The organism is Spirillospora sp. NPDC048819 (assembly GCF_040650055.1).
In the GTDB taxonomy this organism is placed as follows: domain Bacteria; phylum Actinomycetota; class Actinomycetes; order Streptosporangiales; family Streptosporangiaceae; genus Spirillospora.
This window is the reverse complement of record NZ_JBEZGN010000003.1, coordinates 1-57671: the sequence shown is the minus strand read 5'-3', so window position 1 is coordinate 57671 and position 57671 is coordinate 1. Positions and strand designations below refer to the sequence as shown.

The 57671-nt window shown below is 69.6% G+C and carries 42 protein-coding genes and 1 pseudogene (1 of these 43 running past the window's edge); 17 read left to right on the top strand and 26 right to left on the bottom strand.

The features are described 5' to 3' along the window. The 5 genes from AB0C35_RS06180 to AB0C35_RS06160 all read right to left on the bottom strand — a co-directional run. A protein-coding gene (locus AB0C35_RS06180) for a cation diffusion facilitator family transporter (protein ID WP_358451211.1) crosses the window boundary here: on the bottom strand, positions 1-551 show its 5' portion. It extends 517 nt beyond the left edge of the window; only the first 551 of its 1068 coding nucleotides appear in the window; it begins with the start codon at positions 549-551; the stop codon falls past the left edge of the window. Beyond that, positions 548-1735 (bottom strand): SIS domain-containing protein, encoded by a 1188-nt coding sequence (locus AB0C35_RS06175; protein WP_358451209.1) that lies wholly within the window; start codon positions 1733-1735, stop codon positions 548-550. The genes AB0C35_RS06180 and AB0C35_RS06175 overlap by 4 nt, the downstream gene beginning before the upstream one ends. Then, positions 1732-1914 (bottom strand): Trm112 family protein, encoded by a 183-nt coding sequence (locus tag AB0C35_RS06170; RefSeq protein ID WP_358451207.1) that lies wholly within the window; start codon positions 1912-1914, stop codon positions 1732-1734. The genes AB0C35_RS06175 and AB0C35_RS06170 overlap by 4 nt, the downstream gene beginning before the upstream one ends. Before the next feature lie 39 nt (positions 1915-1953). After that, complete coding sequence (locus AB0C35_RS06165; protein ID WP_358451205.1) at positions 1954-3309, bottom strand: phosphomannomutase/phosphoglucomutase; 1356 nt, start codon at positions 3307-3309, stop codon at positions 1954-1956. Between the two features lie 275 nt (positions 3310-3584). Then, complete coding sequence (locus tag AB0C35_RS06160; RefSeq protein ID WP_358451203.1) at positions 3585-3965, bottom strand: DUF3499 domain-containing protein; 381 nt, start codon at positions 3963-3965, stop codon at positions 3585-3587. 323 nt (positions 3966-4288) lie between these two features. Between AB0C35_RS06160 and AB0C35_RS06155 the strand changes: the two genes are divergently transcribed. After that, a complete protein-coding gene (locus tag AB0C35_RS06155; RefSeq protein ID WP_358451201.1) occupies positions 4289-4765 on the top strand; it encodes a metallopeptidase family protein in 477 nt (158 codons plus the stop codon). A gap of 34 nt (positions 4766-4799) precedes the next feature. Here the strand turns inward: AB0C35_RS06155 and AB0C35_RS06150 are convergent, their stop codons facing one another. The 4 genes from AB0C35_RS06150 to AB0C35_RS06135 form a co-directional block, all read right to left on the bottom strand. Then, positions 4800-6284, bottom strand: coding sequence for a DUF5719 family protein (locus tag AB0C35_RS06150; RefSeq protein WP_358451199.1), 1485 nt, complete (start codon positions 6282-6284; stop codon positions 4800-4802). Then, the gene (locus tag AB0C35_RS06145) at positions 6281-9544 is read right to left on the bottom strand and encodes a glycosyltransferase (protein WP_358451197.1); all 3264 of its coding nucleotides are present in this window, start codon (positions 9542-9544) and stop codon (positions 6281-6283) included. The genes AB0C35_RS06150 and AB0C35_RS06145 overlap by 4 nt, the downstream gene beginning before the upstream one ends. Before the next feature lie 213 nt (positions 9545-9757). Further along, positions 9758-10021, bottom strand: coding sequence for a WhiB family transcriptional regulator (locus AB0C35_RS06140; protein ID WP_021594342.1), 264 nt, complete (start codon positions 10019-10021; stop codon positions 9758-9760). 222 nt (positions 10022-10243) lie between these two features. Further along, the gene (locus AB0C35_RS06135) at positions 10244-11221 is read right to left on the bottom strand and encodes a hypothetical protein (protein WP_358451194.1); all 978 of its coding nucleotides are present in this window, start codon (positions 11219-11221) and stop codon (positions 10244-10246) included. 157 nt (positions 11222-11378) lie between these two features. On the opposite strand from AB0C35_RS06135, the gene cofD reads away from it, so the two are divergent. The 4 genes from cofD (at position 11379) to AB0C35_RS06115 (ending at position 17334) form a co-directional block, all read left to right on the top strand. Continuing rightward, positions 11379-12332 (top strand): 2-phospho-L-lactate transferase, encoded by a 954-nt coding sequence (gene cofD / locus AB0C35_RS06130; RefSeq protein ID WP_358451192.1) that lies wholly within the window; start codon positions 11379-11381, stop codon positions 12330-12332. Beyond that, positions 12329-13615: a coenzyme F420-0:L-glutamate ligase gene (locus tag AB0C35_RS06125; protein WP_358451191.1), complete on the top strand. Its 1287-nt coding sequence runs from the start codon at positions 12329-12331 to the stop codon at positions 13613-13615. Before cofD ends, AB0C35_RS06125 begins: the two co-directional genes overlap by 4 nt. Before the next feature lie 100 nt (positions 13616-13715). Continuing rightward, entirely contained in the window at positions 13716-16280 is a 2565-nt protein-coding gene (locus AB0C35_RS06120; RefSeq protein WP_358451189.1) for a bifunctional FO biosynthesis protein CofGH, read from the top strand. A gap of 22 nt (positions 16281-16302) precedes the next feature. Next, positions 16303-17334, top strand: coding sequence for a substrate-binding domain-containing protein (locus AB0C35_RS06115; protein ID WP_358451188.1), 1032 nt, complete (start codon positions 16303-16305; stop codon positions 17332-17334). A gap of 34 nt (positions 17335-17368) precedes the next feature. On the opposite strand, the gene AB0C35_RS06110 is transcribed toward AB0C35_RS06115, so the two are convergent. The 3 genes from AB0C35_RS06110 to AB0C35_RS06100 all read right to left on the bottom strand — a co-directional run bounded on the left by AB0C35_RS06110 (position 17369) and on the right by AB0C35_RS06100 (position 19307). Then, positions 17369-18097, bottom strand: coding sequence for a DNA-3-methyladenine glycosylase 2 family protein (locus AB0C35_RS06110; RefSeq protein ID WP_358451186.1), 729 nt, complete (start codon positions 18095-18097; stop codon positions 17369-17371). A gap of 206 nt (positions 18098-18303) precedes the next feature. Next, entirely contained in the window at positions 18304-18501 is a 198-nt protein-coding gene (locus AB0C35_RS06105) for a DUF397 domain-containing protein (RefSeq protein ID WP_358451184.1), read from the bottom strand. Then, on the bottom strand, positions 18498-19307 hold the full coding sequence (locus AB0C35_RS06100; protein WP_358451182.1) for a helix-turn-helix transcriptional regulator: 810 nt from the start codon (positions 19305-19307) through the stop codon (positions 18498-18500). The genes AB0C35_RS06105 and AB0C35_RS06100 overlap by 4 nt, the downstream gene beginning before the upstream one ends. 182 nt (positions 19308-19489) lie before the next feature. On the opposite strand from AB0C35_RS06100, the gene AB0C35_RS06095 reads away from it, so the two are divergent. Continuing rightward, complete coding sequence (locus AB0C35_RS06095; RefSeq protein WP_358451180.1) at positions 19490-19876, top strand: ATP-binding protein; 387 nt, start codon at positions 19490-19492, stop codon at positions 19874-19876. A 740-nt stretch (positions 19877-20616) separates the two neighbouring features. Here the strand turns inward: AB0C35_RS06095 and AB0C35_RS06090 are convergent. The 5 genes from AB0C35_RS06090 to AB0C35_RS06070 all read right to left on the bottom strand — a co-directional run bounded on the left by AB0C35_RS06090 (position 20617) and on the right by AB0C35_RS06070 (position 35396). Beyond that, on the bottom strand, positions 20617-21213 hold the full coding sequence (locus tag AB0C35_RS06090) for a hypothetical protein (RefSeq protein WP_358451178.1): 597 nt from the start codon (positions 21211-21213) through the stop codon (positions 20617-20619). A 7-nt stretch (positions 21214-21220) separates the two neighbouring features. After that, complete coding sequence (locus tag AB0C35_RS06085; protein ID WP_358451176.1) at positions 21221-21844, bottom strand: hypothetical protein; 624 nt, start codon at positions 21842-21844, stop codon at positions 21221-21223. Between the two features lie 81 nt (positions 21845-21925). Continuing rightward, on the bottom strand, positions 21926-23572 hold the full coding sequence (locus AB0C35_RS06080) for an IS1634 family transposase (RefSeq protein WP_358451174.1): 1647 nt from the start codon (positions 23570-23572) through the stop codon (positions 21926-21928). Positions 23573-23980: 408 nt separating this feature from the next. Further along, on the bottom strand, positions 23981-24445 hold the full coding sequence (locus tag AB0C35_RS06075) for an SUKH-3 domain-containing protein (RefSeq protein WP_358451172.1): 465 nt from the start codon (positions 24443-24445) through the stop codon (positions 23981-23983). A 4-nt stretch (positions 24446-24449) separates the two neighbouring features. Then, entirely contained in the window at positions 24450-35396 is a 10947-nt protein-coding gene (locus tag AB0C35_RS06070; RefSeq protein WP_358451170.1) for a LamG-like jellyroll fold domain-containing protein, read from the bottom strand. Positions 35397-35705: 309 nt separating this feature from the next. On the opposite strand from AB0C35_RS06070, the gene AB0C35_RS06065 reads away from it, so the two are divergent. Further along, positions 35706-36245: a hypothetical protein gene (locus tag AB0C35_RS06065; RefSeq protein ID WP_358451168.1), complete on the top strand. Its 540-nt coding sequence runs from the start codon at positions 35706-35708 to the stop codon at positions 36243-36245. Positions 36246-36281: 36 nt separating this feature from the next. Here AB0C35_RS06065 and AB0C35_RS06060 read toward each other — a convergent pair whose 3' ends face one another. Further along, on the bottom strand, positions 36282-37286 hold the full coding sequence (locus AB0C35_RS06060; RefSeq protein ID WP_358451166.1) for a Scr1 family TA system antitoxin-like transcriptional regulator: 1005 nt from the start codon (positions 37284-37286) through the stop codon (positions 36282-36284). Positions 37287-37390: 104 nt separating this feature from the next. Between AB0C35_RS06060 and AB0C35_RS06055 the strand changes: the two genes are divergently transcribed. Continuing rightward, a complete protein-coding gene (locus AB0C35_RS06055) occupies positions 37391-37795 on the top strand; it encodes an ATP-binding protein (RefSeq protein WP_358451164.1) in 405 nt (134 codons plus the stop codon). After that, positions 37792-38055: a hypothetical protein gene (locus AB0C35_RS06050; RefSeq protein ID WP_358451162.1), complete on the top strand. Its 264-nt coding sequence runs from the start codon at positions 37792-37794 to the stop codon at positions 38053-38055. Before AB0C35_RS06055 ends, AB0C35_RS06050 begins: the two co-directional genes overlap by 4 nt. 138 nt (positions 38056-38193) lie before the next feature. Here AB0C35_RS06050 and AB0C35_RS06045 read toward each other — a convergent pair whose 3' ends face one another. From AB0C35_RS06045 to AB0C35_RS06035, 3 genes are all read right to left on the bottom strand, one after another. Further along, the gene (locus tag AB0C35_RS06045; RefSeq protein ID WP_358451160.1) at positions 38194-39261 is read right to left on the bottom strand and encodes an NDP-sugar synthase; all 1068 of its coding nucleotides are present in this window, start codon (positions 39259-39261) and stop codon (positions 38194-38196) included. Between the two features lie 38 nt (positions 39262-39299). Then, entirely contained in the window at positions 39300-40457 is a 1158-nt protein-coding gene (locus tag AB0C35_RS06040; RefSeq protein WP_358451158.1) for a glycosyltransferase family 1 protein, read from the bottom strand. Between the two features lie 170 nt (positions 40458-40627). Beyond that, positions 40628-41332: a class I SAM-dependent methyltransferase gene (locus AB0C35_RS06035; RefSeq protein WP_358451156.1), complete on the bottom strand. Its 705-nt coding sequence runs from the start codon at positions 41330-41332 to the stop codon at positions 40628-40630. A gap of 65 nt (positions 41333-41397) precedes the next feature. Here AB0C35_RS06035 and AB0C35_RS06030 point away from each other — a divergent pair, with 65 nt between their 5' ends. Beyond that, positions 41398-42366 (top strand): lysylphosphatidylglycerol synthase transmembrane domain-containing protein, encoded by a 969-nt coding sequence (locus tag AB0C35_RS06030; protein ID WP_358451825.1) that lies wholly within the window; start codon positions 41398-41400, stop codon positions 42364-42366. Continuing rightward, the gene (trxA, locus tag AB0C35_RS06025) at positions 42363-42686 is read left to right on the top strand and encodes a thioredoxin (protein ID WP_358451154.1); all 324 of its coding nucleotides are present in this window, start codon (positions 42363-42365) and stop codon (positions 42684-42686) included. Before AB0C35_RS06030 ends, trxA begins: the two co-directional genes overlap by 4 nt. Here trxA and AB0C35_RS06020 read toward each other — a convergent pair. The 3 genes from AB0C35_RS06020 to AB0C35_RS06010 are packed head-to-tail and all read right to left on the bottom strand — an operon-like array spanning position 42667 to position 46967. Further along, positions 42667-43779, bottom strand: a complete 1113-nt coding sequence (locus AB0C35_RS06020; protein ID WP_358451823.1) for a glycosyltransferase family 4 protein — start codon at positions 43777-43779, stop codon at positions 42667-42669. The two genes, trxA and AB0C35_RS06020, sit on opposite strands and share 20 nt — an antisense overlap. 4 nt (positions 43780-43783) lie before the next feature. Further along, a complete protein-coding gene (locus AB0C35_RS06015; protein ID WP_358451152.1) occupies positions 43784-44821 on the bottom strand; it encodes a glycosyltransferase family 2 protein in 1038 nt (345 codons plus the stop codon). Positions 44822-44861: 40 nt separating this feature from the next. Beyond that, positions 44862-46967 carry a hypothetical protein gene (locus AB0C35_RS06010; RefSeq protein WP_358451150.1) on the bottom strand — a complete coding sequence of 702 codons (2106 nt, stop codon included), beginning with the start codon at positions 46965-46967 and terminating at the stop codon, positions 44862-44864. Positions 46968-47036: 69 nt separating this feature from the next. Between AB0C35_RS06010 and AB0C35_RS06005 the strand changes: the two genes are divergently transcribed. The 5 genes from AB0C35_RS06005 to AB0C35_RS05985 all read left to right on the top strand — a co-directional run bounded on the left by AB0C35_RS06005 (position 47037) and on the right by AB0C35_RS05985 (position 55383). Next, positions 47037-47879, top strand: a complete 843-nt coding sequence (locus tag AB0C35_RS06005; protein WP_358451148.1) for a TIGR03089 family protein — start codon at positions 47037-47039, stop codon at positions 47877-47879. Positions 47880-47993: 114 nt separating this feature from the next. Continuing rightward, entirely contained in the window at positions 47994-49415 is a 1422-nt protein-coding gene (locus AB0C35_RS06000) for an LCP family protein (RefSeq protein ID WP_358451146.1), read from the top strand. Between the two features lie 87 nt (positions 49416-49502). Then, positions 49503-50594 carry an acyltransferase family protein gene (locus AB0C35_RS05995; protein WP_358451144.1) on the top strand — a complete coding sequence of 364 codons (1092 nt, stop codon included), beginning with the start codon at positions 49503-49505 and terminating at the stop codon, positions 50592-50594. After that, positions 50591-51769 (top strand): acyltransferase family protein, encoded by a 1179-nt coding sequence (locus AB0C35_RS05990; protein WP_358451142.1) that lies wholly within the window; start codon positions 50591-50593, stop codon positions 51767-51769. Before AB0C35_RS05995 ends, AB0C35_RS05990 begins: the two co-directional genes overlap by 4 nt. Before the next feature lie 113 nt (positions 51770-51882). Further along, a complete protein-coding gene (locus AB0C35_RS05985; RefSeq protein WP_358451141.1) occupies positions 51883-55383 on the top strand; it encodes a bifunctional glycosyltransferase family 2 protein/CDP-glycerol:glycerophosphate glycerophosphotransferase in 3501 nt (1166 codons plus the stop codon). A gap of 100 nt (positions 55384-55483) precedes the next feature. Here AB0C35_RS05985 and AB0C35_RS05980 read toward each other — a convergent pair whose 3' ends face one another. Both AB0C35_RS05980 and AB0C35_RS05975 read right to left on the bottom strand, forming a co-directional pair. Beyond that, positions 55484-56635, bottom strand: coding sequence for a glycosyltransferase family 4 protein (locus AB0C35_RS05980; protein ID WP_358451139.1), 1152 nt, complete (start codon positions 56633-56635; stop codon positions 55484-55486). Positions 56636-56645: 10 nt separating this feature from the next. Then, positions 56646-57128, bottom strand: coding sequence for a hypothetical protein (locus tag AB0C35_RS05975; RefSeq protein ID WP_358451137.1), 483 nt, complete (start codon positions 57126-57128; stop codon positions 56646-56648). Between the two features lie 274 nt (positions 57129-57402). Here AB0C35_RS05975 and AB0C35_RS05970 point away from each other — a divergent pair. Beyond that, positions 57403-57671: pseudogene (locus AB0C35_RS05970) on the top strand (CDP-alcohol phosphatidyltransferase family protein); the annotation flags it as partial.

Below are 57671 nucleotides of genomic sequence, written 5' to 3'. Positions count from 1 at the left end.
GCCACGGCCATCGAGACGCCGAACAGCGCGAGGACCAGGCCGATGAGGGCGGCGAGGTCCTCCAGCAGCACCACCGGCAGCTCGGGGGCCTTGGCGCGGCGGATGAACGCCCACCAGGACTGGTCGCCGCGGACCTTGTTCGACTCCTGGATCGCGGTGCGGAACGAGAAGATCTCCATGATGATCGCGACGGTCAGCACACCGAAGGCCCAGCCCGCGGACTTGACCTCCTCCGGGTGGGAGATCTTGTGGTAGCCCTCGTAGAGCGAGAACGCCGCACCGACGGTGAACAGGACGACCGCGACGACGAACGCGTAGAAGTAGCGCTCGCGGCCGTACCCGAACTGGTGCTGCTGCGTCCGGTCGCGCACCGAGCGCTTGCGGCCGAGGAGCAGCAGGCCCTGGTTCCCCGAGTCCGCCACCGAGTGGATCGACTCGGCGAGCATCGACGACGAACCGGTGAACGCGAACGCGACGAACTTCGACACCGCGATCCCGAGGTTGGCGGCCAGCGCGGCGACGATGGCCTTTGTTCCGCCCTCAGCACTCATCTTTGGGAGATCCTCGCTTTGAGTTCTTGAATGGCCGGCACCGGAGTGGGGTCCACGCCCAGCGCGATAGCCAAGTAAACCGTGACATAGTCCGCCATCGCGATCAGGCTCGCGATTCTTTCCAGCGGATGCTCGCCTTCCGCCCGGATCTCCGTCACCGCCACACCCCGGTCCCGGGCCATTCCGGCGGACGCCTCGCACCGCTTGCGGACCTGCGGATGCTCCTCCGCGTCCCGCATGAGCACGAGGTGCAGGCCGTGCTCGGGATCGTCGGCGCGGTCACGGAAGAAATGGTCGTCGTCCGCGGGCGTGGAGGCCGGCGCCCACACCGACCCGTCCGGGTCGGCCGGGGAACCGCCGCGGGCGAAGAAGCCGTCGAACGCCATCACCTGGTTGTGGTCCGCCTCCGGAACCTCACCGAAGACGCCCGGGTACTTGGCGTTCTCGTTGAGCTGGCAGCACAGCCGGTAGGCCGCCGTCCCGGCGAGCGCGGACGACCCCCACACCAGCGGCATGTCGCCCGTCAGATCGAGCGCGATCCGCTTGGCCGGGTTGACGAACGGCTCGCTGGACGGACGGCACCGGTGCGCGACGTCCTCCAGCAGGACGGCGGTGGACTCCAGCACGGCGTCGGACACGTCCGCCAGGCCCAGCGAGCGGGCGGCGAGGATCAGCGGGATCGTCAGGCCCCACAGCGTCGACCGCGGCTGCCCCACCGACCGCACGGGGACGAACACCCCGCGGCTTCTGTCGGACAGGCCCGCGAGCGGTGAACCGGCCCCGCCGACGAACAGCAGCCTGCATCCGCGGCGAGCGGCCTCGGCGGCGACCTCAAGGGTCTCCTCCGTCTCCCCGGAGCAGGACACCGCGACGACGAGGTCGGCGGCGCCCACCCAGCCGGGCAGCCGGTAGCCGCGCACCGTCGTCACCGGGACCGCGCAGCCCACCCCGCACACGGCGGCGAGGACGTCGCCCGACAGGCCAGAGCCACCCATGCCGGCGACCACGATCGCGCGGGGCCTGCCGTCCTCGGCGAGCCCGGCGACGCCCGCCTCGGACGCCGCCCGCTGCGCCTCCCGCACCTGCGCGGCCGACGACGCGACCTGCCGCAGCATCCCCCCGGGATCGGCCGCCTCGGCCGCCGCCCCGTCCTCCAGCCGCGAAGGGTCCAGCCCCTCTGTCACGAGGCGGGGGTCCTGGCCTCGTCGACGAGCAGGACGGGGATGTCGTCGCGGACGGGGTAGGCGTAGCCGCACGAGCCGGTGCACACCAGTTCGGCGGCGTCGTCATCGGCGCGGAGGTCGCCGCCGCAGTTGGGGCAGGCGAGGATCTCCAGGAGCCAGGATTCGAGCTTCATCGTCATTGCAGCGTCACTTCCCTCAGCAGTCACTTCCCTGGCCGGTCATTTCTCCCTGACCAGGGCCAGGACCTCGTCACGGATCGCCGCCATGGTCGCGTCGTCGCCCGCCTCCGCGTTGAGGCGCAGCAGCGGCTCGGTGTTGGACGGCCGCAGATTGAACCACCATCCGGCGGCCTTGTCGCCGACCGTCAGGCCGTCGAGTTCGTCGATCGCCACCCCGGGCCGTCCGGCGAAGGCCTCCCGGACCTTCCCGGCCGCGCCCTCCTGGTCGGCGACCTCGCTGTTGATCTCGCCGGACGCCACATAGCGGGTGTACTCGCGGAGCAGTCCGGAGAGCGGCTCGTCCTGCTGCCCGAGCGCGGCGAGGACGTGCAGCGCCGCCAGCATGCCGGAGTCGGCGAACCAGAAGTCGCGGAAGTAGAAGTGCGCCGAGTGCTCGCCGCCGAACACCGCGCCCGTCTCCGCCATCGTCTGCTTGATGAACGAGTGCCCGACGCGCGTCCGGACGGGCGTCCCGCCGTGCTCGGCGACGATCTCCGGGACGGCCTGCGAGGTGATCAGGTTGTGCACGATCGAGGAGCCCGGATGCTTGGCCAGCTCCCGCGTGGCGACCAGCGCGGTGATCGCGGACGGGGCGACGATCTCGCCGCGCTCGTCGACCACGAAGCAGCGGTCGGCGTCGCCGTCGAACGCCAGCCCGATGTCGGCGCCCGTCTTGCGGACCTCGGCCTGCAGGTCGCGCAGGTTCTCCGGTTCGATCGGGTTGGCCTCGTGGTTGGGGAACGTGCCGTCCAGCTCGAAGTACAGCGGCACCAGGTCGATCGGGAGGCCCTCGAACACCGGCGGAACGGTGTGCCCGCCCATGCCGTTGCCCGCGTCCACGACGACCTTGAGCGGGCGGATGGACGACAGGTCGACGAGCGTCTTCAGATGGTCGGCGTAGCCCTTCAGGACGTCGCGCCGGGAGACCGTGCCGGGCTCGCCGTCATAGGCCGGGACGCCGTTCTCGATCATTTCGCGGATGTCGGCGAGGCCGGTGTCCTGGCCGACGGGCCGGGCGCCCGAGCGGCACAGCTTCAGCCCGTTGTACTTGGCGGGATTGTGGCTCGCGGTGAACATCGCGCCGGGCAGGCCGAGGCTGCCGCTGGCGTAGTAGAGCAGGTCGGTGGAGCCGAGCCCGGCCTCGATCACGTCCGCGCCCTGGGACGTCGCGCCCCGCGCGAACGCCTCCGACAGCGGCACCGACGACTCGCGCATGTCATGGGCGGTGACGATCGCGCTCGCGCCGGTCACCCGGACGAACGCGGCGCCCGCCGCCTCGGCGGTCGCGGCGTCGAGCTCGTCCGGTACGACGCCGCGGATGTCGTACGCCTTGAAGATCTTGGCGAGGTCGCCCACTCCTGCTCCCTGTCCAGAAGAACCCGCTCCGGAAGGGCCCGGCCCGGGCGAACGCGCCCCGGAAAGAACCCTGCCCGCATGAACACCGCTTGTTCGACACCGCTTCGTACGAGCGCCGCTCGCACGGACACCGCTTTGCATGAACGCCGCCGAAGAAGCGACAGGGTCACGAGCCTACCGAAATGGGCGGCCGCGACCGGCCGGGGCGTCGCCACACGGGCGGCGCGGTTCCGGGGTGGACGTCCGTGGGGCAGGCGTCTCCCGAGGTGGCGCGGTCACTCCTGGCCGGGCTGCGTCGCCGCGGGCTCCGAGCGGAGCACCCGCAGGTGGCCGCGGCGGCCGACCTCCGTGCCCTGCCCGACGGGCTCCTGGCCCGATCCAGGGGCGGGCTTGGCGGCCTCGCGGACGGCGTCGGCGAGGGCCTCCAGGTCGTCCGCGCTCGGCTCGGACTCCTCTTCGACCGGCAGCCGCACCAACTCCCAGCCCATCGGAGCGGTGAGTCGCTCGGAGTGCTCTGCGCACAGGTCGTAGCAGTGCGGCTCGGCGTACGTGGCTAGCGGCCCCAGTACCGCGGTGGAGTCACGGTAGACGTACGTGAGCGTGAACACTGCTGGCGCCTTGCAGGCGGTGCGGGAGCAGGTACGGACGGGGCTCACGATGGCTGACCGTACCTCCCTCCCACCGGCTCCGCCACCACCCGGGCACACGTGTCGCCGTTACCGGGCGATTTCCGGGGCAACAACTACATTCCGTGTGGTCTCCGACCCTCACCGTGGGGTGTCTGGACGCCGGCGGTGCCCGGGCGGTAGGCGATGACCTGCTCGCCGGGGACGGGCGGCGGCAGAGGTACTCTTGAGGCGTGCGATCCCGTGTGGCAGGCGTACGGCGTCGCGATCGGCACGGTCGTGGCGTTCGTGGTCCTCTGACACCCCCGCAGGCGCCGGTCTCACGCACCCGCGCGGAGCGGTTCGACGACCTCGTGGACGACGAGGTGCGGCGGCTGGGCCTGCGCTGGGGCCGGGAACTGGCGAGGGTCCAGTTCGCGGTCGAGGAGGTGCCGGGCCTCGAACCGCGCTTCGAGGGCCCCGTCCCGCTCAGCCAAACCGTCCTCCAGCCCCCGCCCACCACCATTCAATCGACGAGCTCCGCCCGGCCCAACGACTTCCAGCCCCCACCCACCACCGATCAGCCGACGAGCTCCGCCCGGCCCAACGACTCCCAGCCACCGCCCGCCACCGATCAGCCGACGAGCTCCGCTCGGCCGCTGCCCACCGCCGCCGGTGAGGGTGATCGGACGGTGCGGATCGTCGTCTTCCGCCGGCCCATCGAGGCCCGCGCTACCGGCGAGACGGAACTGGCCCGCATGATCCGCGACCTCCTCGTCGAAGAGGTCGCCGACCTGCTCGGCCTCTCCCCCGAACTCGTCGACCCCGGCTACGACTCCCCCGACGACTGAGCCCCCTCGCCTCTGCCCGGTGCGGGCGTGCCGGTCACTCGCCGGGGATGAGGGCGCTCTGGGAGCCGGCCGTGTCGGCCAGATGGACGGTCGTGGACGCGGGGACGATCGGCAGGACGGTGAACAGGTACTCGTCGCCCTTGCCCGTGGAGAGGGTGCGGGAGGCGTAGACGGGGGCCGAGCCGGGCTCCGTGGTGATCACGGCGCCGTAGGCGGCGGCGTCCTCGGACGGGGCGGCCAGGTCGGTCAGCACGGTCCGTCCGGCCGGGATCCTGATCTCCTGCGGGGCGCTCCCGCCTTCGGCGTTCATGGTCCTGACCTTGACGGTCGCGGCGCCGGCCGGGGCGGTCAGCACGAGGGCGGAGTCGAACCGGTTGTCGGCGACGATGCCGGGGCCGGACCCGGTGAGCGGCCGGGTCGCGGTGCCGTAGGCGACGTCGGCGCCCCGCTCGGCGGCGAAGCCCGCGAGGATCGGGCGGTCGGCGACCAGCCGGACGGCGGCGGTCTTGCCGAGCAGGGCGCGGTCGAGGGCGACGGCCGTGACGGTCTTGGCGGGGGCGTCCAGGATGTCCTGGCCCTGCGGGGCGAACGCGCCGTCCGGCGTGATCACCTGCACCTTGATCCGGGCGTCGGCCTCGCCGGGCACGGCGACCAGCAGGCGGCGTTCGCCCGAGCCGCCCGGCACGCCGGGGATGAGCAGGGACGAGGCGGGGGCGGGCGACTGCGGCAGCCACTCGATGCCCTTCTTCTCACCGATCCGGACGCGCAGGGACGCCGCGACGCGGCCGCTGGTGGTGCGGACGCGCAGCGAGAGGTCGGCGGCGGTCTTCACGATGTCGCCGAGGCCCTCCGCCGACCCGCCGATCTTCACGACCTTGGTGGTGTAGGGGTCGACCCGGGTGCCGCGGCCGTCGACGGTGTCGAGGGGCCCTTCACCGGACAGGGCGGTGAGGTCCACGGACGCCGGCTGGGAGTCGACGTTGGTCAAGTAGAGGTCGAGTTCGTCGGCGGAGACGGGCCCGGGCCCCATGAACCACAGGTCGGTGCCAGGCGAGGCGCAGCGGGCGCCCGCGAGACCCCGGTCGTCGCCGCCGTCCCGGTGGGTGGTCTGTTCGGCTTCCAGTCCGGCGGCCATGGCGCCGGTGGCGCGGAGGGTGTAGGAGTCCTCGCCGGACTTGGTGTCCTGCTCCCAGCCCTGGCCCGGCGAGGACATGGACGCGAGCGCGGAGCCGCCCCTGGTCGGCGTCAGCGCGACGCTTCCGCCGGCCTTCCTGTCGGGGAGGGACTGGACGGCCAGCCGCCCGCCTTCGTGGCCGGGGCAGACCATCACCGCGGTGGTGACGGGGGCGTCCCGTCCGTTCTCGGAGGCCGGCCCCGGGCGGGAGAACGTCGCGGCCCCGTACAGCGCGGCGACGGCGACGAGCACGAGGGCGGCGGAGGCGTAGCGGAGGCTGAGGAGGTGCAGAACCTTGTCCAGGTTCACGTCCGGTTTCAGGTTCGGCTTGAGGTTCAGGTTCATGAGACCTCCTCCGGGCTGCGCTCTTCGACGGGCTCGGGGGGCGGGGCCTCGTGCCGGGCGCGGGAGTGGTTTCCGCGTCGGCGGCTTCGCCGTCCACGGCGCCGTTCGCGTTCACCGGCGAACGGGAGGTTCTCGGCCTGTGCGCCGGGGAGCGCCAGGGCGGCCACCAGCAGGACGGCGATGCCTTGAACGACCAGCCATGTGTGGCGCATCGTCATGGACCTGGTCAGCCGGAACTCTCCTCCGGCTGCGGGGATGTCGTAGCCCTGCGCCCAGCCGTCCACGGTCCGTTCTTTGACGTCCTCGCCGTTCAGGGTCGCTCGCCACCCACCGTCGGACGGTTCGGCCAGGAGGACGGTGCGCGTGCCCGTTCCCGGCGGGATCTGCACTCGGGCGCCGATCCTGCCTGCGGGAAGTGGCGTGAGAGTGGACCCCTGCAGAAGCATCATCCGGGCGGACGGCGACTGGAGCTTCCACACGGCGAACGTCTCCGTGCGGCTGAGGCGGGTCAGTTCGGGCGCCGCGTCAAGGGCCTTGGTGACGGGGTCCGTTCCGGGGTGTGGCACCAGGAGGTACTGGACGCCCATCCGGGTCAGGGCAGGCCCGGCATCGCCCTCGCGGCCGGCGACCAGACCGGCGACGATGTCGTCCAGGCGGTCGTGGGCTCGTCCGCCGTCCATGACCTCCGCTTCGCCGATCCTCGGACGTGCGTCTCTAAGGAGCGTGTAGGAGACACGTCCGGTCGGTTCCCGGTGCAGGACGAGGGTCCTCGGTCCGCCGGGGGTGTGCAGGAACGTGGGGACCGTGTCCGGGTCGAGTTTGGCGAGCGGGCCGCCCGCGCCCCCCGCGACCCAGAACCCGGCGGCCAGGAAAGGGGCGGTGAGCGCGGCGAGCACCACGGCCGCCCCGCCGGCCCTGTAGATCAGGTGGTTGCCCGTGAGGGCGTCGGTGGCGCGCTGGACGGCGGCGGTCGCGGCGAGCAGCACCCCGGCGCTCGCGAAGATGAGCGCGACGCCGGGCCAGACGGGCGCCTCGTCCGCCCCTTTGGTCACGGTGGCTGCGCTCGTCAGGACCGCGACGAGCAGCCCGAAGATGGCCAGCAGCCAGCCGGCCAGCACGGCGCCCCTGCGGCTGCGCAGCGGCAGGGCGCACACGGCGACCGCGAGGAGCCCGGCCAGCGTCCACCGCGCGGGCGTGCCGGGGCCGCCGGGGTCGAGCGCGAGGAGGTCGGCCGCGGCGGCGGGCTCGAACCGCCGGTGCAGGCCCGCCTCCGTCAGGAACCGCGACGGGTTCAGCAGGAGGCCGGCCGTCCACGGGAGCATCAGCAGCGGCGGAACGCCGAGCGCGATCGCGAGGTTGCGGCGCCCGCTCCGTCCCGGCCAGTCGAACAGCGCCCACACCACCACCGCGGCCACCACGCCGATCAGCCAGGTGAGCGGGACGAACGCCATCGCGATGGCCAGCAGCAGCGCGACCGTCCACGCGGACCGGCCCTCGCGCTTGCGCCGCGTCCGGGCGTCGGGAACGGCGGCGCCCGTGGCCGGCGACCTGGTGCTCGGCGCCCCGGAGCGCGGGAACCCGTACACGCGGGCGACGTGCACGGCGATCAGCGGAAGCAGGACGAGGACGACGGCGGTGCCGAGCCGTCCGCCCGCGATGGCGCCGGTGGCGGCGGGCAGCAGCGCGTACACGGCGGCGAACCACACCCGGACGGCGGAGACGGGGATGCGGCGACCCCTCGCGCGGGCGCGCCGCCCGGTGCGGGGCGCCTCCACCACCAGCAGCCGGGACGCGCGGTAGGCGGTGAGCCCGGCGAGCGGCACGCTGCCCAGCAGCAGGACCGACACCGCCAGCCACGGCTTCCCGAACAGCACCGTGGACAGGACGGCGAGGACCCCGACGTACGGCGGGCTCCCGGCGTCGCTGCCGAGCCCGACCGGATGCCAGCCGGACAGGTACTGGGCCCACAGGTCGCTCGCGCCGCCCCACGCGGGGACGAGGGCGCCGCCGCCGAGGTGTCCGGCGGCGGTGAGCAGGGAGCGTTCGGCGGCGATCGCGACGGCGGTCAGCGCCAGGGCGAGCATGACGCCGGGGCGGGCGAGGAACCGGCGGATCGGGCCCGGCTCGTCGGCGACGTTCTCCTCGTTCGGGTCCTCATCGCGCTGGTGGGCGCCGTCGCGTTCGTGGGCGGCGAGGTACTCCGAGATCGCCTCGGCCGTCCGGCGCGCCACGACCCAGCGGGCCTGGAAGCGCCGGACGCTGCGGTGCACGCGCGTCCGGCCGTCCGCGCGGGCGGCCCGCGCCCGCCGCAGCCGCCCCGGATCGCGCAGCACGTCCCCGAGTGCCCGGACCTCCTCGCGGGCCGCCACCGGCCGTTTGGTGACCGCCAGGCACAGCGCGTGGACGAGCGACGCCCAGATGTTGCGGGCCAGCGCCCGCAGCATCGCGGGCATGGGCTGGTTGGCGAGCAGCGTGTGAATGGCGTTGCGCCGGTCGCGGCGGGCCGGGTGCTCGGCGGTCATGCCGATCTCGCGGAGTCCGCGCCGGGACGCCTCCGCGTGGTACACGACGGCGTCGCTCGCGGTGACGACCCGGTGCCCGGCCGCGTGGACGCGCCAGCAGAAGTCGAGGTCGTCGCGGAAGAGGCCGTAGTCGACGTCGAATCCGCCGAGCCGGTCCCACACGTCGCGGCGGACCAGCATCCCGGCGCTGCCGACGGCCAGCACGTCGCGGACGCCGTCGTGCTGGCCCTGGTCGAACTCGTGCCGGTCCAGGCCCGTCTCGCGGCGTCCGGCGGCGTCCACGGTGACGCCCAGCTCACGCAGGACGCGCCGGTCGTCCCAGTCGCGGACCTTGGGGCCGAGCACCGCCATGTTGGGGTCGGTGTCCGCGGTCCGCAGCAGCTGGGCGAGCGCGTCGTGGGCGGGCGCGCAGTCGTCGTGCAGCAGCCAGATCCATTCGGTGCGGGTGTTCCCCGGGTCGTCGTCGGGGACGGGGGCGGACGCGGCGTCCTGGCGGAGCGCCTCCGCGACGGCCTCCCCGTAGCCGGTGGTGCGCGGCAGCGTGAGGATCGCGGCCTCGCCGACGACCTCGGCGAGCACGGCGGGGCCGCGGTCGCGGCTTCCGGTGTCCACGGTGAGGAGGCGCTGCGCCGGCCGCGCCTGCGTCAGCAGCGCCTTCAGCGTCTCCGGGAGCCAGCGTGCACCGTCATGGGCGACGAGGACGGCGGTGACGACGTGGCGATCGAGTGTGGGGGCCAAGGATCGCTCGATCTGTGGGACGACGGGTTCGTGGCTGAAGCGAGGGTGTTGGACGAAACGACTCAGCCGTGCCGACCCTAGGGCCGGCACGGCTGATAACTGTACGCGTGGCCGCGCGGGGCACGCCTTGGATCCCCGAGATCCGGGTGCGCGGCCGGTCCGCCGGGTCTCCCCCGTCGAGGACCTCGCGGCCCGCCGGCACCGCGGACCCGGTTAGACGGCCTGGCGCTTCAGCTTGCGGCGTTCCCTCTCGGAGAGCCCTCCCCAGATGCCGAAACGTTCATCGTGCTGCAGCGCGTACTCCAGGCACTCCGTACGCACCTCGCATGCCCGGCACACCTTCTTGGCCTCGCGAGTGGAGCCGCCCTTCTCCGGAAAAAACGCCTCCGGGTCCGTCTGCGCGCACAGTGCGCGCTCCTGCCAGCCCAACTCTTCACCGTCTGTGCCGTGCGCCAGCGGGATGACCACCTCGCTCACAGCGCACCTCCCTGCCCGTGGAACCCCCTGGTCAATGCCATCCCTCCGGTTTCTTCCCCCGGGAAGGCATTGAAACTACACGGTCGAAATTACACGCGTGTAGCGCCCGCCCCGTCAAGCCGGATGGCTTTCCAGGGCGACTTGGCGGGTTATGCCGGGATGCGCGGGCTGACCCTCAGCTGAAGATCAGTTAATCCGCCGGTCACCGTCGGAGCAGGTGCCTCACTGCGGAGGCGGGGGACGGTTGTCGCGGTACCAGTCGCCGCCGTCGTCGGGACGCTGCTCACCGCCGGGCGCGGGCTGGGTCCCCTGCGGGCCCCGGTCCTGCCCCGAGCCGCCGTACGCACGGGTCCACTCGCCCATCTCCTCCTGCTCGGAGGCGGGCTGCGCGCCCTGCTGCTGCTCGTAGCCCTGCTGGCCCTGGTAGCCGCCGCCCTGCCCGCCGTACTGCTGGTAGTCCTGCTGGCCGTACTGCTGCGGCTGCTGGCCGTACTCCTGCTGGCCGTACTCGGCCTGCTGGCCCTGCTGCTGGCCGTACCCCTGCTCGTACCCCTGCTGCGCGCCCTGCTGGCCCTCGGCGCCCTGCTGGCCGTACTGCTGGTACTGCTGGTACTGCTGCTGCCCGTACTGCTGCTGGCCCTGCTGGCCGAAGTCCTGCTGGCCGTACTGCTGCCCCTGCGCGCCGGGCTGGCCCTGCTGGCCCTGCTGGTACCCGAAGTCGGGGTAGCCCTGCTGCATCTGCGGCTGGGCCTGCGGACGCGGCGGCTGCATCCCCTGGAAGACGGTGTAGACGTACCAGCCGCCGACACCGACGACGGCGAGCTTCCCGGCGCCGATCAGGAACACCGAGAGCTTCGTGAGCGCGCCCGCGGAATCGGAGTCGGCGAGCATCCCGCTGAGCCAGCTGACGACGCCGAACAGGGCGATGCCGCCGAGGACTCCGAGCGCCCCCATGGTGATCGTCCGGGCCTGCGGCGTGGGACGGTCGCCCCAGGTCGCCAGCAGGACCGCGAGCACGAGAAGCCCGACGATCCCGATCTGCAGGAACATCCCGTCGCGGGTTTCGAGCAAGGCGCGGAAGGTGAAGGTGCCATCGTCGCCCAGGAGCGTGATGATGCCCGCGAGCAGTTGCACGCCCGCCGAGGCGAGCAGTACCCAGGCGGCCGGTTCGCGCAGGCGCTGGACGGCTTCCTTGTTCACGGTGACATCTCCAGACCGAGGCAATGCGATTACACGGCAAAGCTTTGCATAGTTTGGCGCGGTTCACCCAGTGGGGGCACGCCCTTCCGCCCGCCCGTCCTCCGGGGGCCGGGGTTCGGCCTGCCGGGCCCGCGGCAACCCCCGTAGGCTTCCCTCCATGAAGATCGTGGTGCTGGCGGGCGGCATCGGCGGAGCCCGCTTCCTGCGCGGGCTCAGGTCGGCGGTTCCCGAGGCGGAGATCACCGTCGTCGGCAATACCGGGGACGACATCTCCCTGTTCGGGCTGCGCGTGTGCCCCGACCTGGACACCGTGATGTACACCCTCGGCGGCGGCATCAACGAGGACCAGGGGTGGGGACGGACCGACGAGACGTTCACCCTCAAGGAGGAGCTCGCCGCCTACGGCGCCGGGCCGGGCTGGTTCGGGCTGGGCGACCGCGATTTCGCGACCCACATCGTCCGGACGCAGATGCTGGAGGCCGGCTACAAGCTGTCGGCGGTGACCGAGGCGCTGTGCGACCGGTGGAAGCCGGGCGTCCGGCTGATCCCGATGACCGACGACCAGGTCGAGACGCACGTGGTCATCGAGGACGAGCAGGGGCGGCGCGCGATCCACTTCCAGGAGTGGTGGGTGCGGCTGCGGGCGTCGGTCCCGGCGCTGTCGATCGCGCCGATCGGCGCCGAGGAGTCCAAGCCGGCGCCGGGCGTGCTCGCGGCGGTCGAGGCGGCGGACATGGTGCTGTTCCCGCCGTCCAACCCGGTGGTCAGCATCGGGACGATCCTGGCGGTGCCCGGCATCCGGGACGCGATCGCGGCCAAGACGGTCGTCGGCGTCTCCCCGATCATCGGCGGCGCGCCCGTCCGCGGCATGGCGGACGCGTGCCTGACCGCGATCGGCACGGAGACCTCCGCGCGCGCGGTCGCCGAACTGTACGGGCTCGGGCTGCTGGACGGCTGGCTCGTCGACGACGCGGACGCGGACGTCCGGGTGGAGGGCATCGAGGTCCGGCCGCGGCCGCTGCTGATGAGCGATGAGCGGGCCACGGCCGCGATCGCCCGCGCGGCGGTCGACCTCGCGATGGAGCTGAAGCGGGCGGAGGAGGCCGGGTGAGGTTCGAGGTGTTCGGGGTCGCGGGGCTGCCGGAGGTCGCGGAGGGCGACGACATCGCGGCGCTGATCCCGGCTGAGGCGGTGCGGGACGGCGACGTCCTGGTCGTCACGTCCAAGATCGTCAGCAAGGCGGAGGGGCGGGTCCTGGTCGCGGGCGACCGGGAGAAGGCGATCGACGCCGAGACCGTCCGGGTGGTCGCGCGGCGGACGCACGCGCGCGGCGAGACCCGGATCGTCGAGACGCGGCAGGGGCTCGTCCTGGCGGCGGCCGGTGTGGACGCGTCCAACACCAAGCCGGGCACGGTGCTCCTGCTGCCGGAGGACCCGGACGCCTCGGCCCGCCGCATCCGCGCGGGCCTGCGGGAGCGGACCGGCGCGGACGTCGCCGTCATCGTCTCCGACACGCTCGGACGGCCCTGGCGCAACGGGCTGACGGACGCGGCGATCGGCGTCGCGGGCCTTGAGCCGCTCAGCGATCTGCGGGGGCGGCACGACGCGCACGGGAACCGGCTCGACGCCACGATCACCGCCGTCGCCGACGAGATCGCGGCCGCGTCGGAACTGGTCAAGGGCAAGCTCGACGGGGTCCCCGTCGCCGTCGTGCGCGGCCTGTCCGCCCTGGTCACGCGGGAGGACGGGCCGGGCGCGCGGGTGCTGATCCGCCCGCCGGACGAGGACATGTTCCGGTACGGGTCCTCGGACGTGCTGTACGCGCGGCGGACGATCCGCGAGTTCACCGCCGACCCGGTCGACCCGGCGGCGGTGCGCCGCGCGGTCGCCGCCGCGATCACCGCGCCGGCGCCGCACCACACGACGCCGTGGCGGTTCGTCCTGCTGGAGTCGGCTGAGTCGCGGACGCGGCTGCTGGACGCGATGCGCGACGCCTGGGAGGCCGATCTGCGCCGCGACGGCTTCTCCGAGGAGTCGGTCACCAAGCGGCTGCGCCGCGGGGAGGTGCTGCGGCGGGCGCCGTACCTGGTCGTCCCGTGCCTGGTCATGGACGGTTCGCACGACTATCCGGACGAGCGCCGGTCCCGGGCCGAGCGGGAGATGTTCGTCGTCGCCACCGGCGCGGGCGTGGAGAACCTGCTGGTCGCGCTGGCCGTGGAGGGGCTCGGCTCGTGCTGGGTGTCGAGCACGATGTTCTGCCGCGACGTCGTCCGAGAGTCGCTCGGCCTGCCGGACGACTGGGACCCGATGGGCGCCGTGGGCATCGGGCATCCGGCCGCGCCGCCGCGCGAGCGTCCGCCGCGCAGCCCGGAGGCGTTCATCGAGGTCCGGTGACGCGGGAATAGATCGCGCGCGTCCGGGGCTGCCCTACATGCCCGGCAATTCGGGGCCCCCGACGCGGTGCAAATTATGACGATTGGCATAGAGTGCCCGCATGGACGCCACGAGCTCCGCGCTTCGCCGGGCACTGGCCCGCGCGCGTGACGGCAAGACACTTGACCGATCCGAGGCCACCACACTGCTGCACGCCCGCGGGGCGCAGCTCGACGACCTGCTCACCTATGCCGCCCGCACCCGGGACGCCGGCCTGGACGCCGCGGGCCGCCCCGGTGTCATCACCTACAGCCGCAAGGTCTTCATCCCGCTGACCCGGCTCTGCCGCGACCGCTGCGGATACTGCACGTTCGCAACCGTCCCCCACAAACTCGACGCCCCCTACCTGAGCCCCGACGAGGTCCTGGAGATCGCGCGGCAGGGTGCGGAGATGGGCTGCAAGGAGGCCCTGTTCACGCTCGGGGACCGTCCCGAGGACCGGTGGAAGCAGGCCCGCGAGTGGCTGGACGCGCACGGCTACGACGACACGCTCTCCTATGTCCGCGCGATGGCGATCCGGGTGCTGGAGGAGACCGGGCTGCTCCCGCACCTGAACCCGGGCGTGCTGACCTGGCGCGACTTCCAGCGGCTCAAGCCGGTCGCGCCGTCCATGGGCATGATGCTGGAGACGACCGCGACACGGCTGTTCAGCGAGCGCGGCGGCCCCCACTTCGGGTCGCCCGACAAGGACCCGGCCGTCCGGCTGCGGGTCCTTGAGGACGCCGGACGAACCAACGTGCCGTTCACGACCGGCATCCTCATCGGCATCGGCGAGACCGTCGAGGAACGCGTGGACGCGATCTTCGAGATCCGGCGGACGATGCGGGAGTACGGGGCGATCCAGGAGGTCATCGTCCAGAACTTCCGCGCGAAGCCCGACACCAAGATGCGCGACACCCCCGACGCCGAACTGGACGAGCTGGCCGCGACGATCGCGGTGACGCGGCTCGTCCTCGGCCCGAAGGCCCGCGTCCAGGCGCCGCCGAACCTGGTCGCCGACCAGTACGCGCTGATGCTGCGCGCCGGAATCGACGACTGGGGCGGCGTCTCGCCGCTGACCCCCGACCACGTGAACCCCGAGCGGCCGTGGCCGCAGATCGACGAACTGGCCGAGCAGACCGCCACCGCGGGATTCGAGCTGCGCGAGCGGCTGACGATCTACCCCGAGTACGTGCGGCGCGGCGAGCCGTGGCTGGACCCGCGGCTCATCGGGCACGTGGCGGCGCTCGCCGACCCGGCGACCGGCCTCGCACGCGAGGACGCCGTCCTGGAGGGACGCCCCTGGCAGGAGCCGGACGGCGGTTTCGAGGCGTCCGGGCGGACCGACCTGCACACCGAGATCGACACGACCGGCCGCACCAGCGACCGGCGCGACGACTTCGACGAGGTGTACGGCGACTGGGACGCGCTCCGCGACCGCATGTCCGCCCCCCAGCGCTTCGACGCCGACGTCAAGGCCGCTCTCGCGCGCGCGGAACAGAACCCTGCGGGCTTGTCGGACGATGAAGCGCTGGCCCTTCTGCACGCCGACGGCCCAGAACTGGACGCCCTCGCCAAGCTCGCCGACGACCTGCGCCGCGATGTGGTCGGCGACGACGTCACCTATGTCGTCACCAGGAACATCAACTTCACGAACGTCTGCTACACCGGCTGCCGGTTCTGCGCGTTCGCGCAGCGCCGCACGGACGCCGACGCCTACACGCTGTCCCTCCGGCAGGTCGGGGACCGCGTGGACGAGGCGTGGGAGGCCGGCGCCACCGAGATCTGCATGCAGGGCGGCATCCACCCCGACATGCCCGGCACCGCCTACTTCGACCTCGCCCGCGAGGTGAAGAACCGCGCACCCGACATCCACCTGCACTCCTACAGCCCGATGGAGGTCGTGAACGGCGCGTCCCGCGCCGACATGTCGATCCGCGAATGGCTGGAGGGGGCGAGGGAAGCCGGGGTCGACTCGCTGCCAGGGACGGCCGCCGAAATCCTGGACGACGACGTCCGGTGGGTGCTGACCAAGGGCAAGCTGCCCACCGACCAGTGGGTCGAGGTCGTCACCACCGCGCATGAGATCGGCCTTCCGACGACGTCCACGATGATGTACGGGCACGTGGACACACCGTCGCATTGGGTCGCGCACATCAAACTGCTCCGCTCCATCCAGGAACGGACGGGCGGGTTCAGCGAATTCGTTCTGCTGCCCTTCGTGCATCACAACTCGCCCATCTATCTCGCCGGGCTCGCACGTCCGGGACCGACCGTCCGGGAGAACATCGCCGTCCACGCCTTGGCGCGCATCCTGTTGCACGGCGCGATCCCCAACATCCAGACGTCCTGGGTGAAGCTGGGAGACGAACTGTGCACGCGCGTCCTGCAGGGAGGCGTGAACGACCTCGGCGGCACGCTCATGGAAGAGACCATCAGCCGCATGGCCGGATCGGAGAACGGTTCCTTCAAGGCCATCAGCGAACTGGAGGAGATCGCGGCACGCGCGGGCCGTCCCGCCAAGCAGCGCACCACCCTCTACGGCGAAGTGCCCGAAGAACGCGTGGAAGCATCCCGCCGCACGGACGGCATCGGCCACTTCGGGAGTTCTGGGGGGAAGCTCAACCTGCCTCTGGTCGGCACCTGACCTCCGGCTGTATGACTGACGGATGAACGTGTGGAGGCAGCCTGGCGTCTGGGCCGCCACAGCGCTGCTCCTGTCCGGCGCGGGCGGCGGGGCGTGGGCGCTCGGCCTGCTGCCGGGTACGACATCGTGCGGCGGTTCTCCGCTCCGCGTCACCATCGCGGCCCAGCCGGAGATCGCGCCCGCGCTGAGCGACATGGCGGACCGCTTCAACGTGGAGGAACACCGCGTCGGCGGACGTTGCGTCGACGCACGCGTCACGGCGGTCGCACCCACCGGCTACATGAGTGACGCGGCCCTGCGCGCCAAAGCCGACGCATGGGTGCCGGAGTCGTCGCTGTGGCTGGGCGTCGCCCGGAACGCCGGCGCGACGTCCGTCCCGCTTGCGGGAACCGCGGTGGCCTCGACGCCGGTGGTGCTGGCCACGACCCGCCCGGTGGAGGCGGAGTTCGGTGACGCGGGCATCGACATCGGCTGGGAACTGCTGCTGAAGGACGAGGCGGGCGGTTTCGGCGTGTCCCGCGCCGCAGCCGACCCCCGTACCGGCATGAGCGGGACGATCGCCATGATCGCCGTCGAGCGGGTCGCCGAGGGCAAGGCGGGCGACGCGGCCGAGGCGCTCCGCGACAACGCACCGGGCAGGCCGGACGCGACGTCCGGCGCATCCACTGCGATACTGGCCGACCTCACCGGCGCCGAACGGTTCGCACGTCCGCTGGTGGTCACCACCGAGCAGGCCGTCATCGCCTACAACGACACCCACCGTCCCAACCCCATCGTCGGCCTCATGCCGGACGAAGGGACGCTGATGCTGGACCACCCCTACGTCGTGACCACGAAGGACCAACACCGGCGGGACGCGGCGGATGCGTTCAAAGCCGCGCTCGCGACACGTGCCGCCCGCGATGTCCTCCAGCAGGCCGGTTTCCGGGCCCCCGACGGAACCCTGGCCCCTGTCCACGCCGACGAGCACGACCTCCCGGAGGAGACACCGCCGTCCCTGCGCCTCCCGACGCTCAAGGAGATCGACGAGGCCCTCAAATCCTGGGAAACGTGATCAGCCGGGCGACGTGATCAGCCGGGTGACTTGGTCAGAAGGACCGGTAGTCCCGGACGGGCAGGCGGGGGCCGCGCCTCGGCGGCCGCCTCCCGGACGACTCCAGCAGCCGCGTGGCCCGGTACCGGTGACCGGCGTAGGGCTCCAGCAGTTCGAGCATCCCGGCGTCGTCGACCTTGCGGCCGGCCAGCGCCCAGCCCACCAGGCCGGGCAGGTTGTAGTCGCCGACTGAGACGGCGTCGGGATCGCCCACGGCCCGCTGCCGGATCTCGGCGGCCGTCCAGACCCCGATGCCCGGCAACGACCGCAGCCGCCGCTCACTCGGCTCTTCCTCCAGCCGCCCCGCGACCCGAGCCGCCCCGATGATCGTCCGAGCCCGGACGGCCTCCAGCCCCGACCGATGCCACTCCCACGAGGGAATCCGGGCCCACACCCCGGGCGGCGGCGGCACCCGCATGTGCGGCGCGCCCGGCGCGGGTTCCCCGAACTTCCGCAGCAGGTATCCCCACCCCCGCCAAGCCTCCTGCCCGAGCACCTTCTGCTCCATCACCGCCGGCACGAGCGCCTCAAAGACCCGTCCCGTCCGCCCGATCCGCAACCCGGGCCGCTTGAGCGCCTGCTCCCGCACGACGTCATGCCGCGCGACGAACTCCTCCGGAGCATCGTCGGCCCCCAGCAGCTCCGGCACCCCGTCCAGCAACCACTCGGCCCCAGGCCCCCAGGCCGTGGCCTCGAGGACGTCCCCGACCCACCGAAGCCGCAACGTCCCGGGCCCCTCGGGGGTGTACGAAGCGCGCCAGACAGACCCGTCCCGCTCCACCCGAAACGCCGGATCATGAGCCCCCCGCCGATGCGGCGAAAGCGTCCCCACAAGATCCAGCGGCCACCCCGGCCGCCACTCCCGAACCCGGCCGGAAAGGCGCCCACCAGCCTCCTCCCCGGCCACACCGGACGACGAATCAGACGAGCTCAAAGAGCCAACTCACCCCGCTTGATACGGACGACCAGATCCGCGAAAGCTTCGACGGGAAGTGCCAGATTCCCCATCCCGGGGTCCTTGGAGTCCCTGACACCAACGGCCCCCGACAACCGAGCGACCTCCACACAGCTCGAATCGTCGGTCATGCCACTGTGACTCGACTTCCGCCACCTGGCCTGGGCAGTCATCTCATGTACTCCATCATGCGCTCGATGAATCGACGCGAGGGAACCTCGGGAAGCGCCTGCGCGGCGATGAGGTCGAACCCCTTCCCGAACGTCCGCACCTCGGCGGTATCGAGCACCAGTCTGCCACTGCCCAGCGCCTCGACATACGCGACATCGCCGTGTTCGACGGTGAGTACCTCGAAGGCTCCCATAAGGCCGAAATAGGCGCCGACCGATCGCGGGACGACGCGGACAATGACGTTGGGCATCTCGGTGAGGTCCCGGAGCCGCGCGAGCTGATCGGCCATGACGCGACGTCCGCCGATCGGTCGGTCGAGAACGGCTTGGTCCAGCAGCACCCAGAGCTCGGGTGGGTCGGGACGGAAGAGCGCCTCCTGCCGGGCCTGCCTCGCAGCCACCTGCTTCTCGACCTGCTTCGAGCGCGCCGCGGTGAACAATGCCCGCGTGTACTCCTCCGTCTGGAACAGACCGGGGATGATGGCCAACCCGAAGATCCGCAGTTCGGACGCCCGCGCCTCGTACCGCTGGTGCTGACGGTGTCCGTTGAGGTCGTAGGCGCGGCGGGCGTACATGAGCAGGCGCTGGAAGTGGCCGCCGGTGTCCCAGCGCCGGTCGAGAGCCTTCGCCTGGTCCTCGGTGAGCCTCCGCTCATTCGCCTCGTAGTTGCATACGGTCTGCTTCGCCGCACCGATGATGCGCCCCAGCCGGGCCTGCGAGATGCCCTCCTTTTGCCGGAGTCTGCGCAGGTCATAGGCCATCCAGTGCCAGTGCGAGTCCATCGGGTCGAGCGAGTCTGCGACACCCATCGGGGGGACCTCCTGGTATGCGATGTCCGCTGCTACCTACTGAACATAGCGCCGGAGCGTCACGCTATGAGCGCGAAACGTGAACAATACATCCGGAGTGCGAGGAAGCGATCACTGTGCGGCAACAAGATGCTCATCAGGAGTTCAGTTGGGACCTGTTCCCGGTGCCCTCCTCAGTGGGAATGGGACGCGACCTCGCCGAGGTCCACCTGAACAAGTGGGGTCTCGCGGCGATGGCCGACGACGTGACCCTCATCGTGAGCGAGCTGCTCACCAACGCGATCGCAGCAGGCCATGGAATGGTCACGATGCGACTGCTGCTGACCCCTGACGCGCTGACCATCGAGGTCACCGACGTGTCGCCTGACCGTCCCCGCCGCAAGCGGGATTCCGAGAACGACATCGGCGGCCGAGGTCTGCAGATCATCGAATTCCTGGCCGAGACGTGGGGAGACCGGCCGTTCCCGAACGGAGGCAAAGTCGTGTGGGCCCGGTGCGCCACGAGGCGCTCTGAAGAGATTCGAAGGGAGATCTCTGGGTCGAATGGCTTACCTGGATCCGAAAGGTGAAGGGGACCGCAGCATGCCAGGAAACCAGTGGACATCGCGAAGGTATCGAAGATGGGCCACTGAGAGACCCGCGTGATAGGGCGAAAGCTGGATTGCCTGAAGCCTAGTCTCCAGTCGATGAAAATGCGCGTCCACCGGAAAGATACCCGAAACCGGTGCCATGTTCTGCGTGGGGATAATTTGCCGCCCGGCGCAACCTTCGGAACGTGGAGCGATGTCCAACGAGGACATTCAAGGAGACGACAGGGCCGCCTAAGTCACGCTCGGACGTATGTCAGAGACGAACGTGGGATCACCTAAGGGGCGCGAGCCCTAAGGTGACGGAGTGCTCGTAGTAGTCGCAGGGGTCACGTCCTGCCAAGGGGTTCGGGAAAGCCGTTCACAGGGCGAAGGAGCACAGGTGATCGGACACATTAGACCCGGGAGGTATGCGCAATGCAGAACGCCGAAACGGTACTGAGTGTCCTGCGTGGACCCACATCCACGCAGCAGTCACCGGAGAGCCCGTTGCGGTGAAAGCCGCACGGCGGGTTCGGGAGGAGGCCGTCGGAAAAGGACCAGCCTCGGCTGGCACCTCGCCGACGGCCCACCTCACTTGCCCGCTCCCATGAGCCCACGCGAGCGCGACGCTTCAAGAATTGGACGATCATGCACCGAATACGGGCGGCCGCTCGATTCTTTCAAGACAACGATCTCGGCCGTAATTGGACTACACTTCTACCGAATGACCTGAATAGGCTTCAATGTATTCGGTGATTCGGAAGCAAAGGTTCGATATCACACCACCTGACGGCCGCCTCCTTGAGCGGGCCACTCTCCAAGTACTCCACCACGTCACACAGAGCCTGCAGCGTCATCCGAGCACTTGTGACATGCCTAATTCTCTCTTGAAATGTTGCGTCAATGGGAACGTCATGCGGAATGCTTAAAATCTTCACACATTGATCGACGAACTCTTGAGGGGAGATATCTTGATGCTCAGCAAGAAAGCGGCCGACGATCAGTTTTGGGTCCCGCCCCTCATCACCCTTGCGAATACCGAAGTACCTGAGTGCCGCAGCACACGCAATCATTCGGCGATGGATGACCTCCTCATCGCCCAGTACTCGCAACTCTCTCGCCTTATCCAGGGAATAGATAAGTAGTTGCGCCCATCTATCCGCATCGATTGTACCGAACTCAGCGCCCAGCATACCCGAATTGCACGCGGATATTACCACACGCCACCACTGTGCATTGTCGCGGGGCAAGTCACTTCGATGCAGTACATCAGCCATCTCGTGCGCCGCTTGAAAAGCAGCCACATGCTGCTCGCTCGGCACTTTCCCTGACGTCACCAGAGAATCACCTCTCAAACGGCGTAGCTATCACATCGATTCCAGCCCGCTTGAAAGCCTCTTCTCCCGCTGACAGCGTTTCTATACCCAGCGTAAAGTGACCACTCCGGTTCGTGATAAAGACAGGGAAGCCCTCCAGGTACGTACCGGAGCTCGCTGAGCGAAGTCTTCCGTTCATGCCTGCAAGGACTTTGTGCGCTATCTCCGCACGAGGCCACTCGCCGGATCCGCCACCAGCATATGCTGGCATCACCTTCAGATCACCCTCCATGGTGACTCTCCACATGAAGTCAGAAGCACCACCTATTGCCTCGCTCAGGCCGTTCATTCCAGCTTCCTCTGAAAGGGTCGCAGGCCGGACCCCTCGATCAGCAGCCGTCTTCAGCTCTATCTTCTGCATCGCTTCCGACCGGTTGTTCTTAAGTCCTTCGCAGTTGTGGACGAGGAGGGGGGTGGTGCCAGCGACTACATAGTAGGTGTGGAGGCCGTTGATGGTCAGGTCGTAGGTGACCTGGGCGGCGGTGTAGCGGTGGACCTTGGTGACGGTGGCGGTGTCGCCGCCGGGAACGGAGGCGAGGACCTTGTCACCGGCCTTGACCTTGCTGATCGGCTTGGCCGAGCCGTCGGCCATCAGGACAGGGGTCGATGCGGCAAAGCTGTGGGGTTTGAGCGACCGGCAGTCACGGGCCAGACCTGAGTCCGGACATTGGGGTTAGTGCCTGAGTGTGCCGGGTCTTCTGAGGGTGTCGAGGAGGTGTTGCTGCGCGTCGGGGATGGTGGGCGGGAAGGTCTGTTCGGTGCCGTTGATCGTGATGGTGGCTGATCGCAGTGGCCGGAGTTGGCGGACGACGTTGCGGATCGCGAGCCCGGTGCGTGTCTGGACCTGGCGGCTGACGGCCAGGGCGGTGAACACGATGGTGAGGTGGGCCTCGATCGCGTCGCGGGTGTGGTGGAACATGGGCCTGGCACGCAGGTCGGTCTTGCTCATCCGGAAGGACTGCTCGACCTTCCACAGGTCGTGGTAGCTGCTGATGACTTTGTCGGCGGGCATCAGGTGTGCGGGGATGTTGGTGACGTAGCCCTTCAGCCCGACCAGCCTCCTGGCCCTGGCCAGTGAGGTCTGGTCCAGCACTGCTGCACCGCTGCGGGTCTTGATGAACCCTGGTGTGCGGGCGGCCTTCTCGCCGGCGACGACGGCCTTGGCGCGGTTCTCCTGTGCGGTGAGGGTCTTGTTGTCGCGCACCGCCCGCTTCTGGGAGTAGGCCCAGACCGCCCGCCATGACCCGGCGTGCTGCTCGCGATCCCAGACCGGCTCGGCCTTCTGCTTGGGGTCGTTGTCGACCTTGTGCCCGGTGCGTGGGGTGATGGTGTCGATGACCTGCCCGTCGGTGAACGCGTTCCCGTGCCAGCGGAAGTGGGATTCCAGGTCCTTGGGCGCCTTGGTGACGCGGGAGCCGACGATGAACCGCAGGTCCGCTTCGTCGAGCTCCTTCAGGTTCGTCGCCGACAGCATGCCCGCGTCCGCGATGACGACCATGTCCTCCAGGCCGTGACGGGCCTGGAACCGTTTGACGATCGGAACAATCGTCAACGTCTCGGCCTTGTTGCCCTCAAAGCAGCCGATCTCGAGCGGGAATCCGTGCCGGTCGACCAACAACCCGACCACGATCTGCGGATCGACACGGCGCTCCTTGGAGTAGCCGACCTTGCGCAGGTCGTCCTCCTTGTCGGCCTCGAAGTAGAGCGTGGTGACGTCATACAGGCACAGCGACACATCGCCGCTGCTCACAGCGTGGTTGAAGCATGCGGTCGCGACCACGTCACGGTAGCCGCGCTGCTGGGCCCGGCTCAGTGTCCGGCGCATCGTGCGCTCGTTCGCCGGACAGCGGCCCAGATCGGTCAGGACACGGCCGGTGTCCAGGATCGAGGTCGGCTCCACGATCCGGGAGATCACCAGATCACGGAAGGTCGCATCTCCCACCGCGGCGAAGCCGAGACCTTCATAGACCCCGGCCAGAACATCGAACAACAACGCCGAGGACGTCCCGACCACCCGGGGCGCCCCGACCCGCAACCGCTCCACCGACGGCTCAACAGCGGCCGCGAGCAAGCCCTCGCCCTCGCCGGCCGACGGCCCGACGAGCCCGCCCTTGCGCGGCGTCGACTCGACCCCGAGGTCGAACGCGCCCTGGCCCTCATCAACGAGCATGCCGCGAGCCCGCTCCAGCAGCAGACCAAGCTCGGCCTCGGTGTGCGCAGACCCCAGATGAGCCACGATCCGCCGACGCCCGCCGACGTACTCGGCGATCTGGACCGCCGTGGCACCCGAAGCCGTCCGGACCCGCCTCACCCACGCCACCACACCGACCCTAGAGCACCAATTAGTGCCTTAAACACGACGCCCGCCCGACCATCACCGCAGGCCAGCCCCCCGCACACCCCCAAACCACAACATGCTGTCCGGACTCAGGCCAGACGGCCGCCGATAGCGCCGCCGGCGGCTCCGCCGATGGCGCCGACCGCGGTGCCCGTGCCGGCGGCGCCGGCCGCACCGGAAGGCCGGGGAGGTCGGTGGTAGGGCAGGGTAGGACGACGCTCTCGCAGTGGCGGACCAGGGCGCCGATCGGCGAGGATGGCACGCGACCGCGGTCATTCGGTCCTCGCAAGTATCCGCCCGGCGGGTGTGCCGTCGTCCAATACAGCGTTGATCTGGTCGCCCGGCCCCTGAACCCGCAGTCACAGACGAGGACGTGGGTGGTCCCAACGACTATATAGTAGGCGTCGACTCATCAATCCGGAGACCATCTATTCGATGGCATATGTTCCAGATCGCCTCACGCCCATTACTTCCGTAGTAGGCCAAAAAGTTAGCATATCCGCCATAGATGCGCCCGGTCGGAGCAATCATTAGAACAAGATGAGAGGAAGCTGCAAGTCCGATCGGGCACAACTGCTCTTGGACGCGTTCACTGTACGAGTTAAGTGTTTCTGTATAAATGGATCTCGTCGCTTGTACAGCGTCAAGCAGGCAAGTATGCATTCCTCCCACAGACGGGTGCCTTGGATACTCGAGGCTAATCTGGTCGAACTCTGCCACAAAGGCCACCGCTGCCCTTGACAAAGCGAATCCACGTTCTGTCCACATCTCGACCGCAGCGCTAGTGTCTACCCTGCGGAATGGAAACCATCCTGCAGGACCTACCAAGGCAGTAAATTCCTCTTCTGTTACCATGTACCTACGGAGGCGTCAACTCTCGCGCGCCTCCCTCGCCCCCTAGCAGCATCACACACCAACCACACGATCGCTTTGGTGCTCCTGTCCTCTTATTAATTGTGGCATATTCGAGATCACTCAGGCTCGAGTGTTGATCGACGAGTAGCAAGTTGTTGCATGAGTGAAACTCTGCACACGTCCCGGGCTGCCATGGCTCAGGAGCGTCTGCCGTACCGACCAATTTCTGTGCCGCATGCAATCTTGGCATGAGTTCGGGGACGACGTTTGTCGGAACTGATCCCAGGCTTTCACCATATGCGGTTTCACCAGTGTAGCTGCTCCGCGAAACGGCGGCAGCGTGATTGGTAGTAGGGCTTGCAGCCGCATCCTGGCGCGCGTGTACAAGCAGATTCTCAGGTTCATTGGCGTTCCCACAGTTGTGGACGAGGACGGGGGTGGTGCCAGCGACTACATAGTAGGTGTGGAGGCCGTTGATGGTCAGGTCGTAGGTGACCTGGGCGGCGGTGTAGCGGCGGACCTTGGTGACGGTGGCGGTGGTGCCGTCGGGCTGTTGGAGCTTGTCGCCCGGTTTGATGTGGGCCGCGTCCACGAAGGCCGACTGGGTGATGTCGTAGAAGGGGTGGGTCGTGGTGGTGGTGATCTTTGCCGGGGGGCCGCGGGCCGGGTGGCTGGTGGCGATGGTGAGGTCGACGAAGTCGTGGTCGGTGCGGGTGACGATGACGCGTTCGACCTCGTGGGTTTCGGTGTGGCCGCCGGGGACGGAGGCGAGGACCTTGTCGCCGGCCTTGACCTTGCTGATCGGCTTGGCCGAGCCGTCGGCCATCAGGACCGGGGTCGATGCGGCAAAGCTGTGGGGTCTGGTCGACCGGCAGCCACCGGCCAGGCGGCCGGCGATGGCTCCGCCGGCGGCTCCGCCGATGGCGCCGACCGCGGCGCCCGTGCCGGCGGCGCCCGCCGCACCGGACCACGTGCAACCGCCTGAGCGGTCATGGCAGGTCAGGCCGTAGCCGATGCCACCGGTGGCGCCTCCTGACAGGCCGCCGATGGCGGCGCCTTCCAAGGCATCGGTGGCCAGCCTGGGCAGGATCTTGCCCAGCGCGGAGCGGGCGAGCTTGCCGCCCAGGCTGCCGCCGATCGCGCCTCCGATGGCGCCGCCGACACCACCGATGAGCATCGTCTTGCCGAAGGAGCCCGCCGAGCAGGCGCCCTTCTGCCCCTTCATGCACTTGGAACCCTGGTCGATGGCGCCGGCGACCATGCCGGCGAGCATCCCGCAACCGGCGGCACCGGCGACCGCACCCACACCACCGGTGGGGATACCGATAACGGCCTCACAACCAATGAACGTTGCAGTGGCCAGAGCGAAGGACGTGATGGCGGCGCCGTGGTGCTTGACGAACGTGGCCGTGGTCCGCACCGCCTTCGCGGTCTTCGAAACGGCGTATTTCCCAAGGTTGTACGCCTTGTTGTAGGTGTCTATGGCGCGTCTCTTAGCCGCTGCGGCCGCTTTTCGTGCTCGCACGGCGGCGCGTTTGGCCGCGGCCTTCGCCCGCATCTCCTGCCGATGGATCCAGCGGGAAAGGTCGCGGATCTCCTGCGTCCAGACACGCAACTGGCGTTCGAAGGCTTGATGCATGTCGGAAATGATGTTCCGGGTGTGACGGACCGCCCAGGAGACTCCCTGCTGGACCTTGTGGTATGCCGACTTGATGCCATGCCATATCGGCTGGATGACATGGCGGTTGATCGCACTGGCCGCCTTGCAGACCAGGCCGAAACCACTCCAGCAATGCCCACTCGGGTCGGTGCCCAGCAGCGGGTTACCGCCGACGTAGGCGAACGGGTTGGCCTGTGCCGAGTCGGGGACGGGGTCGAGGGCGATGGTGTCCTTGTTCTGGAACTGGCCGACGGCGGGGTTGTACCAGCGGGCGGCCATGTTGACCTTGCCGGTGGTGTCGTCGGTCCAGCCGGACTGGAAGCCGAGCCGCCCGGACATGGTGGTGCTGTTGGTGACGTTGCCGAGCGGGTCGTAGGTGGCCGATCCGGTGAGGGCACCGCCGGTCGAGGTGAAGTTGCCGACCACATCGTCGTGCTGGTCGAGGTAGGCCAGCACGCCACTGCCGCCGGATGATGTGCCGATGCCGACCAGAGAGTCGTCCGGGGCGCGGGTGTAGGTGCGGGTGCCGTCGGAGGCCAGGGTGTTGCCCATGCCTGAGAAGGCGAAGGTCCGGCTGGGAGTGGCGGTGGAAGTGGCGGTGATGACGCGGCCGAGCGCGTCGGTGACATAAGTCTGGGTGCCCGCAGGGGCGGCGACGGTGGCCTGCTGGCCATAGGCGTCGCTGGTGGCCGCCAGTGTCTGGGTCGGCGTGACCTGGGCGGAGAGTGTCCCCCGGGCGGTGTAGGTGTAACTGTTGGTGCCGTCTGAGGTGAGCTGGTCGCGGGCGTCGTAGGTGTAGACGTCGGCGCCGACGCGGGTGCGGTTGCCGGAGTCGTCGTACTCGTAGGGGGTGACGGTTGTGCCGTTGTCCCAGGTGGTGAGGCGGTTCGCCCAGTCGTAGGCGTAGGTGTTCTGGACGGTGCCGCCGAACCCGGTGGTGGTCTTGGACGTCTCGTTGCCCTTGGCGTCGTATCCGTAGGCGATCGAGGCAATTGTGGCGCCGGCGGAGGTCTTGAGGGTGTCGCCGGTGAGGCGGTGCAGGTGGTCGTAGGTGTAGGTGCGGTTGTTGCCGCCGGCGCCGTAGGCGATCGAGGTGAGCTGCGACATGGTGTCGTAGCCGTAGGTGAGGGTGGTGCCGGTGGCAGGGTCCGTGAGCGTGGACAGCCGGTCGGCGGAGTCGTAGCCGTAGGTGGTGGTCCCGGCGGCGTCGGTGCGTGAGGTGAGCAGGTCGTCGTTGTCGTAGGCGAACGAACTGGAGCCCGCGGAGCCGGACGCGGTGAGCAGGAGACCGCGGTCGTTGTAGGTGAACGTCTCGCTGGTGGCAGGGGCGGGCCCGGCGGCCGAGGTCGCGGCGGTCAACATGCGGCCGTCGTGATCGTAGGTGAACGTCCGGTCGGCGGTGGGCGCGTCGGCTCCGGTTCCCGATTGGGCGGTGACCCGGCCCAGGTCGTCGTAGCCGGTCGTGACGGTCACGCCGCCAGGCAGGGTGTTGCGGACGGGACGGCCGCCGGCGTCGTAGGCGACCGTGGACGTCCGGTCGCCCGCCGCAGTGTAGGTGGCGGTCGCGGGTTCGAGGACCGACTCCGGTTTGTTCCACGTGTTGTGGCCGTAGATCCACGAATTGCCGCGGCCGTCGGTGAACCGGGTGCGGTTGCCGACCGCGTCGTAGCCGAACGACGTCGTGATCGAGTGGGTAGCGTCGACCGGCTGCACCTCGGAGGTGATCCTGCCGAGCGAGTCACGGATGAACTTCGTCTTGTGCCCGTTGGCGTCGGTGATCGACCACAGCCGGCCCATCGGGTCGTAGGTGGCCGACGTGGTGGCCAGCTCGGTCGTTCCGTCGGTGTCCCTGTAGATCAGGCGCTTGGGCACCCCGTACCGGGTGAGCCGCCGGACGGTGGTGGTGCCGTCCGGGTTGATGGTCTTGACGTTGCGGCCGTACAGGTCGTACCGGTACTCGGTCACGCTCCCCGAGGGGTCGGTGAACTCCTTCACCTCGCCGACTTTGTCGTAGCGGTAGTGGGTGGTGGCCCCGCCGGGCGAGGTCTCGGTCGCCAGGAAGGCCCCGCCGGGGTTGTCCGGGGATTCCGCGTAGGAGTAGGTGGTGGTGGCCGCAACGGCCGATGGGTAACGCTCCAGCGTCGTCCTGGTTATCTTGCGGCCCATGAAGTCGTAGGTGAGCTGGGTCTGTGCACCGGTAGGGCTCGTGGTCGACAGCACCTCGCCGTTGGTGTCGTAGACGGCCTTGGCGACGCCGCCGGAGGCGTCGGTGACCGACGAGACGTCACCGAGTTGGGAGTACGCCAACTGGGTGACCTTGCCGAGCGGGTCGGTGATGGTGGTGAGGTTGCCGTCGTCGTCGTAGGCCCGGTTGCCGACGGCGATGATCGCGTTGGTCTCCCCTGGCGGGATGTAGCCGGGCAGGGTGGTGCTCACCTGCTGCCCGGCGGCGTCGTAGGCGATGGTGATGACGTTGCCGTTGGGGTCCTGCGTCTCGGTCTTCTCACCGAAGGTGTCGTAACCGGTCATCGAGACCGGGTGCACGGCCACCGGGGAACCGCCGCCGGTCTCGGTGTTGACGGTCGGGGCCTCAGTGACGACCAGTTGCCCGGCCTCGTCGTAGGTGTAATGCGTGGCATGACCGATGGGGTCCACCATCGAGGTCGGCAGGCCCCGAGTGTCCAGGTTCCACTTGGTGACGGCCGTGGTCCACGACGCGACGGACCCGCCGGTACGTCCCTCGCCGTGCAGCTTGGAGATGTCGGCGGCCGACAGCGCCCGGTTGTAGACCTGGACGTTGGAGACCGCCCCGTCGAACAGCTCGGCCGCGGCACCGTTCAGTTGACCGCGGCCGATCGCCAGCGCGCCGGTGGCCGCGGTGGGGACCGCGTTCGTGGAGGTGCCCTCGGCCGTCCCGTCGACGTACAGCATCATCGCGCCCGTGCCCGAGTCGAACACGCCGACGAGGTGGGTCCACGTCCCGGCCGATGGGGCGGCGCTGGAGTAGGCGCTGCCGGCGGCGCCCTGCATGGTGAAGGCCCACTTGTCGGCCGGGCCGTCGTACTGCAGACGGAACCCGCTGCTGGACGTGCCGTCCTGGGACACGGCCGTCTGCGATCCGGGCCCGCCGACCGAGGCCGGATTCACCCACGCCGACACCGAGAAGCTCTGCGAAGAGTCGACGACCGGGCCGTTGGTGGCGATCTCCTGCCCGGAGGCCGCACCGAACTCGGCGGCCTGGTCGTTCCAGGTCACCCCGGTGGCGTGGGCGGCGTTCCCGGTGCCCGAGGAGTCCGAGACCATGTCGCCGGACGTCTGGTCGAGCTTCCACCAGCCGACCGGGTGACCCGGATCGTCGGCCGTCAGCGCCACCCTGGTCTTCCGGCCCATCGGGTCATAGGTGTAGGAGGTGGACATCGGCCACTGCCCCGGCGCGACATCGGTGGTGTTCTCGACCTGGTCGTCGGGGGTGTAGGAGATCGTCTTCGTGCGCGCCACTCCGGACGGGTCCACCGTGGTGGAGACGGTCCTGTCCGCGGCGTCGACGGTCTGCGTCGTGACGGTGGCGCCGTTGTTGGTGACCTGCCGGACCGGGTTGCCCGCGCCGTCGTAGGTGGTGGAGCGCACGACGAAGGTGCCGGTGCCGCCGGGGGCGGTGCGCGTGACCGTCGCGACCAGGTCGTTGTCGGTGTAGGTGTAGGACGTGGTGTTGCCCATCGAGTCGGTCAGCGAGGCGAGCCGACCGGCGGGGTCGTAGGCACGCGACGACTCCACCAGGTCTGCGGCGGGCTGCGGATCGTTCGGGTCGCCGGTGTAGTTCTTGAGGGTCTGCGTCAGCTGCTGGCCGTTGGGGTCGTAGGTGTAGGCGGTGGTGATGCCGCGTGGGCTCTCCTCGGTCGCCTTGTTGCCATAGGCGTCGTAGCTGAGCTTGGTGACCCGCCCTAGGGCGTCGGTGCGGGAGACGACCTGGCCGTGCGCGTTGTACGCGGTGGACGTGGTCCGGGAGGCGTCCCCACCGGTCAGGTCGCTGACGGTTATGGAGGTGACCGCGCCGTTGGCGTTGTGGACCGAGGTCGTCCTGCGGGTGTGCACGGCACCCGTCACACGGTTGGTGACCGGTGGGTCGGTCTGTGTGAGGACCTGGCCCATCTTGTCGTAGGTGTAGGACGTCGTCAGGCCGGCCGGATAGGTGTCGGACACCTCGGTTCCGGTCAGCACGCGTCCGAGACCGTCGTAGGTGTACCTGGTGATCTTCCCGGCGGCGTCGGTCACCGAGGCGACGTCGCCGGTGTGCAGGTAGGCGATGGTGTTGACGGCCCCGCCAGGCGACACCGTCTTGTAGGGAAGCCCCGCCGGCGCGAATCCGGAGTCTGCGGCGGCGACCGTGGTGCCGTCGGTGTAGGAGATCCTGGTCGTGCGGCCCTCCGGGAAGCCCGCCACCGGCGGCGTCGTCACCGCAGTGCGGTTTCCCGCGTCGTCGTAGGCGTAGGACGTCTTGTAGGCGTCGTCGGACGGTCCCGACGACCTGCCGTCCCGGACGGTGGCGACCAGGTCGTTCTTCGGATCGGGCGTCAGCTGCGTGCTGGTGTCGTCGGGCAGGTACGTCGTGTAGGTCGTCGAGCACTCCTGGGCGACCTGGTCCTGGCAGGTGGTCTCGGAGACGGCGTTGCCGCGCACGTCATGCCCGGTGATCTTCACGTTCCCGTTGGGGTCGGTGACGGTGTGCAGGTAGCCGCCGGAGTCGTAGCCGAACGTGGTCCGGTGACCGAGGCCGTCGGTCTTGGAGATCGGGCGGTTCCCGCGGCCCGGGTCGTACCGGCGGACCAGCGTCTTGCCGCCGGGGTCGGTGAGGTTGACGGTCGTGGTCGGGGCCAGACCCCGCGAGTTGCGGCCCGCCGTGTAGTGCCGGACGACATCCTCGCCGGAGAGCTTCGAGTGGTAGAAGGCGAACTCGGCGATCGACCCGGTGAAGTAGCCGGCGGTGTTGACCGGCTGCGCCGGCCAGTTGCCTCCGGACGCACCCGCGCCGACGTACACGTAGTTCACCCCGGTCGTGACCAGCGCCGCGTTCGTCGAGCCCTGCGCGACACCGTCCAGATACAGCGTCTGGCCGTCGGTCCCGGCCGCGAGCGCCACGTGATGCCAGACGCCGTCGTTGACCTTCTTTTCGGAGACCAGGCCGTTCTGGGTGTGGTTGGTGTCCCAGAACTTGCCGTGCATCTTGCCGTCGGTCCCGACATACAGGGCCGGTACGTAGTTTCCAGCGGGCGGACCGATGGGTTCGGACTGCTCGCCGAAGAGCACGCCGCCCGCGGTATTGCCTGCCGGGACCTTGAACCACATCTCGATCGAACCGGGTGAAGTCTGTACCTGGTCGTCGATGGGCAGCCGTACGTACGACGACGTGCCGTCGAAGGCCGCCGTTGTGGCATCGTCGAACGGTCCCGCGGTTCCCAGCGTCACGTTCGAGTACTCCGCCGTCGCGGAGTTGGTCTCGCCCACGGCCTGGGGCGCGCCGGCCGCCTCCCCGAAGCGGTAGTAGGACGCGGGCCGGGAGCCGAGCACGGCGGCCCGGTACACCTGCGACGTGCCGGTGACGGTGGGGGCGGACAGGTCCCACGAGCCGCCGTTCTGGTCGGCGACGTGCGTGACGGTCGACGTCAGCGGGTCGTAGGCAACTGTGGCGTAGCTGTCACCCGACGGCTTGGTGATCGAGGACAGCAGGCTCGTCGGCCGGGTCCCGGTGTTGTAGAGCGAGGTGACGTCGGCTTGGACGAGGGGCTTGCCGAACAGCGCCACATCGGCCATCGAGCCGTTGAAGTAGGTGCCGTAAACGGTGTAGGACGTCGTGCTGTAGTGCGGCTGGTCGGGCCATGTCCAGCCGAGGTAGCCGGTGCCCAGGTAGTGATGTCTCAACGATGACGGCTGGAAGTTGAAGTCGTAGGAGGACGCTCCCGGCCCGGTGCCGACCTGGGTGCCGTCCAGCCACATCGTCTGGCCGGTCGGTGAACCCGACAGCACCACGTGGTGCCAGGCACCGTCGGCGACCGATCCGGTGGTGCTGATCGGGTTCGGGGTCTGCCCGTCCCACCAGAAGGTGCCCATCAGCTTGCCGTCTGTCCCGATGTAGAGGGCGGGCGTGAAGTTGCCCTCGGTATTGCTGGCCTTGATCTCCTTGTCGGAGTAGGAGAGCAGTACGCCGGGCCCCTGCGAGGTCTTGAACCACATCGACACCGACTCGGTGGTGGACACGCCCATGTGCAGATCGGGCAGGGTCACCTTGGACGAGGAGCCGTTGAATCCGGCGGCGGTCGCGGTGGCGGGGGTGAGCGGTCCCGGTTGCCCGAGCGTCACGTTGGAGTAGGTGCCGTTGTCGGCGCCCTCGTTGATCAGTACGGCACTCGCCGCCGTCGTCCCCGATCCCTCCGCCAGCGGCCAGAACGACGACGCGCCCTCGTCGAGTACCTGCTCGTAGTGGGGAGACGCGCTCTGGTAGCCGTACCGGGTGCAGTCCGGGGCCTGATCCTCGGGGGAGCACACCACCGAGAGCCGGTCCCCGGTGTAGGAGTACGTCCAGGTCAGAGCGGTTGACGGGTCGCCAGGATCGGCCGGGTCGGTGACGACGGTCGCGACATGCGGGCTCGTGGCGTCCTGCGGCGTGGACCAGGTCAGGTGCAGCGACCGCCCGGACGCCTGCGACGTCATCGCGGTGATGTGCCCGGACGCCCGGGTGAAGTCCACCGTCCGGCCCGAGGCATCGGCGACCGAGGTGATGCCATAGGCGCCGGAGCCGAGCGCGTGGCCGAAGGTGTAGACGGTGTCGTTCTTGTCGACCAGCCGGTAACCGCCGCTGATCGAGGTGAACGTCGCGAACCGGCCGGACGGCGGGGTGAACGATCCGTCGGGGTTCTTCCCGAACCCGACGGTGGAGCCGTTGGGATAGGTGACCGCGACGCTGCGGACGGCCCCGGACGGTGTGTACCACTCGGTGGCCTTGGCGTCGAACACGCTCGACCAGCCCGTCCCGAACCCGCCGGAGGTCCGCGGGTCACGGGAGTTGTAGTCGCGGACGACCGACAGGCTCGGTCCGACCGTGGCGATGTCGGCGTCCGTCGCCGTCGAGGTGTAGTTCCCGATCGCGGGGTCGAAGTCGTGGCCCGAGTTCCGCGCCAGGCTCGACGTGATCGCCGGCTGGGGAACGCTCACGACCAGCTGGTTCAGCGTGGGCGCCGCCGAATAGTTGATGCCGTCGAAGGCCACCGCGCCCCAGTAGTAGGTATGGCCCCATTCGAGCGTGCCCGCGGGTACCTTCCACGTGGCCGTCGATGACGGTGCGGGCGGGGTCACCAGCCCGGAGTCGGCGACCGTCTCCCCGTCGGCGTCGAGGACACGGAACTGGAACTTCAGCGTGGCCGCCAGGTTGGGGTCGCGGCCGCCCCAGGCGGTCAGCTGGGGGGTCAGCGTGTCGGCGCGGTGGCCGCTGGCCGGGATCTGGCCGTACACCTGGGGAAGCATCGCGCCGGTGTAGGTGAGGGCCAGTATCGGGGTGCCGGTCGGTGCGAAGGCGGTGTTGAACTGCTTCCAGTGCAGGCTGTCGGCCGTCGAGGCGTACAGGGCGAGCCCGTAGTCGTCCTGTCCCGCCGCCCAGTCGTTGAACGTGCCGGTCGACAGGTTGACCGTCACCCAGTCGCCCACCGTGCGGTCGGCGCCGGTGTTCGCGCACGCGTTCGGGACGTACGGCGTCGCGTGCCCGATCGAGGCGCCGTGCGACGGCCCCGGGTAGGAGACGACCTTGGACGCCGTCCATGGCTCGGTGACGGCGGCGACGTCGAAGCGTTCCGCAGTGCAGGTGGACGCCCAGGTGTCGAAGAGCTGGAGCTTCGCCGACGAGACGGTGACCTGGGAGCCGTCGATCCCGGCGCGCGGGAACTTCAGGAAGGAGTTCGCGCTGTGCGGGCCCGCGTCCCAGGAGCCGACCTTGATGGTCTGTTCCATCGAGTGGTCGCCCGGGGCGATGCCGGACTCGGCGTAGGTGGTGTCCCAGGTGAGCAGGTTGTTGTAGGACGGGTCGACGGTCACGGGGAACACGCGCTCGGGTGCGTGCAGCCACGTCTCGTCCAGCGTCACGGTCAGCGCGGGGTCGCCGTGCACCTCGGTGAGCCCGTAGGCGACGGCGTGCGTGCTCGTCCCCTCGCCCGAACGTTTGCCGATCTTCGAGTCGGTCGCGTAGCCGGCGGGGATCCGGCCGGCCGGCTCGCCGGATCCGTCCAGCAGCTCGATGGAGCCGTCCGCGGCCTTCCTCGGGGTGAGACCCTTCAGCTTCAGCGGGAACACCCACGAGTTCCCCGCCTGCGCCGAATGAAGGACGATCGCCTCCTTCACACCGGTCGCGGTCGGCCAGACCGACAGGTCCGTGGACGGGAGCACGTCCGGGTAGGTGACCATGGAACCCGAGACGGTCGGGGTCACGGGCGCCGCGCCCTGCAGCGCGTAGGCCAGCCGCCGACCGTCGTCCCCGCTCACCTGGGCCAGCCGCGCGTCGGACGCCTTGGGCGCGAAGCTCACCGAGAGCGAGTTGGCCCGCTGGTGCCAGCGGTGGTCGCGGCCCTGCCGGACGGTGGTGTCGATCGGCCGCCAGTCGCCGTTCCCGTCGCGGTAGTTGATCGGTCCCTGCGCGAACTTGCGCGTGTGCGAGCCGTCGGCGTTGCGGTAGTAGTCGGTCGTCGCCGTGGACTTCGCGGCGACCCGGCGGCTGGTGCTCTTGGAGAACCCGACCTGGCCGTGGCCGCTGCGCCCCTTGGGGACCTTCCGGCCGCCGTGCTCGTAGGCGGGCAGTTCTCCGCGCCCGTGGCCGGGCTTGCGGCCGGTGCCGTGTCCCGCCCGCGTCGCGGCGGTCGGCGCCGAGTGCGAGCGTCCGGCCGCGGTCCCCGACCTCTGCTGTGGCAGGTGTCCCCAATCCGGGGCGGGTTCGCCGGTCAGCCACTTGAACATCCCGGTGACGCCCGCGAACGACACCTCCGGCATGCCCTCGGCCGCGATGGCGGGCTGTTCGGTGGCCATGAACACGAGGGCCACGCACACGATGATCGCGGTGCGCCTGGCCGCTGCGCTCCGGCGGAGTGGACGCATCGCACCCGGCCCATGGCGGGGCCGGGGCCTGCGGGCGGCATGGGGACGCCTGCGCCACAGCATGAGGCGGTACAGAGCACCACCTGCGTAAGCGCCCCCGGCGGCGATGATGCCGAGAAACGACAAGACGATCACGATGCCCAGAACCTGCGAGTTCGGCACCGAGCACCCGGCCTCTCCTGGAGCCGATCGTCGCATGGGGACAAATCAACTCAATGTGAACTTTTCTCCCATAACTTCCAAACAGCCGGAAAGTTAACCCCGATCGTTGCATGGTGCAAGAGTTGAAACCCATACCAGCCAGATCCGGTAATCCGGGTTTCAGGATCGTCATCGAGGGGGAGACAGATCACCCGGAAACCGTTGAGGACCCTTCGATGCTCCGGAAGAGATGAGGCAACCCCCATGCCGCAACCCCGCGCACGGCCCCGTGAGCACCGGCGGCCGGAGACCGGGACAAGGCTCCGGCGGGTGATCGGGGCGACGGCGGGAGTCACCAGAGCCGGGCGGGAGCGGTGGAAACGCCTCTCTCCCAGATGGCGGGCCTCCGTCATCGTGGCGCTCACCGCAGCGGTGGCGGGCGGGATCTGTTTCGCCGTGCTGGCACCATCGCCCAAGCCGCGTGCCCGCGAGTACCTGGCCTTCAAGGCATGCCTGCTCACCGACTCCCGCGGCATCGCCGGCAAGGAGGCCGCACCCGTCTGGGAGGGGATGCAGAGGGCTTCGCTCAAGACCCACGCCAAGATTCAGTACCTCGCCGTGCCCGCCCCTGCGACCATGGCGAACGCGCGGCCCTATCTGGCGAGCCTCGTGCAGCGCCACTGCGGCATCATCTTGGCGGCCGGGCAACTGGCCACCGACACCGTCGCGGCGAACGCCGAGAGCTTCGCCAAGGCGCGGTTCGTCGTGCTCGGGGCCACCGGCACGGCCGCGAACGTCGTGGCGGTGAACGCCTCGGGAACGCCCGTGCCCGCCGCCGTGGAACGCATCGTCTCCGACGCGGTCACCTGAGCGCGGGACACCCGCGACATCGGCCGTCGATCACGTTCAGCGAGCCCACTCGCCCCGCTTGATGCGGACGACCAGGGCAGCGAAAGCCTCGACAGGAAGGGCCAGACTCCCCGCCTCCGGCCTCTTGGAGTCCCTGACACCCACGGTCTCCGACAACCGAGCGACCTCCACGCAATCGGAGTTGTCGGTCATGCCGCTGTGACTTGACTTCCGCCACCTGGCGCGGGGGTTCATCTCAAGGACTCCATCGTGCGCTCGATCAGTCGTCGCTAGGGGGATCTCGGGCAGAGCCTGCGCGCCGATCTGCTCGAAGCCCTTCCCGAACGTCCGCACCTCGGCGGTATCGAGCACCAGTCTGCCACTGCCCAACGCATCGACATACGCGACATCGCCCTGTTCGAGCGTGCGGATCTTGAAGGCACCCATAAGCCCGAAATAGGCACCCGTCGACCGAGGGACCACGCGCACGACCACATTGGCCGTCTCGGTGAGAGTGAGGATCCGGGCCAGCTGCTCGGCCATGACGCGGCGACCACCGATGGGACGATCGAGGACGGCCTGGTCGAGCAGCACCCAGACGTCCGGTGGGTCCGTACCGAAGAGGATCTCCTGCCGAGCGAGCCTCTGCGCCACCTGCTTCTCGATCTGCTTCGACCGGGCGGCGGTGAAGAGGGCGCGCGTGTACTCCTCCGTCTGGAAGACACCGGGGACGATGGCGAGCTCAAAGATCCGCAGCACGTCCGCCACGGCCTCGTACTTCAGGTGCTGGCGGCGCCCGTTGAGGTCGTAGGCGCGGCGGGCGTACATCAGCAGGCGCTGGAAGTGGCCACCGGTGTCCCAGCGGCGGTCGAGAACCTTCGCCTGCTCCGCGGTGAGCCTCCGCTCGTTCGCCTCGTAATTGCATACGGTCTGCTTCGCGGCACCGATCACGCGCCCCAGCCGGGCCTGCGAGATGCCCTCCTTCTGCCGGAGTCTACGCAGGTCATAGGCCATCCAGTGCAAGTGCGAGTCCATCGGGTCGAGCGAGTCTGCGACACCCATCGGGGGGACCTCCTGGTATGCGATGTCCGCTGCTACCTACCGAAGGTAATGCCGGAGCGTCACGCTGTGAGTGCGAAACGTGAAACTCATATCCGGAGCGCGAGGTGGCGATCACTGTGCGGCACTACGATGATTCTCAAGAGTTCAGGCGGGACTTGTTCCCGGTGCCGTCCTCTGTGAGATTGGGCCGTGATCTAGCCGAGGTCCACCTGAACAAGTGGGGACTCGCGGCCATGGCCGACAACGTGGCCCTCATCGTGAGCGAACTGCTCACCAACGCCATCGCGGCCAGCCGTGGCATGGTCACGATGCGGCTGCTCATGGACTCCGAGACGCTGACCATCGAGGTCACGGACGCGTCGCCCAGCCGTCCCCGCCGCAAGCGGGCGACGGCGAACGACATCGGCGGCCGAGGCTTGCAGATCATCGAGTTCCTGGCCGAGAGCTGGGGCGACCGGCCGTCCCCGGACGGAGGCAAGGTCGTGTGGGCCAGGTGCCCGCTCCCATGAACCCACACGAACGCCGGCGTGTGGATCTCCTCGCCGCGCTGTGCGGCGAACTCGAACGCCGTGGGCTCCCCTCCTGGGTGACCCCGTCCTACGGCACCTGCTTCCTGCGCTGCGTCAGGCTGAATCCCCGGCGTACGATCCTGATCGCCTGTGTCCGCGGCCCCGGCACCACGTGGCTCTTCGTATGGTCCGGCGGCCACGCACATGCCGACGACATTCCCCGCGCGGCGGCGCTGGTGTCGGCATACTTCGCGTCCTGATCACAGGGACACGACGGCGAGCATGCTCTCCCTGTCGACGATGTACTTCCTGCGTCACGGGCCACCCGCCAGGTCTCGGCATCGAGGATATTCGCCAATCCGGTGTGCACCGCCGGAAGTCATCCTCGCGGCTAACGACTACTCGGGGGAGAAGCGGATTGCGGTGGCGGGAAGTGCCACATTCGGCCAGACTCGGGCGCCGTTGAGCAATTCGTTGCCGGGGCCGACGGTCGCGCCATCACCGATGACACAGTCCTCCAGGACGGCGGCGGAGCAGACGCGCGCACCGGCGCCGACCACGGAGCGGATCACGCGGGCGCCCGGCTCGATGACGGCGCCGTCGAAGAGGACGCTGGACTCGACACGGGCGTCCGCGCCGATGCTCGCGCCCGCGCCGACCGCCGTGCCGCCGCCGACCCGGGCGGTGGGTGCGACGGTCGCGTTGTCGAGGAGGAGCACGCCGTGCTCGTTCGCTGTGAGGACCGGGGACGCCAGGGCACCGAGGACCAGGTCGGTGACGCCCTTGACGAATGCGGCAGGCGTCCCAACGTCCAGCCAGTAGGCGGCCTCGACGTAGCCGCAGATCGTCTCTCCCTTGGCCAGTAGCCCGGGGAAGGTCTCATACTCTACGGACACCACCCGTCCGGCGGGGATACTGTCGATCACCGAGCGGCGGAAAACGTAGCAGCCGGCGTTGACCTGGTTGGTCGGCGGGTTCGGGGACTTCTCCACGAAGTCGAGCACGCGGTCGTCCGGCGAGGTCGGCACCGAACCGTACCGCCGGGCGTCGTCCACCAGGGTCAGGTGCAGGGTCACCGCCGCGTCGTCCTTCTCATGCGCGGCGATCTGGGCGGAGATGTCGTGCCCGGACAGGATGTCCCCGTTCAGGATGAGGACTGGGCTGTCGTCGGCACATGTCAGCGCAGCGGAGGCGTTGCGGATCGCGCCCGCCGTGCCGAGCGGTTCGTCCTCGGTCACATAGACGATCTCCAAGCCGAGTCGCGTACCGTCGCCGAACGCCTCGGTGAACATCTCGGCGCGGTAGGACGTGGCGAACACGATGCGGGTCACGCCCGCGTCGCGCGCTCGCGTCAGCTGATGCTCAAGCAGCGGCACCCCGGCCGTGGGAAGCAGGGGCTTGGGGGTGGAGATGGTCAGGGGGCGCAGGCGGGTGCCCTGGCCTCCCACCAGCAGGATCGCTTCCACTCGGTTCCTTTCTCCACCGGCGTGTGGTGCGAGCGAGCCTAGCGGGTGCGGGAGCCTCGGGATTTTTCGTGCTGGTCGACGGCTCGCTGGTAGGAGGCCATGTGCGCCTCCGCGGACGCCGACCAGGAGAACTGCCGCGAGCGGACGTGGGCGGCGTCGGCGAGTTCGGCGCGGCGGGACGGGTCGTCGATGAGGGCGTCGAGGGCGGCGCCGATGCCGGGCGGGTCGGGTTCGGTGTAGGCGACCGCGTCGCCGCCCACCTCGGGGAGGGGGCCCCGGCGGGTGGTGAGGACGGGCGCGCCGCAGGCCATGGCCTCCAGGACGGGCAGGCCGAAGCCCTCGCCGCGGCTGGGGAGGGCGACGACGAGGGCGCCGCCGAAGAACCCGGGGAGGGACGGCCAGGGCAGGTAGCCGGGGCGCAGGACGCGCAGGTCCAGCGGCACGGTGGCGAGGGCGGCGTCGACCTCGTCGTCCCAGCCTCCGCCGCCCGCGAGGACGAGCGCCGGGGCGTCCGGGCGGTCCGCGCAGGACCGCACCCAGCCGCGGATCAGGTTCGGGACGTTCTTGCGCGGCTCCAGCGCGCCCAGGTAGGCGACGTAGGGGTGGCCGTGCAGGCCCAGCCGGTCGGAGACCTGCTTGATCTCGGCTTCGGAGGGCCTGTGGAACACCGTGTGGTCGACGCCGTGGTAGGCGACGTCGATGTTCGCGGGGTCGGCGGCGAGCAGCCGGACGAGTTCGTCGCGGGTCGCGCGGGACGGGGCGATCAGCCGGGTGGCGCGGCGCGCGGCGGTGCGGATCGCCGACTTGATGTAGGTGGCGCGGACCGGGTCGTGCGCCTCCGGTTCGGCGAACTGCGTCACGTCGTGGATCGTCACCACCGTGGGCAGCGCCGCGCTCACCGGCATCGTGTAGGTGGGCAGGTGGATGACGTCCGCGGCGACCTGTTCGGCGACGTGCGGGAGACCCGACTGTTCCCAGGCCAGGCGGGTGGCGCGGTGCGACAGCGCCGCCGGGCCGGCGACGATTCGCGCTCCGGGGACGAGGCCCCCGTAGCGTTCCTCGTCCGCACGCTGGCAGACGACGGCCAGGTCCGCGCCCTGCGCATGCAGGGCGCAAAGCAGCCCGTCGACGTACCGGCCGAGCCCGCCGCGGTCGGCCGGCACGGCGGTGGCGTCGAGCAGAATCCGAGGCGCCACGGTCCACTCCCCCTCTCGCGGTGGCGTAGATCACTCTTTACTGTTCGAGCCTACGCCCGTCTGCACCCCACTCGGGGCACGTCATTCATCGCGATTCCATGTGGATACCGCCCCACACACCCCCAGGAGAACTACCTCTCAATGTGAGGCCGCCCCCACCCTCCGGACACCTACCTCTTGCGCGCATGAATCAACACGATGCTGCCGCGCTCGTTCGGGGCCTTGCGGTCGGCGAGGGCGACGAGGGGCGTCAAGGGCGCGGCCGCGTTGAAGCCGACCTTGCCGCCGTATGTGGACAGCGACAGGTAGAGGCGTTCGGTGGCTGCCGTGCGGAACTGGTAGCTGTGCCTGACGAGGTCCAGGCCCCGCTCGTCCATCAGCTTGCCAAGGCTGTCATGGGTGTAGGTGTGCTGGACGTGGTACTTGGCCTTGTGCGCGTCGCGCAGCTTCGGCCAGGCGTCGGCGCGGCTCAGCACGTCGGCGGACATGAAGATGTCACCGCCGGGCTTGAGGACCCGCGCCATCTCGTCCAGGGACCTGCCGCCGTCGTCGAAGTGCTCGATCGCGCAGACGGACAGGATCGCGTCGAACGAGCCGTCGCCGAACGGGAGGCGCAGCGCGTCGCATTCGATCAGGGCGGGCGCGTGGGCGAGCGTCCGCCCGTACACCATCTTGCCGCGGGCGAGGTCGATCGAGACGGCGTCGGCGCCGCGTTTGCGCGCCTGTCCCGCCCAGTAGCCGTCGCCGCCGGCGACGTCGAGGACGCGCCGGCCGCGCAGGTCCCGCCCCATCCAGCCGAGGAGCGTCCCCGCCTCGCGGTACCGGCACACGTGTACCTGGTGGCCCATGAAGGCGACCACATCCGAGATCTTCATCGTTCCCAACTGTAGGCCGAGCGGACGGCCGCGAGGTCGCGTTCGCCTACGCTGGGCGCGTGAAGATGAAGGTCGTCGCCGTGCGGGCGCTGCGGGTGTTCCTGGTGATGCTCGCGCTGGCGTTCTGCGCCTACAGCGTGGCCTCCCAGTGGGACGCGACGGTGGCCGCGTTCCAGCAGATGTCCTGGGTGGCGCTGGCCGGGGCGCTCGCGGTGGGCCTGGCGGGCCTCTTCGTCTGGATGCTCGGATGGCGGGAGTTCCTCGGCGGCCTCGGGTCGCCGCTGCCGGTGCGCGCCATCTTCCGGATCTCCGGGATCTCCCAGCTCGGCAAGTACGTCCCCGGCAAGGTGTGGGCGCTGGTGACACAGATCGAGATGACGCGGGAGCACGACGTGCCGCCCGAGCGGAGCTTCGGATCGACGCTGCTGGCGGTGGCGACGTCCACCGCGTGCGGGCTGGCGGTGGCGGCGGTGACGCTGCCGCTGACGTCGGTGGCGGCGCGCGAGACGTACTGGTTCCTGTTCCCGCTGGCGCCCGTCCTGCTGATCCTCCTGCACCCGAGGATCGTGACCTGGTGCCTGGGGCTGATGCTCAAGATCATCCGGCGGCCGCCGCTGGAACGTCCGGTGAGCCTGGGCGTGACGCTCAGGGCCGTCGGCTGGACGGTCCTCGGCTGGATCCTCTTCGGCGTGCACACCTGGCTGCTGTGCATGGCCGTGGGCGGCGAGGGCAAGGGCCTGCCGTTCCTCGCGACGGGCGCGTACGCGCTGGCGTTCGTCGCCGGGTTCCTCGTCTTCATCGCGCCCGGCGGCATCGGGGCGCGGGAGGCCGCGCTGACGGTGGTGCTGACGCCGGTGCTGCCGGCGGGCGCGCCGGTCGTCGTCGCGATCGCCTCCCGGGTGCTGCTGACCATCGCCGACCTCATCAACGCGGGGGTCGCGTTCCTGCTGGGGCGTACGACGCCGGGCTCGGGGAATGAACCGCGATCCAAGGAACTTGTGAGGGGTACGCAGCCAACGAAGGAGGGACCGTGACGGCCCCGATCACCGTGACCGACGCGACGTTCGCCGACGAGGTCCTCAGCAGCGACACCCCGGTACTGGTCGACTTCTGGGCCGACTGGTGCGGGCCCTGCCGCATGATCGCCCCGGTGCTCGAGCAGATCGCCGCGGAGCAGGACGGCAAGATCAAGATCGCGAAGCTGGACTACGACGCGAACCCCGTGACGCCGAACAAGTACAACGTGATGGGCCTTCCGACGCTGCTCCTCTACAAGGACGGCCAGGTCGTCGAGCAGATCGTCGGCGCCAAGCCCAAGCGCGCCCTGCTGAAGGTCATCGAACCCCACCTGTGAGCGCGTCGAGATAGGCGGCCCACACCGGGCCGTGGTCGACCGGGTGGACGCCGGAGCGCAGCCGCTCCGGCTCACCCGGCGCGTAGAACCGGTCCAGCGCGCCGGTGAGGGACGCCACGTCGCCGGGCGCGCAGACCAGGCCGTCGGTCCCGTCGCGGATCTGGTCCGCGAACCCGCCGACGTCGGTCGCGATCACCGGCAGGCCGTACTCGTAGGCCATCCACACGTTCTGCGACGCGGTCGCCGTCCGGTACGGCAGGACGAGCGCGTCGGCGGCGGCGAACAGCCCCGGGACGTCGGCGGCCGGGACGTAGCCGGGACGCAGTTCCACCCGCGAGGTCAGGTCCAGCGACCGGATGAGCTCGCGCGTCTCGTCCAGCCCGCCCCAGAACTCGCCCGCGACGGTCAGCGCCACGTCGTCCGGGCCTTTCGCGAGGGCGCGCAGGAGGACGTCCAGCCCCTTGTACGGGCGGACGATCCCGAAGAACAGCAGCCGGCGCCGCACCTTCGCGTCGCCGGACGGGCGGGCGGCCGTCACGGGCAGGTGCGCGGGCATCTCCGCGACCCGCACGGGACGTCCCGTGAGCGTGCGCGCCAGCTCCGCCTGCGCCTCGGAGTGGACGAGGACACCGTCGACCTTCCGCAGCAGCCGTTTCATCAGCGGCTCGTCGTAGCGCTTGCGCTCGTGCGGCAGGACGTTGTGGCACAGCGCCACCGCCCGGGTGCCGCGCCGGAGCCCGGAGAGGATCCCCAGGTAGGACGGCACCTGAACCGGGCTCAGCACCGCCAGGACGACCAGGTCGTAGGCGCGCAGGGCGCGGCCGGTGCGCCACCAGCCGTCCGGGCGGCGCCAGTCGAGCCGGCGCCGGGTGCCGGGGAACGGCTCCCCCTCCGGCTCGGAGATCGTCTGCTGCCCCGGATACAGGAACCCCGGGTACTGGGCGCGCCACGACTCGATGACGACGTCGTGGCCCGCGGCGGCCAGCCGGTGCGCCAGCTCGGTGGTGTGGTGGGCGCCGCCGCCCTTGTAGGGGAACGCGGGCCCGACGATCGCGACGCGCGGCCTCCCCGGCGTGCCGCCGGACGTCAGCATCACGCTAGACGTCGCCGCGCGACCGGACGATCAGGTCGGCGAGCAGCGCCAGCGACGCGATGATCAACCCCGTCACGAAGATCATGATGGTGTTGTTGGCGAAGTAGCCGAAGTGCACGATCATGTCGAACACGCCCTTGCCCAGGCCGATCAGGATCAGCCACAGCGCGGGCGGCATCAGCACCTTGAGCGGGTTGAAGTACATGACCATCCGCAGCACCTGCAGGATGTAGCGGTAGGCGTCCTTGGTGAAGTGGAACTTCGACTTCCCCGCCCGCTTGGCATAGTCGATCGGCACGTAGCGGACCGGGTGCTGGTTCGACAGGAACGCGATCGTGATCGTCGTGACGCAGGAGAAGCCGGGCGGCAGAAGCCGCAGGTACGGCAGCGACACCTCGCGGCGGAACGCGCGCAGCCCCGAGTTCAGGTCGGGGATCCTGCTGTTGGTGAGCCGCTCGGCGACCTTGCGTATGAACCACTTCGCGGGGACCCGCAGCGCCTTGTGCGACCCCTCCTCGCTCGTGCGCGCCCCGACGACCTGGTCGATCGACGGGTCGGTGTCCAGGAGGTCCACGAGCTCGGGGATCCGCTCGTTGGGGTAGGACATGTCGGCGTCCGTCCACACGACGATCTCGCCGCGGGCCTGCTGGGAGCCGATGCGCCGGACCGTGCCCGAGCCGCTGTTGTGCTGGAACGCGATGACCCGCATGTTCGGGAAGCGGGGCGCCGCCTCCTGCAGCCGGGCGAGCGTCGCGTCGGTCGAGCAGTCGTCGACGGCCAGCAGCTCATAAGTCTTGCCGCTGCCGTCCATCGCCGCGCAGATGCGTTCGACCTCGTCGATCACGTGGTCCTGCTCGTTGTAGCAGGGCAGCACGATCGTGACGTGGACCGGCCCGGACGCCGGCTCGGCCCGCTCCGGCGCGGGCGCGGGCTCCGGCGGCGGGGCCGGGGCCTGCGGGGCCTGCGGGGCCTGCGGCCCGGCGGCGGGCGCGGGCTGGGCCGTCGTCTCGGCGGACTGGGTCTCGGCAGACTGAGTGCTCACGCAGCGCGAGGATACTCGCCCGGCGGCACCCGGGCGGCCTTTAAGACGGGGAGGGCTCGGCGATCCAGACCTCCATGGCCAGCCCCCAGGTCCCGCCGGGCGGCTCGGCGAGCGTCCGCCCGTCCTGCCGCGTCTTCAGCGACAGGACCCGGGACGGCCGCCCGTACGGCGCCACCTGCTCCGCCTTCGCCGCCATGATCACCGGGCGGCGGCCGGCCTCCCGCACCTTGTGGATGACGCGCCGCATGTCGGCGGGTGTGGCGGCGGCGGTCGTGCGCGCGGCGGGCAGCCCGCACATGCCGCGGACGACCTGGAGGAACCGGTCGGCGGTGGAGCGTTCGACGACCACGACGGAGTCACCCGGCTTCAGCGCGCCGCACATCCCGTCGACGGCGGCCACCTCGTGCTGCTCCGTCCTGGTCACCAGGTAGCCGCCGGACGTCAGCACGACCGGCACCAGCATCAGCGCGACGCCGGCGACCGCGCCCGCCCGCATCGCCAGCGGCGAGTAGCCGAGCCGGCGGACGCGCCGCACCGTCCACGCCGACGCGAACACGGTGAACAGCAGCAGCCCGGGGATGACCAGGCCGATCAGCCGGCGGGACGCCCACGGATGGTCGGGCGTGATCCCGGGCCGGATCAGCACCTGCGTCGTCGTCCAGACGATCATCGCGTACGGCAGCAGCCACTCCGGGGACCGCCCGCGCAGCAGCCGCCGCACCAGCAGCGCCGCGCCCAGCGTCGCGAACAGCAGCGCGGGGACGCCGATGTACCAGGCGACCCAGTAGAGGGAGTTCTCCGAGTACTGGCGGGTGCCGTCCACCGGAAGGTCCTGGATCCGCTGGATCATCTCGATGAAGCGGACGTTCATCTCGTCGTCCTGCGTGGCCGGGGGACGGCGGACGGTCTGCACCAGGGGCCGGAGCGCGAAGCCCAGCATCACCAGCACGGTCAGGACGGCGGCCGCCCCCGGCAGCCTGCCGCGCGCGACCGCCGCCCCGGCACGGCGCAGCCGCGACCCCGTCAGGTCCCAGCGCAGCAGCACCACCATGGCCGTCGTCGCCACGAGGATCGCCACCGTGATCGCCAGCAGCGGCGCGAGTGACGCGTACAGGTAGGCCAGGTAGGGGAGGGACATGGTGAAGCCCTCGGTCAGCCCGGCGCCGGCGCCGAGCAGCAGGCCGCCGGCCGTCCAGTAGCCGATCCACCGCCTGCGCGCCACGGAGAACCCGGCGACGACGAGGACCGGGAGGACGTCCCGCAGCCCGTCGATGCGGACCAGGACGATGAGGCCGAGCGCCAGGCCCGCGAGGAACGCCTTCAGGTCGGCGCGCCGGCCCGCCTCGCGCCGCGAGTCGTGCATCAGCGACAGCCCGCCCAGCAGAAGGACGATCGCGGGCAGTTCGCTGAAGGTGCTGCGGGACACGTAGAGCATCGGCAGCGTCAGCGCCAGGAGCAGTGCGCCCGCCGGAGCCCAGCGGGGCCCGACGAGGCGGGCGACCAGGCCCGCGAACGTGAGCACGCAGCACGCGCCGAGCAGCGGCGCCATCAGCAGGATGCCGTGGGTGCCGCCGATCCAGCCGCCGGGTGCCAGCACCAGCGGCAGCCCCGCCATGAACTGCGGGGCGATCGCGCCGTCGTGCTGGTAGAAGGCGGGGCTCTCGAAGAAGAGGACGCCGTCGGGGCCGCCGAACGCCTGCTCCATCAGCGGGATCGGCAGCGATCCGTGCTCGGCCAGCCACGTCCCGAACTGCACGTAGGAGGCCGGGTCGCGGCGGACGATGATCTGCTCCGAGCACATGACGACCTGGAGCACCAGGAACGCCACCGTGATGCCGAGGACGGCCGCGACGGTCCACCACGGCACCGCGTCCTCGTCCACGCCGGTGGCGCCCGCGTCACGGACTTCGTCGGCTTGGTCGGCTTGGTCAGGTGCCCGGGAACGCAGGCCCAGCCACAGCACCAGGGCCGCCGCGGGCACGAAGAGCCCGATCGCCGGGACCGGACGGAACGCGCCCGCCATCAGCAGCGGCAGCGAGACGGCCAGCCACGCCACGATGAGCAGCGCCGGGATCACGGTGACCCGCGCGAGCAGCCGACCCGCGTTCATGTTCTCGCCCCGTGCTCGTCCGTCGACTCGTTTCACCCGTGCGGAGCGTAGCGGTACCGGCAGGGTGCTGCCCCGCGCCTGATCATGCGGGCATACGCTCGGCCCATGAGCGCACACGCCGGGAACGCGGCCGGGCCCGCGGAACTGCTGCGGCGGCGGGTGGCGGACAACCCGTCCAACCCGCTGGTGACCTTCTTCGACGACGCGAGCGGCGAACGCGTCGAACTGTCCGCCCGCACGTTCGACAACTGGGTGGCCAAGACGGCGAACTTCCTGGTGGACGGGCTGGCCGCCGAGCCGGGCACGCGGGTCGTGCTCGTCCTGCCGCCGCACTGGCAGACCGCGGTGTGGCTGATGGCCTGCTGGTCCGCGGGGCTCGTGGTGGAGCCGGTCGAGCCGGAGACGGTCCGGGGACGCGGGACCGCCGAACCGATCGGGACGGCGGGGCCGTACATCCTGGCGGCGGCCCAGGAGGTGCTGGACGACGTGACCGGGGACCCGGAGGCGGAGGAGATCGTCGGGCTGTCGCTGCACGCGCTCGGCGGGCCGCTCACCGAGTGCCCGCCCGGCGTGACCGACTACGCCCTGGAGGTCCGAAGCTACGGCGACCGGTTCGTCCCGGGCCCGGAAGTGACGCCTGAGATGCCCGCGATGGATGTGACAAAGGCCACACTCACGGCCGCGGAACTCGTCGCCGCCGGGCGCGCGGTCACCGAAAAATGGGAGCTGGACGCACGCGACCGCCTTCTGGTTGACATGTCGTTCGCCACACTCGACGGGGTCCTGACCGGTCTACTCGCACCACTAATCTCGGGTGCTTCCGTCATAATCCAACGAAACTTCAACAAAACGACACTAGATCGTCGTGTGACCGTGGAGCATGTGACGGTGGTCGCCGGTCTGCCCGGACCCGATGACGAATCCGGGCACCTACGCCGCCTCCCCTGACCTACGCTCTCCCTTGCCCTCGTCCAGCACACCCGACCCCGGAAAGCGGGCGTACGCCTTGTGGGGACACCCCCACACCCCTAGAGCTGCCTAGACCCCCGGACCTCGGAGCCGATGAACAGCAACCCGATGTACATGGAGTACGTCGACGACGTCGATCCCCACCCGGCGCCTCGGCGTGGCTGGCGCATTCTCGGATGGGTGTGCATCGGACTGTCGGTCGTCATGGTGGCCGGATCCCTCACCGCCTACGGCCTCTACCGCCAGGCGTTCGGGAACATCTCCCACGAGGACGTCAACGCCCAGCTCGGCCCCAACCGGCCGAAGAAGCTCAACGAGGCGATGAACATCCTGCTGCTCGGGTCCGACACTCGCGCGGGCGGCAACGCCAAGTACGGCCGTTCCCTCAAGAACGACCCGCCCCGCTCGGACACGATGATCCTGCTGCACCTGTCCCCCGGCGGCGGCCAGGCGATGGGCATCAGCTTCCCCCGCGACCTGATGGTCCGGATGCCGTCCTGCAAGGGCCGCAACGGCCAGACGATCCCGGCGCAGTCGCGCGCCCAGATCAACTCGGCGTTCACCAACGGCGGCGCGGCCTGCGTCATCAAGACGATCGAAAGCATCTCCAACATCCGCGTCGACCACTTCATGCAGGTCGACTTCAACGGGTTCAAGACGATCACGTCCGCGATCGGCGGCGTCCCGGTGTGCCTGCCGAAGGCCGTCAACGACCCCAAGTCCGGTCTCAGGCTCTCCAGGGGCAAGCACACCATCAAGGGCGAGCAGGCGCTGGCCTACGTGCGCGTCCGGCACGGCCTCGGCGACGGCTCCGACCTCGACCGCATCAAGCGCCAGCAGAAGTTCATGGGCGCGCTCGCCAGCAAGGCGATGAGCGCGGGGGTGCTCAGCAACCCCAAGAAGCTCTTCGCCCTGATGAACGCGGTCACCAAGTCGCTCACCACCGACAAGGAACTGACGCCCGACGTCATGATGGACATCGCCCGGGAGATGCAGGGCATGACCTCCGGCAAGCTGCGCTTCGTCACCGTCCCGTCGGGCCCCGACCCGCAGGACCCGAACCGCGTCGCGCTCAGCGACTCCGCCCAGCCGTTCTTCGCCGCCGTCCGCAACGACAAGACCGTGCCCAAGGAGCCCAAGCCGGGAGACACGAAGATCCCGCCGAGCCAGGTGCGGGTGCGGGTCTTCAACGGCAGCGGCATAGACGGCCAGGCGGGCCGCGTCGCGGACGACCTGGAGTCGCAGGGCTTCCAGGTCACGGTCGGCGGCAACGCTCCTTCCATCACATCCGCCACCAAGGTGATGTACGGTTCCGGTGCCGACCAGCAGGCGCAGACCCTGGCGGGGCTGATCCCCAGCAAGCCGCAGCCGGCGGCGCGGGGGCAGGGCGGGACGCCCGGCGTCGTCGACCTGGTCATCGGACGGAACTGGACCAACCTGAAGAGCGCCGGCGCGGGGATTCCGCAGCAGCAGGGTGAGATCCGCGCCAGCGACGACATCTGCAAGGAGACCTGACCGGGCAGCCCTATGACCTACACCACCTGGCCATCCGGCGCGGAAACAGAACCACTCCCCCGGCAGCCCCCGCCCGGGGCCCAGGCGATGTCCGCCGCCGCCCGGGCCGGTGGTGCGCAGCGAGCCCGCCCGCCCAAGCGGCGGGACCCGTACTTCGACAACGCGAAGTACTTCGCGATCCTGCTGGTGGTGATCGGGCACGCCATCGCCAACGTGCGGTCGGACGTCCCCGTCGCCGAGGCCCTGTACCTCTTCATCTACATGTTCCACATGCCGCTGTTCATCCTGATCACCGGCTACCTCTCCCGGAACTGGACCTTCTCCAGCGGCAAGGCGCGCAGGCTCATCGCCCACATCGGCGTGCCGTACGTGACGTTCGAGGCCGCGTACGCGCTGTACGCCTGGCTGGTGGGCGGGCGGAAGCTGGAGTTCAGCCTCCTCGATCCGTACTGGATCATGTGGTTCATGTGCGCGCTGTTCCTCTGGCGCCTGTCCACCCCGGTGTGGCAGCAGATCCGCTGGCCGCTCGCGGCCGCGGTGGCGATCTCGCTGCTCTCCTACATGGGCGACTTCGGCGGGACGCTGAGCCTCCACCGGGTCCTCGGCCTCCTTCCGCTGTTCGTCCTCGGCCTCACGCTGAAGCCCGAGCACTTCGAGATCCTCAAGAGGCCCGCAGCCCGCCCCATCGGCGCCGCCGTGCTGGCGGGCGGGCTGGCGGCCGCCTTCTTCGCCAAGGACCGCATGCCGGAGGCCTGGGTCTTCTGGAAGAGCCCGTACAGCGAACTCGGCGTCGGCAACGCCATGGGCACCGTGGTGACGGCGGCCATGCTCGTCTGCGCGGTGGTGCTGGTCGCCGCGTTCCTCAGCGTCGTGCCCCGCAGGCGCTACTGGTTCAGCGCCCTCGGCGCCACCACCCTCTACGCGTACCTACTGCACGGGTTCGTCATCCGGCTGCTGGACTACGCCGGCTGGTGGGACGCGTCCTGGATGCACACGCTTCCGGGGACCTTCATCCTCATCGCCGCTTCCGCCGCCGTCGGCACCGCGCTGTGCTCCGACCTGGTCGTCCGCTGGACGCGCCGGGCTCTGGAACCGAAGATGACCTGGACCTTCACCCCTCTCCGCCGTCCGTCCGGCCGCCTCGGCGGCGCCGGCGGCGCGGCACGCAAGGAAGCGTGAGCCCGGCCGTCATGACCTACACCGGCGAAGTCCCCACGTCCCCGACGGCGGCGCCCACCGTTGAGGCGCCGTCCAGCGCCCGGGCTCCCTCGACCCCCGAGGCGGCGCAGGCGTCCGCGCCGCAGGCCGCCCCCGCCCCGCGCAAGCCGCGGGACCCGTTCTTCGACAACGTGAAGTACCTCGCGATCCTTCTCGTGGTCCTGGGGCACTCGCTGGGCTACGTCACCGACGTCCCGATGGCCAAGGGCCTGTACGTCTTCGTCTACATGTTCCACATGCCGCTGTTCATCCTGATCACCGGCTACCTCTCCCGGAACTGGAGCTTCTCCAGCGGCAAGGCGCGCAAGCTCATCACGCACGTCGGCGTCCCCTACGTGGTGTTCGAGTTCACGTACGCGATCTACGGCTGGCTGGCCGGGGGCAAGCAGCTGGAGATCAGCCTCCTGAAGCCGTACTACCTCATGTGGTTCCTGCTGGCGCTGTTCCTGTGGCGCCTGTCCACCCCCGTGTGGCAGCAGATCCGCTGGCCGGTGGCGGGGGCTCTGCTGATCGCGCTGCTGTCCTACATGAGCGATCTCGGCTCTACGTTCCACATCCACCGGGTACTCGGGCTGCTCCCCTTCTACGTCATCGGCCTCAAGCTGAAGCCCGAGCACTTCGAGATCCTCAAGAAGCCCGTCGCCCGCCCCATCGGGGCGCTGGTGCTCGCGGTCGCCCTGGGCTGCGGCTACCTGGCCAGGGACCGCATGGACCTGTACTGGCTCTACTTCAACCACCCGAACAGCCGCTTCGGCGTCGGCAATTTCGACGGCACCCTGATGCGGCTCGCGATGTTCGCCTGCGGGCTCGTGATGGTCGCCGCGTTCCTCAGCCTCACCCCGCGGCGAAATCACTGGTTCACCAAACTCGGGGCCGCCACGCTCTACTGCTATCTGCTGCACGGCTTCGTGATTCTGGCGGTGAAATACACCGGCCTGTGGGGAACGGAATGGCTACACACAGTTCCCGGCGTCCTGGTCGTGTGCGCCGCCGCCATGGTCGTCGGCACCTTCCTGTTGACCAAGCCGGTCATCCGCTGCACGAGATGGGCCCTTGAGCCCAAGATGACGTGGGCTTTCACCCCGCTGCGCCGGCCCGGTGCGGCGGGCGGCCAGAAAAGGCCACGGAGCGGGTAGCGACCAGAACGCCATTGCGAGATCATTAGACAGGCCGAATATTCTCGGCGCAGTCATCTTCGCCTCTCGTTCCCGCTACGAGGCGCATTCACCTCGGTGCCATCGGCACATGCGTGGTCGGGAGAATCGTGTCACCGCTTCTTAGCGTAGTTGTTCCATTCTATAATGTAGCCGAATACCTCGGGGACTGCCTGGAGTCCATCGCGCGGCAGACGCTGAGCGACCTGGAAGTCGTCATGATCGACGACGGTTCCACCGACGACGGCGCCGTGATCGCCAAGGAGTTCGCCGCCCGGGATCAGAGGTTTCGACTCGTCCGGCAGGAGAACCAGGGGCTGGGCATCGCCCGCAACGCGGGCGTTCCGCATTCCACCGGCCGCTACCTGGCCTTCATCGACAGCGATGACGTCATCCCCCGGTACGCCTTCGACCTGATGGTCTCCTCCCTGGAGGAGACCGGCTCCGACATCGCCTGCGGCGGTGTCCGCCGGATCGGCACCGCAGGCCTGCAGCGGTCGGCGATGCACCATGAGATCTTCAAGGTCGACCGCAAGAGCACCCACGTCCGGGAGTTCCCGGGACTGCTGCAGGACAGGACGGCGTGGAACAAGGTCTTCCGCCGCTCCTTCTGGGACGCGCACGACTTCACGTTCCCGGCGGGACTGTACGAGGACGCCCCGGTGACGGTCCCCGCGCACGTCCTCGCCAAGAAGGTGGACGTTCTCCGTGACGTCGTCTACCACTGGCGGATCCGCGAGACCGGCACGCGCTCGATCACCCAGCGGCGCACCGAGCCGGGCAACCTGGCCGATCGGATCCGGTCGGTCCAGGCGACCTCGGACTTCCTCGCCCAGAACGCCCCGGACCTGAAGGACGCGTACGACCGCTCCGCCATGGCCGACGATCTTCGCATCTACGTCAACGTCATCGACCAGGGCGACGACGCCTACCGGGACAGCTTCTTCTCCCTGGTGAACGGGTTCCTCGATCAGATCGGGCCGCACCTCTACAGCGGACTGCCGGCTCTGGCCCGGCTGCAGTTCCACGCGGTGCGGCAGCAGCTCACCGACGAGCTCGTCGAGATCGTCTCCTTTTCCAAGAGCAACCCGAAACGCCACAGCGCCATCCAGCGCCCCGGCTTCCCCGGCAAGTGGTACGGCGACTACCCGTACCTGGACGATCCGCGTTTTCCCGACCACCTTTTCGAACTCTCTGACGAGTTGGAACTCAAGACCGGCATCGACGAGGTCTCGTGGCACCAGGGGCGGCTGCGGGTGGAGGGGCATGCCTTCATCGCGCGCATGGACGCTCCCGAACAGGGCGACACCAAGGTCGAGGTCGAGTTGCGGCGCCGCAGGCGGCTGTTCCCCAAGATCATCCGCTGCGAGGTGGAACAGGTCAGGCGCCCGGACGTCACAGCCGGGAGCGGTCAGGCCACCGCCTGCCACGACTGGTCGGGGTTCGTCCTGGAGGTCGACCCGGCCGATCTCGACATCGCGGAGGGCGTATGGCACGTCTTCGTCAAGGTGACGACCCAGGGCGTCAAAAGGCGTGGCCGGCTGAGCATGCCCAAGGGCCTGGGGCAGTGGCCTCCCGCCCGGGAGATCGCCTCGGGTCGCCTGATCAAACCCAAGTACACGCAGGCGAGGGAACTGGTCATCGGGGTTCAGCCGATCCGCGGCCAGGTCACGGACGTCGTCGTGGACGGCGAGCGGCTGCGTCTGTCCGGGTGGGTCAGGAGTGCGGACTCCGCCTTCGTCCGGGGCGGATCCCTCACCGCGGTCTTCCGGCAGGGCAGCAAGAGCGTGAGCTGGCCGGTCAGTCCCGCCGGGGAGGGCCCGCACGGCCGGCTCGACTTCACCGCCGTCGCCGACCTCACGGAACTGGCCGCCCAGACCGCATTCGGGGACACCTCCAACACCGTCGGCGCCATCGACTGGGACCTGTCCCTGACGGCCAAGAAGCACAGTGCGCTGAGGCTGGCCGTGCAGGCTGAACTGCTCGATCGCCGTGTCCACGTTTCGGGGCGTGAGTACGACGTCATCAGCACCACCTACGGCAACCTCACCCTGGTGGAAAGGACGCCCCGCCCGGTCATCACGCATGTGGAGTGGCTGGACGGCAGCACGATCCAGATCTCCGGCTCCTGCGGCGACGAGCGGGTCCGGCCCGACCGCCTGATCATGCGGCGACGCAACGGCTCGGTCATGCACGAGGTCCCGCTGGCCTGGGACGGGCCGGGTTTCACCGCGTTGCTCGACGCGCAGCGCCGGGACGGGCTGCCGCTGCCGAGCGGCGCATGGGACCTGTACGTTCCCGGCGACGGCGAGGAGATCACGGTCGGCATCGACCGGGCGGCGTCCGCGAACCTGCCCGAACCGCGCCGCGTCGGCGTCCATGAGCTGTCCCTGCACGTTCACCGCGGCGATCTGCTGCACCTGCGGGTCAGGACGGCGCTGGGAGACGACGAGCGGGGGCCCTACGCCCAGCGCAGGCTCCAGCGGCGGCACTTCTCCGCCGCCAATTCCTCGGCCGTCCGCGACCTCGTGGTCTTCGAGAGCTACTTCGGCCGCCAGTACTCCTGCAACCCCCAGGCGATCTACGAGGAGATGGAGCGCCGCGATCTGGGCCTGGAGTATGCGTGGTTCGTCTCGGACGGCCAGTTCAAGGCCCCCGGAAACGCCCGCACCGTTCTGCGGGGCACGCGCGAGTACTACGAACTGACGTCGTCCGCGCGGATCGTCGTCAACAACTGTCTGCAGATGCAGGGGTACAAGAAGCGTCCGGGGCAGACCTACCTGCAAACATGGCATGGGACGCCCTACAAGCACATTGGCTACGACGTCGTGCAGAACGGCCGCATCGCCAGCAACACCACCAAGCTCAGCCGGTTCGAGGAGGACGTGCCGCTCTGGGATCATCTGATCTCTCCCTCCCCGCACGTCACCGGCATGCTCCGGCAGGCGTTCCGCTACGACGGCGACGTGCTGGAAGTGGGCTATCCGCGCAACGATCTGCTCTTCGGGGCCGACCGGGAAGACCGGGCGCGGCGGATCCGCGAGCATCTGGGGGTGCCGCCGGGCCGCCAGGTCGCCCTCTACGTCCCGACCTGGCGTGAGGACATCTGGCTGACGAGCGGCCGGCAGGCCGAACTCCCCCTGGACACCACGCGGTTCGCCGCCGGGATCGGCGACGGGTACTCGGTGCTGGTTCGCCAGCACCACATGGTCGCCGACCGAACCGCCGGGATCGGCGAGGGAGTCATCGACGTCACCCGGTATCCGGACATCACCGAGCTGTATCTGATCGCCGACGTGGTGATCACCGACTATTCCTCGGTGATGTTCGACTTCGCCGCCACCGGCCGCCCGATGGTGTTCTTCACACCGGACCTGGAGTTCTACCAGGACGAGTTGCGCGGCACCTACTTCGACCTGGCCCAGGAGGCCCCGGGCCCGCTGCTGCGGGAGACCGACGAGGTCGTCGACGCGTTGCGGGACATTCAGGGCGTCGCCGCCCGGCATCGCGACGCCTACGCCGCGTTCTCGGAGCGCTACTGCGCCATGGACGACGGCAACGCCGCCGCACGGGTGGTGGACCGGCTTCTCAGCTGACGTTCACGAGCCGGCGAGGACGGATGACGAGCCGGCGCGGTCCCCGATCGCGGAACGGGCCCGGCCCGGCCCGCTCCGCGAGGAAGCCCGACGGTGCGGCTCAGTGCTTTTCGGCGAGCAGTTCGGTGAAGAGACGCTCCCAGGAACTGGCGATGACGTCCGGGTCGTAGCGGGCCGCCGTCTTACGGCCCGCCTCCGCGAACTCGCGCCGCAGTTCCCCGTCCTCGATCAGGCGGCAGATGCCATCCGCCAGCGCGCCGGTGTCCCCCAGGGGTATGAGCAGGCCGTCCCGGCCCGAGGTGATGATCTCCCGGGGCCCGACGGGGCAGTCGAAACTGATCGCCGGGAGCCCGCAGTTCATCGCTTCGAGCAGGACCATTCCGAAGCCTTCGGACCGGGAACTCATTCCGAAGATCGAGCCTTTGGCCAGCATTTCGCTCAGCCTGTCGGTGAAGCCCATCAAGTACACGTGGTTGTAAAGATGGCCGTCCAGAATCATCCGCCGGAGCCGGCCTTTCTCGGGGCCGTCGCCGTAGATGCGCAACGTCCAGTCGGGATGCCGCTCGACGACCGTCCCGAAAGCCTTGATCAGGTGGTCGAAGCCCTTGGCCCGGTCCAGCCGGCCCGCCGATACGACGATCTTGCCGGTCAGGTCGGAGGTCGGCCCGTCCAGTGAGGTCAGCGGGTTCGGGATCCGCTCGATCCTGGGCACATCGGGGAACGCCTCGGTGTACGACCGCAGATCCTCCGCCGTCAGTGTCACCAGGGCGTCGAAGGACGGGTAGGCGGCGCCGAGGGCGGCGCGCCATTCCGGATTGTGGGAACCGAGATGCGTGTGCTCCTGGACGACGCGAACCAGACGCGGATCGCTGAAGCGCTCGGCGATGAGCGAGATGGTCGGCCTGGTGGAGACGAGAATGCCGTCCTTGACCCCCCGGAGGTGGTCGATGAGGGCATTCACCCGGAGGCGGCCGTCCGCCGTCGCGGACACCCCCGCGGGGAAGTGGGAATGCCACGAGGTGTCGCCCGGATCCATCGCCGCGCGCACCTCCCGGGCGGACTCCCTCCCGTCCACGAGCGGAATGAGCCGCACGCGGTCGTCCAGGGGGAAGGGGAGATCATCCTGGGTGCGCCAGATGGTGACGAGGTCGACCTCGTGGCCCCGGTCCACCATGGCGTTGGCCTGGTTGAAAATCGTGCGGACGGTCCCGCCGACCCCGTGTGCGTTGAAGAGCAGATAGATGATCCGCATGGGCCGGTCATCATTCCTTGTCGCGAGGGAGACAACGAATGGAAAGGTGGTCTCCGTCGGTGTAGTAGGGACGTATGGAGATGCGGGAAGGCGCGTCCACCGTCTGCTGCGGGAAAGTGACGATGTGCTTCTTGCCCGGCATGTCGTCCAGGTGCCGCCCCAGCCTGAGAGCGCGTTCCCCGGGGGCCACCAGATGGAGGTCCCACAACTCGCGCGGCAACGGCTGCGCCTGAGCCAGCGGTTCCAGCGGGAGCACGGCCTCGAAGCTCGCTCCCTCAAGCGTCACCGGGACCGTGAACTCCCCTGGCGACCGCGGTGAAGAGCCGAGGAGAGCGCGCACCCGGCCCAGCGCCCGCAGCTTCGATGACCGCTTCCGCTCGCGCGACATGAGCCGCAGCGTCCAGGAGGCGTCCGCCCGCCCCGAGACGATCTCGCCGCGGATGGTGATCCGGCCGTCCCGCGGCCACACCTCGTGGATCTCCGCATGCGGCACCGCGCTTCCCTCGTGAACCACCGGGCACCCCCGCGCCGGACATCTGCATCCGGATGTGCGATCTCTTTCAGAGCCCACCCAATATATGGGGAAAACCGGTTTCGAAGCGGACAATCTGTGCAGTGGACGGCGGAGGCGCCGCCGCCCGTGTCGTCGACCGAATACCGCGCCCGCCGTGGCCGGAGAAGGCCACGACTCTGCAACATCACGAATACTCAGCGTGGCGAGCCCGCTACGATCCGGTTATCTCTCGCGATTGAAAGGACACCTCTCCATGGCGAACTTCACGCTCGAGGACGTTCGGCAACGGACGTACAAGGCGCGTGACGCGTGGTGGACGGTACTGCTGGTCGACCCGCTCGCCTCCCGGCTGGTGAAGGTCACCGCCAACCGGACCAAGGTGACACCCAACCAGCTCACGGTCGCAGCCCTCCTGCTGGGACTGGGCGCCGCAGCCTGCTTCGCCACCGCCTCCTGGCCCTGGCTCCTGACCGGAGCACTGCTCTACCACCTGTCCTTCACCCTCGACTGCATGGACGGCAA

Excerpts from the sequence above, each read along its gene's own strand:
- AB0C35_RS06000 (WP_358451146.1), top strand. The coding sequence starts at position 47,994 with ATGAACAGCAACCCGATGTACATGGAGTACGTCGACGACGTCGATCCC.
- AB0C35_RS06150 (WP_358451199.1), bottom strand. The coding sequence starts at position 6,284 with ATGAACCTGAACCTCAAGCCGAACCTGAAACCGGACGTGAACCTGGAC.
- AB0C35_RS06105 (WP_358451184.1), bottom strand. The coding sequence starts at position 18,501 with ATGACTGCCCAGGCCAGGTGGCGGAAGTCGAGTCACAGTGGCATGACC.
- AB0C35_RS06170 (WP_358451207.1), bottom strand. The coding sequence starts at position 1,914 with ATGACGATGAAGCTCGAATCCTGGCTCCTGGAGATCCTCGCCTGCCCC.
- AB0C35_RS06100 (WP_358451182.1), bottom strand. The coding sequence starts at position 19,307 with ATGGGTGTCGCAGACTCGCTCGACCCGATGGACTCGCACTGGCACTGG.
- AB0C35_RS05995 (WP_358451144.1), top strand. The coding sequence starts at position 49,503 with ATGTCCGCCGCCGCCCGGGCCGGTGGTGCGCAGCGAGCCCGCCCGCCC.
- AB0C35_RS06095 (WP_358451180.1), top strand. The coding sequence starts at position 19,490 with ATGGGACGCGACCTCGCCGAGGTCCACCTGAACAAGTGGGGTCTCGCG.
- AB0C35_RS06075 (WP_358451172.1), bottom strand. The coding sequence starts at position 24,445 with ATGGTAACAGAAGAGGAATTTACTGCCTTGGTAGGTCCTGCAGGATGG.
- AB0C35_RS05980 (WP_358451139.1), bottom strand. The coding sequence starts at position 56,635 with ATGCGGATCATCTATCTGCTCTTCAACGCACACGGGGTCGGCGGGACC.
- AB0C35_RS06115 (WP_358451188.1), top strand. The coding sequence starts at position 16,303 with ATGAACGTGTGGAGGCAGCCTGGCGTCTGGGCCGCCACAGCGCTGCTC.
- AB0C35_RS06030 (WP_358451825.1), top strand. The coding sequence starts at position 41,398 with ATGAAGGTCGTCGCCGTGCGGGCGCTGCGGGTGTTCCTGGTGATGCTC.
- AB0C35_RS06020 (WP_358451823.1), bottom strand. The coding sequence starts at position 43,779 with ATGCTGACGTCCGGCGGCACGCCGGGGAGGCCGCGCGTCGCGATCGTC.
- AB0C35_RS06120 (WP_358451189.1), top strand. The coding sequence starts at position 13,716 with ATGGACGCCACGAGCTCCGCGCTTCGCCGGGCACTGGCCCGCGCGCGT.
- AB0C35_RS06005 (WP_358451148.1), top strand. The coding sequence starts at position 47,037 with ATGAGCGCACACGCCGGGAACGCGGCCGGGCCCGCGGAACTGCTGCGG.
- cofD (WP_358451192.1), top strand. The coding sequence starts at position 11,379 with ATGAAGATCGTGGTGCTGGCGGGCGGCATCGGCGGAGCCCGCTTCCTG.
- AB0C35_RS06060 (WP_358451166.1), bottom strand. The coding sequence starts at position 37,286 with ATGGGTGTCGCAGACTCGCTCGACCCGATGGACTCGCACTTGCACTGG.
- AB0C35_RS06085 (WP_358451176.1), bottom strand. The coding sequence starts at position 21,844 with ATGGCCGACGGCTCGGCCAAGCCGATCAGCAAGGTCAAGGCCGGTGAC.
- AB0C35_RS06050 (WP_358451162.1), top strand. The coding sequence starts at position 37,792 with ATGAACCCACACGAACGCCGGCGTGTGGATCTCCTCGCCGCGCTGTGC.
- AB0C35_RS06035 (WP_358451156.1), bottom strand. The coding sequence starts at position 41,332 with ATGAAGATCTCGGATGTGGTCGCCTTCATGGGCCACCAGGTACACGTG.